46 protein-coding genes and 1 pseudogene are annotated in these 52,151 nt (G+C 46.5%); 18 read left to right on the plus strand and 29 right to left on the minus strand.

Features of this window, described 5'->3' with window-relative positions:
- Positions 1 to 216 (minus strand): ISAs1 family transposase (locus G493_RS0117900; RefSeq protein WP_028581516.1); only part of this gene is annotated, 216 nt, incomplete at its 3' end.
- Between the two features lie 204 nt (positions 217 to 420).
- Here G493_RS0117900 and G493_RS0117905 point away from each other — a divergent pair.
- Positions 421 to 717, plus strand: a complete 297-nt coding sequence (locus G493_RS0117905; protein ID WP_153306575.1) for a hypothetical protein — start codon at positions 421 to 423, stop codon at positions 715 to 717.
- A gap of 204 nt (positions 718 to 921) precedes the next feature.
- On the opposite strand, the gene G493_RS0117910 is transcribed toward G493_RS0117905, so the two are convergent.
- From G493_RS0117910 to G493_RS0117930, 5 genes are all read right to left on the minus strand, one after another.
- On the minus strand, positions 922 to 1,287 hold the full coding sequence (locus tag G493_RS0117910; protein WP_028581518.1) for a hypothetical protein: 366 nt from the start codon (positions 1,285 to 1,287) through the stop codon (positions 922 to 924).
- Between the two features lie 20 nt (positions 1,288 to 1,307).
- Complete coding sequence (gene panB / locus G493_RS0117915; protein WP_028581519.1) at positions 1,308 to 2,147, minus strand: 3-methyl-2-oxobutanoate hydroxymethyltransferase; 840 nt, start codon at positions 2,145 to 2,147, stop codon at positions 1,308 to 1,310.
- A 148-nt stretch (positions 2,148 to 2,295) separates the two neighbouring features.
- Positions 2,296 to 3,213: a ketopantoate reductase family protein gene (locus G493_RS0117920; RefSeq protein WP_028581520.1), complete on the minus strand. Its 918-nt coding sequence runs from the start codon at positions 3,211 to 3,213 to the stop codon at positions 2,296 to 2,298.
- 45 nt (positions 3,214 to 3,258) lie between these two features.
- Positions 3,259 to 6,426: a response regulator gene (locus tag G493_RS29925; protein WP_051309483.1), complete on the minus strand. Its 3,168-nt coding sequence runs from the start codon at positions 6,424 to 6,426 to the stop codon at positions 3,259 to 3,261.
- Positions 6,427 to 6,435: 9 nt separating this feature from the next.
- Complete coding sequence (locus G493_RS0117930) at positions 6,436 to 7,449, minus strand: glyceraldehyde 3-phosphate dehydrogenase NAD-binding domain-containing protein (RefSeq protein WP_028581521.1); 1,014 nt, start codon at positions 7,447 to 7,449, stop codon at positions 6,436 to 6,438.
- A gap of 300 nt (positions 7,450 to 7,749) precedes the next feature.
- Here G493_RS0117930 and G493_RS0117935 point away from each other — a divergent pair, with 300 nt between their 5' ends.
- The 6 genes from G493_RS0117935 (at position 7,750) to sbtM (ending at position 13,955) form a co-directional block, all read left to right on the plus strand.
- Complete coding sequence (locus tag G493_RS0117935) at positions 7,750 to 7,992, plus strand: hypothetical protein (RefSeq protein WP_028581522.1); 243 nt, start codon at positions 7,750 to 7,752, stop codon at positions 7,990 to 7,992.
- Between the two features lie 140 nt (positions 7,993 to 8,132).
- Positions 8,133 to 9,032 carry a TIGR01777 family oxidoreductase gene (locus tag G493_RS0117940; protein ID WP_028581523.1) on the plus strand — a complete coding sequence of 300 codons (900 nt, stop codon included), beginning with the start codon at positions 8,133 to 8,135 and terminating at the stop codon, positions 9,030 to 9,032.
- On the plus strand, positions 9,025 to 10,404 hold the full coding sequence (locus G493_RS0117945) for a TIGR01777 family oxidoreductase (protein WP_028581524.1): 1,380 nt from the start codon (positions 9,025 to 9,027) through the stop codon (positions 10,402 to 10,404). The genes G493_RS0117940 and G493_RS0117945 overlap by 8 nt, the downstream gene beginning before the upstream one ends.
- A 186-nt stretch (positions 10,405 to 10,590) precedes the next feature.
- A complete protein-coding gene (locus G493_RS29930) occupies positions 10,591 to 11,739 on the plus strand; it encodes a hypothetical protein (protein ID WP_035275054.1) in 1,149 nt (382 codons plus the stop codon).
- 237 nt (positions 11,740 to 11,976) lie between these two features.
- Positions 11,977 to 12,291, plus strand: a complete 315-nt coding sequence (gene sbtA, locus G493_RS34410) for an SbtA family thio(seleno)oxazole RiPP natural product precursor (RefSeq protein WP_153306581.1) — start codon at positions 11,977 to 11,979, stop codon at positions 12,289 to 12,291.
- A gap of 101 nt (positions 12,292 to 12,392) precedes the next feature.
- Entirely contained in the window at positions 12,393 to 13,955 is a 1,563-nt protein-coding gene (gene sbtM / locus G493_RS0117970; RefSeq protein ID WP_028581525.1) for a thio(seleno)oxazole modification radical SAM maturase SbtM, read from the plus strand.
- A gap of 7 nt (positions 13,956 to 13,962) precedes the next feature.
- Here the strand turns inward: sbtM and G493_RS0117975 are convergent, their stop codons facing one another.
- A complete protein-coding gene (locus G493_RS0117975; protein WP_028581526.1) occupies positions 13,963 to 15,012 on the minus strand; it encodes an acyltransferase family protein in 1,050 nt (349 codons plus the stop codon).
- Positions 15,013 to 15,380: 368 nt separating this feature from the next.
- Between G493_RS0117975 and G493_RS0117980 the strand changes: the two genes are divergently transcribed.
- On the plus strand, positions 15,381 to 15,938 hold the full coding sequence (locus G493_RS0117980) for a GNAT family N-acetyltransferase (protein WP_028581527.1): 558 nt from the start codon (positions 15,381 to 15,383) through the stop codon (positions 15,936 to 15,938).
- 4 nt (positions 15,939 to 15,942) lie between these two features.
- On the opposite strand, the gene G493_RS0117985 is transcribed toward G493_RS0117980, so the two are convergent.
- Positions 15,943 to 16,581: a DUF1287 domain-containing protein gene (locus tag G493_RS0117985; RefSeq protein ID WP_084813639.1), complete on the minus strand. Its 639-nt coding sequence runs from the start codon at positions 16,579 to 16,581 to the stop codon at positions 15,943 to 15,945.
- 341 nt (positions 16,582 to 16,922) lie between these two features.
- Between G493_RS0117985 and G493_RS0117990 the strand changes: the two genes are divergently transcribed.
- From G493_RS0117990 to G493_RS0118000, 3 genes are all read left to right on the plus strand, one after another.
- Entirely contained in the window at positions 16,923 to 18,233 is a 1,311-nt protein-coding gene (locus tag G493_RS0117990; RefSeq protein ID WP_028581529.1) for a hypothetical protein, read from the plus strand.
- Between the two features lie 321 nt (positions 18,234 to 18,554).
- Positions 18,555 to 19,436, plus strand: coding sequence for a DUF1186 domain-containing protein (locus tag G493_RS0117995; protein WP_028581530.1), 882 nt, complete (start codon positions 18,555 to 18,557; stop codon positions 19,434 to 19,436).
- Positions 19,437 to 19,449: 13 nt separating this feature from the next.
- The gene (locus G493_RS0118000; protein WP_028581531.1) at positions 19,450 to 19,884 is read left to right on the plus strand and encodes a hypothetical protein; all 435 of its coding nucleotides are present in this window, start codon (positions 19,450 to 19,452) and stop codon (positions 19,882 to 19,884) included.
- 501 nt (positions 19,885 to 20,385) lie between these two features.
- On the opposite strand, the gene G493_RS0118005 is transcribed toward G493_RS0118000, so the two are convergent.
- The 5 genes from G493_RS0118005 to G493_RS0118025 all read right to left on the minus strand — a co-directional run bounded on the left by G493_RS0118005 (position 20,386) and on the right by G493_RS0118025 (position 23,276).
- Positions 20,386 to 20,547 carry a hypothetical protein gene (locus G493_RS0118005; RefSeq protein ID WP_153306576.1) on the minus strand — a complete coding sequence of 54 codons (162 nt, stop codon included), beginning with the start codon at positions 20,545 to 20,547 and terminating at the stop codon, positions 20,386 to 20,388.
- A gap of 79 nt (positions 20,548 to 20,626) precedes the next feature.
- The gene (locus G493_RS0118010) at positions 20,627 to 20,992 is read right to left on the minus strand and encodes a hypothetical protein (RefSeq protein WP_232363791.1); all 366 of its coding nucleotides are present in this window, start codon (positions 20,990 to 20,992) and stop codon (positions 20,627 to 20,629) included.
- Positions 20,968 to 21,426 (minus strand): DNA-binding protein, encoded by a 459-nt coding sequence (locus G493_RS0118015; protein ID WP_028581534.1) that lies wholly within the window; start codon positions 21,424 to 21,426, stop codon positions 20,968 to 20,970. The genes G493_RS0118010 and G493_RS0118015 overlap by 25 nt, the downstream gene beginning before the upstream one ends.
- 181 nt (positions 21,427 to 21,607) lie before the next feature.
- Positions 21,608 to 22,690, minus strand: a complete 1,083-nt coding sequence (locus tag G493_RS0118020; protein WP_051309485.1) for an Lrp/AsnC ligand binding domain-containing protein — start codon at positions 22,688 to 22,690, stop codon at positions 21,608 to 21,610.
- Positions 22,683 to 23,276: a metallophosphoesterase family protein gene (locus G493_RS0118025; protein ID WP_028581536.1), complete on the minus strand. Its 594-nt coding sequence runs from the start codon at positions 23,274 to 23,276 to the stop codon at positions 22,683 to 22,685. Before G493_RS0118025 ends, G493_RS0118020 begins: the two co-directional genes overlap by 8 nt.
- Before the next feature lie 538 nt (positions 23,277 to 23,814).
- Here G493_RS0118025 and G493_RS0118030 point away from each other — a divergent pair.
- From G493_RS0118030 to G493_RS32455, 6 genes are all read left to right on the plus strand, one after another.
- Entirely contained in the window at positions 23,815 to 24,981 is a 1,167-nt protein-coding gene (locus tag G493_RS0118030; RefSeq protein ID WP_028581537.1) for an ABC transporter substrate-binding protein, read from the plus strand.
- Between the two features lie 281 nt (positions 24,982 to 25,262).
- Positions 25,263 to 26,177 (plus strand): branched-chain amino acid ABC transporter permease, encoded by a 915-nt coding sequence (locus G493_RS0118040; RefSeq protein WP_028581538.1) that lies wholly within the window; start codon positions 25,263 to 25,265, stop codon positions 26,175 to 26,177.
- Between the two features lie 15 nt (positions 26,178 to 26,192).
- Positions 26,193 to 27,257: a branched-chain amino acid ABC transporter permease gene (locus tag G493_RS0118045; protein ID WP_028581539.1), complete on the plus strand. Its 1,065-nt coding sequence runs from the start codon at positions 26,193 to 26,195 to the stop codon at positions 27,255 to 27,257.
- A gap of 2 nt (positions 27,258 to 27,259) precedes the next feature.
- Positions 27,260 to 28,054, plus strand: a complete 795-nt coding sequence (locus tag G493_RS0118050) for an ABC transporter ATP-binding protein (RefSeq protein ID WP_028581540.1) — start codon at positions 27,260 to 27,262, stop codon at positions 28,052 to 28,054.
- On the plus strand, positions 28,054 to 28,779 hold the full coding sequence (locus tag G493_RS0118055; protein ID WP_028581541.1) for an ABC transporter ATP-binding protein: 726 nt from the start codon (positions 28,054 to 28,056) through the stop codon (positions 28,777 to 28,779). Before G493_RS0118050 ends, G493_RS0118055 begins: the two co-directional genes overlap by 1 nt.
- A 218-nt stretch (positions 28,780 to 28,997) precedes the next feature.
- Entirely contained in the window at positions 28,998 to 30,515 is a 1,518-nt protein-coding gene (locus G493_RS32455; RefSeq protein ID WP_051309487.1) for an alkaline phosphatase PhoX, read from the plus strand.
- 246 nt (positions 30,516 to 30,761) lie between these two features.
- Here the strand turns inward: G493_RS32455 and G493_RS0118070 are convergent, their stop codons facing one another.
- From G493_RS0118070 to G493_RS32470, 15 genes are all read right to left on the minus strand, one after another.
- On the minus strand, positions 30,762 to 33,080 hold the full coding sequence (locus G493_RS0118070; RefSeq protein WP_028581542.1) for a tetratricopeptide repeat protein: 2,319 nt from the start codon (positions 33,078 to 33,080) through the stop codon (positions 30,762 to 30,764).
- A 252-nt stretch (positions 33,081 to 33,332) separates the two neighbouring features.
- The gene (locus G493_RS32460) at positions 33,333 to 34,064 is read right to left on the minus strand and encodes an energy transducer TonB (protein WP_028581543.1); all 732 of its coding nucleotides are present in this window, start codon (positions 34,062 to 34,064) and stop codon (positions 33,333 to 33,335) included.
- A gap of 1 nt (position 34,065) precedes the next feature.
- Positions 34,066 to 34,497 (minus strand): ExbD/TolR family protein, encoded by a 432-nt coding sequence (locus G493_RS0118080; protein ID WP_028581544.1) that lies wholly within the window; start codon positions 34,495 to 34,497, stop codon positions 34,066 to 34,068.
- On the minus strand, positions 34,494 to 35,111 hold the full coding sequence (locus G493_RS0118085) for a MotA/TolQ/ExbB proton channel family protein (RefSeq protein WP_028581545.1): 618 nt from the start codon (positions 35,109 to 35,111) through the stop codon (positions 34,494 to 34,496). Before G493_RS0118085 ends, G493_RS0118080 begins: the two co-directional genes overlap by 4 nt.
- A gap of 3 nt (positions 35,112 to 35,114) precedes the next feature.
- Positions 35,115 to 36,518, minus strand: a complete 1,404-nt coding sequence (locus tag G493_RS29945; RefSeq protein ID WP_051309489.1) for a DUF3450 family protein — start codon at positions 36,516 to 36,518, stop codon at positions 35,115 to 35,117.
- 16 nt (positions 36,519 to 36,534) lie between these two features.
- The gene (locus G493_RS0118095; protein WP_028581546.1) at positions 36,535 to 37,332 is read right to left on the minus strand and encodes a DUF3450 domain-containing protein; all 798 of its coding nucleotides are present in this window, start codon (positions 37,330 to 37,332) and stop codon (positions 36,535 to 36,537) included.
- Positions 37,329 to 37,526: a hypothetical protein gene (locus G493_RS33500; protein ID WP_153306577.1), complete on the minus strand. Its 198-nt coding sequence runs from the start codon at positions 37,524 to 37,526 to the stop codon at positions 37,329 to 37,331. The genes G493_RS0118095 and G493_RS33500 overlap by 4 nt, the downstream gene beginning before the upstream one ends.
- A gap of 523 nt (positions 37,527 to 38,049) precedes the next feature.
- Entirely contained in the window at positions 38,050 to 39,828 is a 1,779-nt protein-coding gene (locus G493_RS29950; RefSeq protein WP_035275055.1) for an ABC transporter ATP-binding protein, read from the minus strand.
- Positions 39,828 to 41,588, minus strand: coding sequence for an ABC transporter ATP-binding protein (locus G493_RS0118110; protein ID WP_035275056.1), 1,761 nt, complete (start codon positions 41,586 to 41,588; stop codon positions 39,828 to 39,830). Before G493_RS0118110 ends, G493_RS29950 begins: the two co-directional genes overlap by 1 nt.
- The gene (locus G493_RS29955; protein ID WP_161629852.1) at positions 41,588 to 42,916 is read right to left on the minus strand and encodes an MFS transporter; all 1,329 of its coding nucleotides are present in this window, start codon (positions 42,914 to 42,916) and stop codon (positions 41,588 to 41,590) included. Before G493_RS29955 ends, G493_RS0118110 begins: the two co-directional genes overlap by 1 nt.
- 260 nt (positions 42,917 to 43,176) lie before the next feature.
- Complete coding sequence (locus G493_RS29960) at positions 43,177 to 45,228, minus strand: TonB-dependent receptor (RefSeq protein WP_084813640.1); 2,052 nt, start codon at positions 45,226 to 45,228, stop codon at positions 43,177 to 43,179.
- A gap of 159 nt (positions 45,229 to 45,387) precedes the next feature.
- The gene (locus G493_RS0118125) at positions 45,388 to 45,636 is read right to left on the minus strand and encodes a hypothetical protein (RefSeq protein ID WP_153306578.1); all 249 of its coding nucleotides are present in this window, start codon (positions 45,634 to 45,636) and stop codon (positions 45,388 to 45,390) included.
- A 27-nt stretch (positions 45,637 to 45,663) separates the two neighbouring features.
- Positions 45,664 to 47,715: a TonB-dependent receptor gene (locus G493_RS29965; RefSeq protein ID WP_084813641.1), complete on the minus strand. Its 2,052-nt coding sequence runs from the start codon at positions 47,713 to 47,715 to the stop codon at positions 45,664 to 45,666.
- Between the two features lie 159 nt (positions 47,716 to 47,874).
- Positions 47,875 to 48,813: a helix-turn-helix transcriptional regulator gene (locus G493_RS32465; RefSeq protein ID WP_051309493.1), complete on the minus strand. Its 939-nt coding sequence runs from the start codon at positions 48,811 to 48,813 to the stop codon at positions 47,875 to 47,877.
- Positions 48,814 to 49,143: 330 nt separating this feature from the next.
- On the minus strand, positions 49,144 to 49,851 hold the full coding sequence (locus G493_RS32470) for a class I SAM-dependent methyltransferase (protein ID WP_028581549.1): 708 nt from the start codon (positions 49,849 to 49,851) through the stop codon (positions 49,144 to 49,146).
- Between the two features lie 1,026 nt (positions 49,852 to 50,877).
- Here G493_RS32470 and G493_RS0118150 point away from each other — a divergent pair.
- Positions 50,878 to 51,606: a hypothetical protein gene (locus G493_RS0118150; RefSeq protein ID WP_153306580.1), complete on the plus strand. Its 729-nt coding sequence runs from the start codon at positions 50,878 to 50,880 to the stop codon at positions 51,604 to 51,606.
- 272 nt (positions 51,607 to 51,878) lie between these two features.
- Here the strand turns inward: G493_RS0118150 and G493_RS0118155 are convergent.
- Positions 51,879 to 52,151, minus strand: a pseudogene (locus G493_RS0118155) (hypothetical protein); the annotation flags it as partial.

The raw sequence follows: 52,151 nt of genomic DNA on the forward strand, positions 1-52,151 counted from the left end.
TCCCGGAATGCCGTTTGGAAGCTCTAAGAAATTGGAAAACCATTCCTGTTTGGCTTTCCCGAAAATCTCAATTTGTTCCCAACCTGATGCCCCACCAATTACACCGCAAATAGCGATGATAACGATATCATTGAGTAGATGCCGAGTCTTACCTTCAACTCTTGGATCTTTCAAGTTTTCGAAATGTGTAGCAATGTCTGGATGTACTGTACTCATAACCCTTCTCTGTCTTGAGTTTTTTTTGAAGGGTGTGTATATAAACTATACGAACACAAGTGTATAACAATTTGATTTAATACGATTTATATTTAAGCGCAGCTTCCGGAATAAGGTCTTAAACACGCCTCACTGTGACATTTTCGTGCGCTTGCCCTGCCAGAAACATTTGGTTCAACTGCACATTCGGCGCTATACGGAGTTATGAGTTACATTATCTTCACCTTATTAAGCGCAATACTTTTATTTGTAACATCAAGAAGAAATAGTGAAGTAAGACCAAACCTGATGAGAAAAATCATTACTCTCTTAATTCTTCTCAATATGAATCACGTTACAGTAATATTGTCATTTATGCTTATTTACGCATACCCTGCCGCTACTACAACAACTTACCCATTTGAAGGAGCACTTGTTTTGCTTGCAAATAGTATTTGGGGTGGGGTATTGGCTGCAATGCATAGAGAAGTGGCTGTTCCTGAAAACAGTAAAAAGATGTAACTGGTGCCTAACCATACATGAAAATTTTCGTTCCGGGGCTAGGAGGCTGTCCAAGAATGTCATTTCCGCCCATATCTTCGTTAAACCTGAAAAAATATCCTCGGAATATCATATATATGCCGAGGATAAAATGTTGAAGATAACGCAAAAATCTGGCAGGTGAGCGACCAGAGGGAGACTCCGTGGAGTCTGTGATCAGTTACATCACTGTCGAGCCGTCAACGGATTACAATCCTTGATGGTCACTCTCCCCTGCAGGAGGTTACCTTTAGAGTATTCGCTGAAATAACAGGTGTTTGTTTTAGGGTCGTAATTTTCCACCCAAAGGTTGTCATCCTTCCAGGTTGCGGTAATATGTTGCTGCCCTTCAGGAACATGGATAGTCATTACTCCTCCATAACGCTTGACAAACACCTGCTGGAGACGAAAATAATACGTTCCCCAGCCGATAATAAAAACAATAATACCCAGAACAGCACCCACCTTCCAGTTATTCCCTTTAAATCCAAAACCGAATACCAGGGCACCGACAATAGTGACGACAGCTGCCCAGTAGATATATGTGACCATATACGTTCCTTAAAAGTTTCCTATTGCAGTTTCTTGAGCTTCTCCATCTCTTCTTCCCGCATGGTGAAGCTGTGCTCCACACCTGGGAAATCAGATGTTTCCACCTCTTTGATATATTGTCTAACAGCATCGACAATCTGACCACGAACCCGTGTATACTGCTTCACGAATTTGGGGGTAAACCCATCAAACAATCCAACCATGTCATGACTGACCAGTACCTGTCCGTCACAGTCTTTGCCTGCACCAATGCCAATGGTCGGTATCTGCACAGCCTCTGTTATCAAGGCAGCTATGGGCGCAGGTATGGCCTCCAGCACAATGGAAAAACATCCTGATTCTTCAAGAGCTACTGCATCATCCAGAAGCTTCTGTGCGGCCTCAGCACTTTTTCCCTGCACCTTGAAGCCCCCGAGGGAAGTGGCAGTCTGAGGCGTCAACCCTATATGTCCCTGCACGGGTATGCCGGCACGGACAATGGCCTGAACGGTTTCAGCCATATTCACACCACCTTCAAGTTTGACAGCATCCGCCTTTGCCTCTTTCAGAAATCGGGTAGCATTTTCGATGGCGACAGGAATGGAACTGTTGTAGGAACCAAAGGGCATATCGGCCACCACCAGGGCTCGTGACACTCCCCTGGACACTGCCCGGGTATGGTGGAGCATCTCTTCCATGGTCACACAAACCGTGCTTTCATGTCCCAGTACGACCATGGCAAGGGAATCTCCAACCAAGGCTATATCAATGCCAGCCTCATCAGCTATTCTGGCCCAGGGATAATCGTACGCTGTGAGTTCGGAAATTTTTTCTCCGTTGGCTTTTTTGGCAACAATATCAGGTATGGTTAATTTACGCATGGCTCCCCCTGGCCTGTAATGCTCATGACAATGTTTATTCTTTGTAGAATCAGCTGCAACGTGGCGCGACAGACACTACGTAATGTGAATCCCTTTGAGCAGCTGGCAGACTTCATAATTCTGCTGGCTGCAGAGAAACAAGACTTTTTCAAACTTGCTGTGAATAGGTCTCTTCCAATGCATGGATCAGTTGAACAATCATGGTATTGACTGGTGTGGGCACACCAACTTCAGCACCCTTCTTCACAATAGCACCATTGATTACATCAATTTCCGTAAGAGCACCACGTAAAATATCCTGTAACATACTGGAACGATTACGGGAAGTATTGTGGCAAACAGTTACCACCTGTTCAAGAGGATCTTGAAACGGAAGCTCCACACCTTGAGCCCGGGCAACAGAAACAGCTTCCCTCACCAGCTGCCTCATCAAATCCATTGAAGCGGCATGGTGTGGCAGGGCACCGTTTGGCACGCGCAGGAGTGCCGTCAATCCATTGATTCCAACATTGACAACAAGCTTACCCCAAATCAAACTATCGACATTATCATGGCGGGACGTTGCTATACCGGCACGGTTAAACATTCGGACAATCTTGTCAAGTCCGGCATGCTCACCTCCCATGTATGTGGGACCTTCACCGGCATGGCGAACCAGGCCGGGGGACAGCACGGTTGCAGCCTGTGACGTTACCCCCGCAATTACCCTTGATGCCCCGAGGGCAGCACAGAGAACGTCATAATTGCCCAAGCCGTTTTGCAGGGATAAGACATACCCATTGGGTTGAAGAAAATCAGAAGCCGCGCCAACGGCTATTTCAGTTGCGCGTGACTTGGTGCACATCAGTGCCAGATCAGCCCACTGCTCATAGCCCAGGGAAGAGGTGACCGCCGGGATTGAATATGTGACCTGTTCCCCACCCAGTTCAGCAATACGAATCCCGTGGCGGTTGATTATATCCACCACTGATTGATTGATATTATAGAGTACGACTTCGCAAACCCGGCACAGTCTAGCTGCAAGCAGACAGCCCATGGCACCTGTCCCTACGATAACAACGCGCACTTTATTCAGCCTCCTTTCATGCTGCCACGCATGGGATAGCCCTGACTATTCCTGATACAATCCCATCAAGGCTGCCTGAACACTTTCCCCGAACTTTGCAACAGAATATGGTTTTTTCAGATAAAGTAAAACCCCGGCCTGCAGTGCTTCCGCTATACGATCATCTTCAGAAAATCCGCTGGCAATGATAACTCGTTGATCAGGATACTTCAACCTGATAGCCTTGTGGGTTTCCAGTCCATCCATTCCCGGGTCCATGATCATATCGAGAATGACCAGGTCCACACGCTTACCCTCCAGATATTTGATAGCCTCTTCACCGCTGGTTGCTGTTGCCACCTCATATCCAAGCTGTGAAAGGATGCGTGAACCTATCTCCAATTGCTCTTCCATATCGTCAACAAGAAGCAGCCTTTCCCCATGTCCCATTAAGGTACTGAAATCTGCATCAGCTTTCTTCAACCCTTTCCCGTTGCGGAAAATTGGAAAATAGATGGTAAAGGTGGTTCCTTTGCCAACCGTGCTCTGACAATCAATATAGCCGTTATGGTCTCGCACGGCACCCCAGACAACAGCCATTCCCAGGCCTGTACCACTTCGCCCCCCCATCTTCTTGGTAGTGAAAAAGGGTTCAAACATCCGATCCATATCTTCTCGTTTTATACCCACGCCAGTATCTTTCACTGTCAGTGTGACGTACTCACCGGCCTTCACCTTTTCATACAACTCCAGGGGCGTATCCAGAAAACGGTTTTCTGTTATTATGGTCAGCGTCCCCCCATTGGGCATGGATTCGACAGCATTGACCACCAGGTTCATCACAGTTTTACTGATGTGAACCTCTGAACCCAGGGTTGGCATGGCATCTTCAGCCAACTGCAGATCAACCTGCAACCCTGTTTGCTCATAGTACATTTTGGAATATTCAGGACTTTCAAGGTACTGTAGAACCACCTCGTTCAAATCGACTTCATTGGCAACCCGAACACCTCGCCTAGCCATTGTGAGCAGATCCTGCACAATTGCCGCAGCCTTTTCTCCGGAACGTTTTATGGTGCGCAAAGGTTCATAACGGGGGTCGCTCTTTTCAAGCCCTAAAAGCAAAAGATCCGGATAGGTCATAATCCCTGAAAGAATGTTGTTGAGATCATGGGCCACCCCACCGGCTAACGTACCAATGGCTTCCATTTTTTCTGCCTGTCTCAGGCGATGTTCCAGCTGCAGCTTATCTTCTTCAACCTGTCTGCGTTCTTTCATTTCAGATTCCAGCTCGTTGGTTCGTTTGGCGACCATTTCCTCCAGGTTATCACGATGGGCAGCCAGTTCTTCCTCTGCTCTTTTGCGTACCTTTACTTCGGCAACAAGCTGTTTATTGGCCTCTTCAGTTGCATTTTTAGCCTGCTCCATGGCTGTCAGCGCTTTTTGAATGTCGTCGGCCATCTGGTTGAAATTTTCTGCCAGGTCTCCCATTTCATCGGAAGATTCTACGTCAAGACGATGCTGCATATCCCCTTGCTGAAAACGGTTCATACCGCGAATAATCTGGGTTATTCGCCTTGTCATGACCGAGGCCATCCAGATGGCAATAATGATGACCAGCACGGCCATTGCCAGGGTATATGCTGTCAAATCCCATGTGGTATTATGCAGGGTAGTTTTTAAAAAATTGAGATTTTCTTCATTCTGGGCAGTGAGATTTTCTACATAGGTCTGCTCCAGGTCAGCAATGCGCTCTGCGGTCACCATGGCAGACTTGTGAAATTCATCCACATTGGCGCCGATGGTCACAAAACCAAACCCCTGGGGTGAATGCCCATATCTTCCGGTATAATAAGGAATTGCCGCGGCTGTAGTCAGTTTCCACAGCCCACTCCAGAATATAAGAAAAGATCCTGAGCCGCCAAATTCTGTCAGGGTATTCCAGCCCTGGCACTGTGGCGCAAAATTGAGATAACGGCAATCCAGGCCGACAGTTCCCTGGAGTTGCTGTTGATACGATGGTTGTTTGGAAAGAGCCTGCTCCCGGAATGGCTCCAATTTCTGCAGGTACTGCTCAATGGGCTCACCGCTCTGCCGCCATTTTTCATAAACCCCTTCATCGAGCCAGGGCTCCACGACATTGCCTGTTTCGGGGTCATACCCAACAATAAAGTAGTCCCGGGCGTGGGAGATATTCCGACTTTTGTAATCCCATATAAACGCATAATTCCCACTGCCCCCATCCGATACCACGGTAAAACGTTCCGGAGTGGGCATAATATGATCTGTAAACTCCATAACATGGGTATGATCCAGGGCAAGGGTAACGTACCCTGCTACGGCTCCATCCTTGACCACAGGTTTAGCCCAACGTATTATCCCTTGAAAACGTTTCCCCACAGGGTTCTCTTTCCCTGCATAGGCGGAATTTTCCGGGTCAAATGTAACTCCTAGTTCAGCCGCCCGCTTCCTGCTGTATGTACCAATCATATGTGTTTTCTGGTATGCCCCGATAACCTCGGAAACATAGATCTGATCGGGCTCCAGTTTCTGTAAATCGGCAAAATATGTCTCCGCCTTACAGAAAGTGTTTTCTCTTTTTGAAACATCCAGCAATTCAGAAGGCACAAGGTCTGACGTGGTCACCTTGATCTGCTCCCGGCCACGGGTATCAAGAAAAGTCATCTCCAGATAGAGTGGCTTCTCTACAACAACACCCTCATTCCTTGGCGGTCTTGAATGAAATTCTTTTGCGTTGTCTGCGTTCTTGGACTGGACAATGGGGCCTTCAACAGTCAGGTCGTCAAGAACCCAACGCTCTCCCTCAACATCCATACGCATTTCATGGTGGTAGATAACCTTTTTATGCCTGGCATCCAGAAATTTTGCAAACATCTCCCTGGATGGTGGAAGCTGAGCAGCCAGATCGATATCCTGATCACGCTCATAAAGGAATTGGGCTACGGCTGAGGCCGTATCTGTTGTAAGCCGTTCTATCGCCTCCCGTGACTTTTGATCCAGTGCCCGAATTGAACTCTCGGTGGCAAGTTGCGTAACAGTTCCTGTCACCTTCTGGCTGGCTTGCGATGCCTCCTGAAAATGCGTCTTTACAACCTCAACAAGACTGGTAATTTCATCCCAGGAAAACCATGCCATGACCACCAAAGGCAATATTTTGATGACCACAAAAATGGAAATCAGTTTGTTACGTATGCCAAAGGTGTGTTTATTCATGTGTTCCTTTTAACGGCCCATCATGGCCATGGTAGTGTCAAGCATCCGGTTTGCGTACCCCCACTCATTATCAAACCATGCCATCACATTCACCAGACAGTCACCACTGACGCTGGTTTGAGAGCTGTCAACAATAGCCGACCGGGAATCATGGTTGAAATCACAGGAGACGAGAGGCAGATCTGTATAGCCGAGAATACCTTGCAATGGTCCCATGGCTGCCTCTTTGAACAAGCCATTGAGTTCCTTGGCATCAACCCTGGAGGCCACCTGGGCGGTCAACTGCATAAGGGAAACATTCATGGTCGGCACACGCAGGGAGATCGCCTGAAAACAACCGCGCAGTCCGGGAAAAATACGTTCGAGCCCCCTGGCCAGCCCTGTGTCAACAGGGATAATGGAATTTCCGGAACTCCTGTTTTTTCTCAGATCGGGGTTGTGATACGCATCAATAACCGGCTGATCATTCATCATGGAATGCGTGGTGGTTATGGTACCACATTCTATGGTACATGTGTTGTGCAGCAATTGAATGATGTGGGCAATACAGTTTGTGGTACACGAGGCATTGGATACGATGGTATGTTCCGGGCGCAGTTGGTGATGATTCAACCCATACACCACAGTGGCATCCACATCAGGCAATGCCGGGCAGGAAAAAAGAACCTTGCCGGCTCCGCTTTCCAGATGCTGCTCCGCCATGTCCCGTTCAACGTAGCTGCCGCTGCATTCCAACACCAGGTCTATGCCGATCTCATCCCAGGGCAGCAGGGCAATATCAGGTTCGCATAACATGCGAATGCAGTCTCCGTTGACAAGCAGATTTTTCCCATCACATCCAACATCACCACGAAACTGACCGTGAATCGAATCAAATTGCGTCAGGTGAGCAATGGAAGACAGATTAGCCAGCTCATTGATGGCAACAATCTCTATTTTTTCTCTTTTTCCGGTTTCATACAGTGCTCGTAAAATACATCGACCTATGCGGCCATAACCATTAATGGCAATACGTATACTCATGGGATACAAACAACCTCGCTATTCCTCTACGTCACAGAAACTGCTCATTTCTCTTCTCCTGCAACGATTTTCCCCTACACTTGTGCATTATATCGCAAAGTGCACAGATAATCAGCCACGGATGGTGACAAAATACAAAAAAATACCCAGTCAGATACCATAACGCCCCTGCAATAACAATGTTCATCCCAACCTATCTACAATTCCTTACTGTGCCTTGTACCTCCAAGCATATTGCACTACACTGTAATCATAAATAATTTCCCTCTCAACCAGTACACCCTGACAGAGGAATGCCCCATGAACATCTATCTCTGGCAACACAGCACCACATTTTCCAGTTGGTCCATGCTCGATGAACCACAAATACACGCCAGCCGTTATAATCGAGCAGAGGTTGCGGTCCTGGCAAATTCCAAAGAGGAAGCTCTCAACATCCTTGATGGCACCGGACAGTGGAACCGCGAAGAACTCGAACGAATTGAACCCGAAGTTATCACCCTGGAGTCCCCCCGTATTATCAGCTGCTGTGTTCAGCAGTAATATGCGTAGCGGTATATGCGCTGATGCATGCAATACCTCTTGAAATATCATGGTAAATTTCAAGAAACATATTACTTTAATTCACATACAGCAGTGTTCTGTCACGATCTCTCTCCACATACTCAACAGAGGAGGCGTATATGAAGATATTCATCACAGGAGGCACCGGTTTTGTCGGCTCTGCCATTACAACCTCTCTACTGGAACTGGGACATGACGTCACGGTGATCGGCAGCAGTTCCAGATGCCGCCTCCCTGCCCACAACCACCTGCAGTATATTTCAGCAAACACTACCCGACCCGGTCAGTGGCAAGAGCGGGTTGCCGACCACGAGGCCTTTATTAATCTTGCAGGGAGATCTGTTTTCAATCTATGGACCGAAAAGTACAAACAAACAATTTACGACAGCCGCATCCTGACGACAAGAAACCTGGTGGAGGCAATGCCATCGGGCAATACCATTCTACTCAGTGCTTCGGCTGCCGGTTACTACGGCCATGGCGGAGATAGTGAAAAACGTGAAACCGCCGAAAGCGGTGATGATTTTCTTGCCAGGGTGTGCGTTGACTGGGAACAGGAAGCCTACAAGGCCGAGGCAAAAGGCTCACGGGTGGCGACAACGCGCTTTGGCGTGGTGCTCGGCAGGAACGGAGGTGCGATCAGCACTATGAAGCTCCCCTTCAAGCTTGGCCTGGGTGGCCCCATAGGCTCGGGTAAACAATGGTTCCCCTGGGTGCATATTGAAGATGTGGTCAAGGCAGCCCAGCACATTCTGCTTGGTGACAGTATACATGGCCCATTCAACTTTACAGCCCCCAAAACCGTTCGCCAGAAAGAGTTTGCAAAAACGATGGCCGCGGTTCTCAACCGGCCTGCCCTGCTGCCCACGCCGGCCTTTGTCATGAAAACAGTTTTAGGAGAGTTTGGCAGGTCTCTCTTACAGGGACAAAAAACAGTTCCGGAAGCCTTGGAGACAAATGGTTTTATCTTTTCCTACCCGGAATTGAAGCCAGCTTTGCAAGAGATCCTCAATGACTGAAAACCATATCTTCACCTACAGCTCAGTTTTTCCATGCTCACCGGAAACGCTCTACACCTGGCACAGTCGTCAGGGAGCACTGGAGCGTCTTCTTCCTCCATGGGAAGACACTTCTGTACTTTCGCGCAAAGGCGGGATTGCACCTGGCGGTGAAGTATTGCTGAAAATGCATGCAGGCCCGTTTCCGTATACCTGGCATGCAAGGCACATAGAAGATCAACCGGGCATCATGTTCAGGGACATACAGCACAAAGGCCCTTTTTCCACCTGGATACATACCCATATATTTTCAGCAGAAGGAACCGACTGCCGCCTGGAAGATCAGATAGAGTTCGCCTTGCCCGGACACAGCATACTTCCAGCCTTTGCAAATACACTGGTCGATGCCAGGCTGGAACGTATTTTCACCTACCGCCATAACACCTTGCGGCAGGACATCCAACTGCATAACCAATACAGCCAAAAGCCGCTGCGTATTCTTATCACAGGCAGTAGCGGTATTCTGGGCAGTGCACTGAAACCTCTGCTGACAACAGGAGGCCATGAAGTGTGGTCACTGGTGCGAAAAAAACCGGCACCGGAGGCACTGGAAATATATTGGAATCCGGAAGAAAATGAAATTGACACGACATCCTTTCCTGAATTCGACGGAATTATCCACCTGGCCGGCGATAATATTGGAGAGGGACGCTGGACAGACAACAAAAAACAACGGGTTATTGACAGCCGGGTTCAGGGAACAGGGCTCATTGCCCGCACTGTGGCCAACATGTCTCCCAGACCGAAAGTTTTTCTCTCTGCATCGGCAGTCGGTTTTTACGGTAACTGTGAGGACTGCTGCATGCGCGAGGAAGATCAGTCAGGGCTTGATTTCATCTCTGATGTCTGTTCTCTTTGGGAACAGGCTGCCCGCCCCGCTGAAAAAGCTGGGATACGTACCGTATTCATGCGCATTGGCGTGGTGCTCAGCCCCAAAGGGGGAGCACTGCAACGACTGCTCAGCACGGCAAACATTGGTTTTGCCAAAAGTTTTGGCCGTGGAGAACAATACATCAGCTGGATATCCATTGACGATATGATCAGCGTGATTCTGCATGCGCTGAAAACGGAGAGTATGCATGGACCAGTCAACATCGCGGCACCGACACCGGTAACCAACAGAGAACTGATGCAAGCCCTGGCCCACGTTGTTAAACGTCCCCTGCTCCCCTCCATTCCAGCTGGATTTCTGGAAAAGATTTATGGCCAGATGGCCACAGAAGTACTCCTGTCCGGATGCAGGGTCTCCACGGATAAATTGCAGCAGTCAGGCTACCGATTTCGACACCCCGATCTGGTACAGGCTCTGCAGACCCTTTTAGGCAAACACTAAACTCAGGGCTGCGGAAAAAATACATTATCCAATCTTGTTTCTCTCTCAACTCATTCTCATGACGGTTTCAATGGATCAATACAGCCAGCATGGAACCACTGAAACAGTCATGAGAATGAGCCGATATCCTGCGCAATTTTTGGATAAGTATTATTTTCCACGCCCCTTACTTCCGGAGTTATTCACGTGAGTTGGAGATTTAAGGCCCTTTTACTGGTCATTATGACCATGGCTCTTACATTTGGCTTCATGCATCATCTGGTAGATCCAGAACAAATGAATTTTGAACGTCTGCATATCTTTCTTTTCAATCTGTGCAGCGGCGGTACCCTGCTGGTCTATTTCACAGAAGACGAACGTAAGCTCTCTTTACGGGGAAGGGTATTTCTGCTTCTGGCGCTCCTCTTCGCCCTGGCTGCCTTCTGCCACTGGTATGTTGCTGCCATGATTATCCCCCTGTGCCTGGCGGGTATTATCGAACGGGTCCGAATACAACACTTCGGGTACATATTTCCCAAAAGTCTTTTCAACAGCTCAGAACCCGTTGCCCGCAAATTTCACCAGGCTGCCCTGCTCTGCCTCAGTATAGGCCTGGCCATGTCCGCGCCTGTTATCCTGAACGCGGAATTCGGGCACTGGCTACAAATAGAAAAACTTAAACTGGACACATTTTTCCTGGGATTTTCCTTTCCCATCTCCCTGATCAGCATGTCTGTTATTTTCAACCTGATGAAAAAAAAGGTCAGTGAGCCAACCCAGATCATGAAAGAAGCGGCATTCTGGGTCATTAACCTGGGAGTGATCATCTTTTTTCTTTTCATTCTAGCTGAAGTTTTCATGCCGCAGGTCGTTATTGCCACCACATTGTTTTTAGCTGTCGCCTTTATCCTCTACCTCTATTGGCGTCATGGCATTCGCCTGCAACAAAAAACATTTCTCACCTCAGGCATCCTGTTCCTGCTTTTTACCTCTATAACAGGTATCCTCTACATCCTGCTCTCTTTCAGTCCCTACTACATACCTGAAATCAGCCATCCACTCCTGCGGTTGCATGCCTTTACAGCACTCTATGGATGGAACCTGAGCGGCCTGGCTGTCATAAGCAGGCATGGTGATTTTCCAATCCAGCTCCATTCCAAACAGGTCATCCTGCTGCACTGGGTAACGGTTCTGATACTCTGTCCCCTGGGATATTTTATCCCACTCTTTGCCATTGCTGCGGTGGCCTGCTATTGCCTGCTGCTATTCACTTTGCTTTTCAAGCATGGCATGGTTGATGAACGCCTTGTATCTGTGGAACATGAGACGCTCATCCCCACAAGCAGGATACCTTGAAAAAAACGTATGGCCCACCAGTACGCAGCACACCTGCTTGCGAATATTTCAGCCTCCATGTAACCAGTTACTAGCACATTCTCCTTCTGTATAAGGACTACAAAAAAACCAAAAAACGCGCATAAAGATGCTATTTCCTTGACACACGCCAACGTGATATATAAAAATTTTATATACCCAAGCAGTGTAATATAGGGCAAAGCTATACTGTACCCCCCAAATCCACAGGAGGACATGATGCGTAACAAGGAGCTGAAAAAATTTCTTGCAGGCCTGGGTGTGGCCGGACTTATCAGTGCTGGCGGCATAACCCTGCCAGGTGCGGCCCATTCTTCAGGTAGTGGCTGAGGAGGACATACCAGCACAGGTGGTGCTGAAAAGGCTGCAGAGGCTTCCGGCAGCAGTTGAGGCGGTCATAAAAGCAGCGTAGGTGACGCTGCAAAAGAACAGGCCCAAGAAGCGACAGAAGACGCCACACAAAAAATTGAGAATGAAGCAGGCGAACAGGTTGACGACGCTCCTCCTGAAAAAGCTGCTGGAAAAAGTGGCTGAAGCTGACAACTCATGTGCAGTTGGCACATTCTCCCGTGATATGAACGGTTGGTAACCATGGTGTTGCCGACCGTTTTTTCTCTTTTCAACTAACCGCTGCCATGCCCCATATAGCAGAAATCTATCCTGTCTGTTACAGGCTTCTGGGTAACACTATTCCACAGGGAAATACGAATGACCTTGCCCGATACCTCGCCAGGCATCCACACCTCTGTACAGCCCACCCTTACCTCCCGGACTTGGCTCAACTGGAGGCCGCCCTCCATGAAGCACGTCAGAAACAGCCTCGCCTCCCTGATTCCGTTACGGAACGTACAGTCAACCCATCAGTGGAGCTGTTGCCCCTTAACTGGCAATTTCTTCCAGACTGTCTCGGCAATCAGCAATGCAAGCCGGTTCCAGAAAAAGATCGGGTGCTCATCTGGTATCATCCTACAGAAAAAAAATGGATATGTCGCAGTGCAACCGGGCACGATCTGCTGGCCATGAAAATGGCCTGGGAACATCTGGACAGCAGAGAAGTTGCTGTAGAGTCGCAACTGACACTGGGAGCGGTAGACAACATACTCTTTGCAGCCCAGGCAAACGGTCTGCTTCTGGCCCCAGGCTCGCGGCTCACACGCCCAACCAGCTTTTCCCGAGAAAAATTTTCAGATAATCGCCTCTTTACAGCTCAAACCTTTACCCTGCAGTGGCACATCACCCAGATCTGTGACCTACACTGCCGCCATTGTTACGACAGAAGCGAACGGGTTCCCTTGTCCCTTGAGCAAGGTATCCATATTCTGGATGAATTATATGCATTCTGTAATGCGCACCATGTCTATGCCCAGGTCAGCTTTACAGGTGGTAATCCTTTCCTTTACCCGCATTTTGACATCCTGTATCAGGAGGCTGCAGACCGTGGATTCCTCACGGCTATTCTCGGCAATCCCGTTCCGCAAAACCGCCTTGAAAAAATCCTCGCCATACAGAAACCGGAATTTTTTCAGATTAGCCTTGAGGGACTGGAACCACATAACGACTATATCCGGGGACAGGGACATTTTCAGCGCTCTCTGCAATTTCTCGAATTACTGGCCGACCTGGACATCTTTTCCATGGTCATGCTTACCCTTACCCGCGCCAACCAGGGACAGGTTCTTGCCCTCGCACAGTTCCTGCAAGACAGAACGAATCTGTTTACCTTTAATCGGCTGGCACAGGTTGGAGAGGGAGCAGCTCTGGAATCTGTGCCCATCAGCACCTATGAAGCCTTTCTGCACAGCTATATTGAAGCGGCAGCAAAAAGCCCTCGCATACGACTCAAGGACAATTTATTCAACCTGGCATGCCCCCCTGTTAACCAGCCCATCACAGCCGGATGCGCAGGTCATGGATGTGGTGCAGCGTTTAATTTCCTCGCTCTTCTACCTGACGGCGAAATCCATGCCTGCAGAAAGCTGCCTTCAAAACTGGGCAACATATATGAAAGTTCGTTAAGCAGTATTTACCATTCACCGTTGGCAGAGCAATACCGAAATGGTCCTGCTGAATGCAGAGGCTGTACGCTGTATCCTATCTGCAGAGGATGCCTGGCAGTAGCCTACGGTTTTGACCTGGATATTTTCCAGCAGCGAGATCCCTACTGCTTCATCAATGAACGGAGAAACACTGTTGAATAACCACTTTTCACCAGCCTATGACATAGACGCTGCGCTTGCCCAGAACCTGTTTTATAATCCAGGCTATTCCCATGGTTACCGCAGTAACCATGATGACGGCCAAAGGCAACAGTACCCCTGCATGCAGACGGATATGGTACATACGCATCCAGGTGCCAAACAGGTGCAGCACAAAGGGGTGTAGAAAAAAAATGGCAAAGCTCATGCTGGCCACTTGATTCAAAATGCGGTTTGGAACCTGATCGAAACGTCGCAAAAACAGATAGCACCCCATTACCAGCGCCATTTTCTGACCAACCATAAAATCTATACCCTTCCATTGCAGGGGGAGCTTGTGATAGTTGCCAAACCGATGCTGTAACACAACCTCTAGCACAGCAAAGAGCACAGCAATACTGAAAAACAACCACTCTTTCCCAGATAGCCGACGCTGTATGGTGTCGGCATTTTGAGAACACAGTATCCCCATGAGATAGAAAGGTGAAAAATACAAAACAGACTGAAAATTAGACAAATTATATAACGGACGGTGCATGAACATAGCCACCATGGCTAACATCAACAGAATGCCCAACTGCCGGTTAACAGGCAGATGAACATATCGTATATGCAGGGGGGACAAGGCAAAGGTAAGCATTATAAAGGGGATGTACCAATAAGGATATGAAAGCGCACCATACCAATAATATTGCATAATGGGCCAGACATGCGCATGCCAGAGGTCAGTCTGTCCTGTGTATAACTGATCTTTGTACGGTGGATGTTGCAAGAAATAGACAGTATACAACAAGGCAATCATACTGAGGATACAGTACGGCAATAGCACAGCCAGGCTTTTTTTTCGCATAAAATCCCGATATTCAAAGCGGGAATAGAACACAAAGTGGAAAAAAAATCCGGAAATAAAAACAAACATTCCCGTGGCCCCTGTCAAGAGGGAAGCCAGAATCCGGTCTGGAACAGAATCTATTTTCCAACCAACAAGACCATAACAATGGCCGGCCACAATAAGAAGAATGGCGATGGCCCGAAAATGGCCAAACGAATGTAAATACATACTTTGATAACAGACAACTTGCTTCTTTATGGTTCATCTGAAAACAAAAAAGGAGCCAGACTTCACACATCAATATCAGTGAGCTGTCATACCTTTAAGACGAACACGTGTTCAAGAATACATGCATACAACAGACAAGACCTGCCAGCATATGCCATGCCCACAAAACGCCTCTCTACACTTGCAATCAATGCGCCAGCCATTAACCATAAAAAAACAGATCTACCTGTTTTTTTCGTTGCATCCGGTTGTAAAAAATCTTACTGATTCATTCATAAAAAGGCTATGCCGATTCCGGCGCAAATCAACAGCTTGTACAGGCAACGGATACTCCACCTCAGTTATCATTCCATATTACTAGTCACCCCATGTTACACCATCGAATTCGCAGGGCAGTTTCCGATGACCTGCTGTTTTTACTTGATCTTGAACAACAGTGCTTTCCCGAACATCGACGTAGCACCAGGCAAGGTTTAAAAACGAGCCTGAAAAGTCATGCCCAGGAAGTTTATATACTGGAGCAAATACACGGTTCACAGCCAAATCCCGTAGGAGCCGTCGTCCTGTTGAAATACAAACGGACCGTACGAATCTTTTCCCTGGCTTTATTCCCACAAGTACAAGGATTGGGACTGGGAAGCAAACTGATCCAATTTACCATGGACAGGGCTGCAGCAAAGGGATTTGAACGTGTATCACTGGAAGCAGACAGCGCCAATAGCAGGCTCATTCAGTGGTACCAACACGCCGGGTTTCATAGAATAGAGCACCTGCCTGATTATTATGCTCCAGGGGAAGATGCTTTCCGAATGGCAAAAAAAGTTCAGGCAGCGGAAGACATGGCATTACCTGATGACTTGTTGGTCCAGGAGCTTCCAAATGGGTGGACAGGCTCCATGGGAGGTACTGACAACATGCAGATATAATCAATCAGGAACCTGGAAGATACCTGTAATGCCCTGTAATGGGATAGATAAAAAGCATATCATCAAGCTTTGGCCCCATGCCGATATTATGGACTATCAAGGGATTTTTGGTGGCAGGATCGTACTGATCAGAAACAATGCCTATATGGGGTAAATTGCCGGGGAGATGCCAGGTCACAAGATCTCCTGGCTGGAAGTCTGACGGATTATCTGTAATTGTGAGTTGCTCACCATGACGGGAAAAGAAAACCTGCAGATTAGGAACTCTCCTGTGGTCAATATTAGAATCTGGCTTGTGCAATCCCCAGATCCGTTGAGAAGGGTACAGGGTAAAATGCTTTTGCATGTCTACATGGACCAACTTCTGTAAGTCTATCCCCATGGCTCGATAAGACCTGACAACCACATCTGTGCATACTCCTGTATGGCTGGGTACATCCCCTCCAGGGTATGAAATGGAGCGATAACTGCCATCATATGTTACCTGATGGCGAGTTCTCTCCAGAGCGGCTTGAACCAGTTCTTTGGCAGATAGAGCCCATCCTGTCCCTGGGTACGCGAGCAGACTCAATAGTATCAAGGGAAGTGGATTTACCAGACGAGTACGACTCAACCAGCCGCAATATTGAACAAAACAGTGCATATGATAGTCCAAGAGAAATCATTATTACGAACTCAAATCACTAGCTTCCATAGAAATAAAAAGAAACTCCATAATATGCAAACTATTTGGTAGCTGATCACAGATCCCCCACGAAGTTTCCCGCATAGATAGCCTACCGGAGTTTTCGCTTACCTGCGATAAACCGCGCTTGCCCAAACCTGAAGCACCTGCGACCAGTTACAATTCACAAATGAATGAAACCAAGGTGTTATATCTCCCGTGATCAGGTGTATTCTTCCCCCTATTAGGGCTCGCAAAAAGCGCTTGGGCATGTTACCTACACCTTCGTTGCATATAAAAAGGAATAAAAAGGAAATAACATGAGAAGCATAAAAATGATTATGCCGTTGTCAGTATTCTGCCTAACTTCTTTTGGATGCCTGACAGACTCTCAAGCATTTGAAAACGTCATGGAATCAAAGCCCTCAGTGGCAATTATCTCGGAAAACAACTCTTGCATGTTATCTGAAACAATCCATTTTGATCTAGGGCCTGAGGTAGCCATAAAACTACCTCCTGATACAGACATAAAAAGTATAAGGATACTTTCAGAAGGAAAAGAAATCAAAAACAAAGTCATCGAAAAAAAAACAAAACTCGAGGCTGTAGATGTTGAACAAAAAGTGAATGGCGAACTTGTTATAACAAAAAAAGAAAATGAAATAACAGAATGCTATTATTTGCGTGTCACTTCAAAACTTCCTGTTAAAAGTGGATTCACACTTGAATATATGGTGTCTGGCATCTCATGGCAACCAAGCCTTACTGCTACGATAGCAGACGATCAAGCCCTCCTTATTTTCAACGCTTTAGTGACAAACACTTCTTTAGACCTTAACAACACAGATATTCTTCTTGTCTCTTCACCTTACAAAAATATTTCTGAGACAGAGAAAAATCGTTCATTCCATTACGACAAACATAACATTGATCAGCGTCCTGATAAATACGCTCCTATTCCACCTGCACCTCTCTCAAAAAGAGACCAAGTCATTTACAAAGCAGGCCACCTCTCTATAGTAAACGATAAAAACTCAACGACTCTTGTCAATATCGACACGGCAAGCGCAACCACTTTAAGGCATATATATTTATGGCAAACTGATGATGAGTTTGTTCGCGATATACTCTTTGTGAAGAATCCGTTTCCCTTTACCATTTGCAATACGGTAAACACCATCATACACAATGGTTCAGTCATTGATATGTACCAAACAGACTGGACGGCCCCAGGTGGAGACATGGTTTTATACGAAGATACAGAAAAAAATATTCAATGCGAATCGTCTGTAGAAGTTGTAGAAGATCTGGAGAAAAAAAATCGATACCACAGTAGAAATGTGAGAGAGCCCGGTGATGAACTTTACTATAATCACTCCTACGAATTTTCATGTTTTACTGCTTCTGACAGCAAGAAGGATTTGCATGTTGTTTTCAAGAAAAAATATGGGCGATGGTCAAAATCAATATATCACTTTGAACAAGAGCCAAAAGAAAGCCCGAGCTGGTGGCATATATGGGAAACCGAGTTAACAAAGCGTCGACCATACATCCTGAAATTTAACATAGATTCCGATGTAGAAACTTTTCAGGAATATAAAAAATACAAAAGAGCGCTGGAAGGTTGCTAAAAAGCGTTCAATCGTAACTGATCACAGTGCAGTCAGTTTCTCTGCGATCAGTCTGGAATATGTGTTGACCCAATATGCCGCGTCAGCCTGTGTATTCACAGGGAGTTGTCACTTTAATCAATCTCCCCCATGAGTAGTCACTGAATAAGGTCGCGGATACTAATAAATATCCAAAAATTGCGTAGGGTATCGGTTTGGTAACGTCATAGCGTCAATGGTTCCATACTGGCCGTATTGAGGTAACTGATCACGGACTTCAGAATCAGTTACATTGAGTAACCAAACAATACATTTACTATTTTTAATCTTTAGAAGACGACAATGGAAATCCACGAATTAATACAATCACTTGAAATTTTCGACAAAAAATACAAACGCGAAGAAATCGATGAAGCATTGCGTAAACGTGATGAAATCACCCCTCACTTAATACATTTATTGGAGAATGTTCTTCAAAATTCGGAAAAATATGCGGCTCGTGATAGTAAATATTGGGGACATATATATGCGTTTATGCTGCTAGGGTATTTTGGTGAAACCAAAGCCCATGATGTTATAGTTAACCTGTTCAGCCTTCCAAACGAACAGCCAGAATACTTATTCGGAGATTCTGTCACAGAGGGTCTGCCTATTGTGCTTCTCAGAACATGTGGAGGGAATGTTGAAAAAATCAAGGAATTGATTTTAAATAAAGAAGCATATGACTATTGCAGAGGATCTGCACTCCGAGCTTTATCTTATGCACTCATCGAGGGCTACATAACCCGTGAGGAAATTCTTACATTCTACAGAGAATTATTTTCTGTAGAGCCAACATCGCCTGACTCGGCCTTTCATGATTTACTGGCTAGCTGCATCCATGACATTTTTCCTGAAGAATTAATGGACGTTATTGAAAACGCATACAATGAAGAACTGATTGACCCTTTCTTCATTTCTTATAAAGACTTCACAGACGTGCTAATGGTCGGCAAGGAAAAATGCCTGGATAATCTTAGGAGGAAGATAGAAAGGAGCCAAATATACAACATTCACGACAGTATGTCTACGTGGGCATGTTTTGACCAGCCAGAAAAGAAAATGTCAAAAAACACACCAACCGGCTTATTACAAAACAAAAAAAAGCCAAATCCAAAGATCAAGAAATCAAAGAGAAAACAGTCCAAAGCGTCGAAAAAAGCAAATCGGAAAAAAAAGAAATAGTCGAGTATATGAAATGGATGATTACGAAAAATACGAAAAAGATTGTAAAAAAATCAGGAAAGCTAATGAAAGATTACTCAGTGAATTTGAAGATTGGCTGAAGGCTTCTGAACTATCGGAAAAAACGATAGACAATCATTTTTTCAACATTGATTTCTATATCAACGAATACCTGCTTTACGAAGAAATAACTAAAGCACAAGATGGTATTGATGATGTTGATATGTTTTTCGGTTATTGGTTTATCAAAAAGGCTGGGTGGGCGAGCCAATCAAGCATTAAGAGCAATGCAGCTAGCCTGAAAAAATTCTACACGTTCATGCATCAAAAAGGTTTGATAGATGCAGACGATCTGAGTGAGTTAAAGAAAACAATACAAGAACAAATGCCGGAATGGTTAGCCACTCTTAAGCGTTATGATGATCCATACATTGAAGAAGTCTGGTAAGGGTAACTGATCACAGGTACCCCACGAAGTCTCCCGCTGGTCATTTATCTGTTTTCACGATCGCGGTTTCCCGCACAGATAGCCTACCGGAGTCTTCGCTTACCTGCGAGAAACCGCGCTTTTCCAAATCTGAAGCACCTGCTAACAATCCGGCGTATGCACCTATGAGGCATCTGTGATCAGTGACAAATACAGGGAAGTTGCTAGGCTTAGTCACTTACCCTATGAGTAGTGCAATGAGGGTCGCGGAAAAGAATAAATATCCAAAAATTGCGTAAGATATCGGTTTGGTAGTGCCTTCACGTCAATGGTTCTATACTGGCCGTATTGAGCCATTGATGCGACGACCTTACCGAGTTGAGAGATAAGCAAGGTTCGATAATTTATTTTTTCCGTGACCCTTAACCATTGGTGCAGGATAACGCGCTTTTATGGCCCTGTAATACCGTTTTCACAATTTATTGAAGCTGACGACGATGGGTTTCGGCCATTTCCAATCACTTATTCCAAAGCCTTTTCAATAGCCATCTTGAACCGTGTTGAGGAAAAAGGCCGGCAGCAGGCGGTGCAGGATTTGCCTGGTGTCTTAAAATAACTGAGTTTTTCAGTGATTTTGGAACCACATTTAGGGCAGGTAACGGTTATCGTCTTGTCTTCTTGCATAATGGATCCTCCATTGAAAAAAGAATTATAAACCTTCTCAAAACACACCAACTCTAACCCGGATTTCTCCATTCCCCTTTTATTCAATCAATGCTGAAATGCTCTGATACTCTCTCCTGATCTGCTGAATATGCTTATCATAACTTCGCATTTTCAATATGGACCTGCTGATAAGATAGCTACCAAGAATGACCAGGCAAAAATTCAGTATACTGAGCGGAATGATAAAGTGTAAAACATGTAAGACATCATAATATTTCGACGTGGCGATCAGCACGCTGACCACAGATAAAGGTAAAGCCAAAACTGCAATTCCAGTACGCAGCACTGCTAGGGAAGTCCGTTTTTCTGCCAAAAGGAGCTGGACTTCATTTATTGCAATTGCATCAATCTTCCCCGGAGTCTCCATATCATCACAGGCTAACGGCGACGCCAGCCACTCCAAACAGGAAACCCTCCTGCATCACGGAGCACCAGTACCTTGTCTCCTTTTTTCAACTCTGCAGCAATCAAAACAGGCTTCCCATCCAAGGTAACACGGGAACCTTTGATTTCTATTTTATCAGCAGCCGCTATTTGTACATCCTGGTTTTCCAGATACCAGGCTGGGCCGAGATGCACAGAGATTGTTTCTGTCTCTGTTTGCAGCGTGAGATGCATGCCATAATTCATGCCCTGCATGGGAATAATCTTTTCAATCGAGACGACCTCTCCATTGACCGTTTCAACGCTCTGCGGATTATACATACGAGCATACGGCGCTTGTGCGCCCCAGCCTCCGCTTCCCTTCCAATTCATTCCCTGTTGGGCTAATGCCGATGCGGTAAATGAAAAACAAAGCAAAGTCAGCACAGCAAATATCAGAATCTTTTGTTGCATCTTTCTGTCCTCCTTTCACTTTTTCAGGTAACTGGTTACAGAGCACCTGATCTTTCCGCATTCAGCCGGGCTTACGTATGACTCAATACTCAGCACACCCTCCTTGCGAAAACCTCAGGCACCCTGCAGCCAGTTATAAATAAGGGAGACTTTCAAGCGTATCCGCCTCCCCTGTGAGTAGTCACGTATTCTGTTTTATTTTTGAAACTCCGGGAATTAAGGTTTGGGTACTTCTTACCCCTTTAAGGGTACGCATGGCCCGTTGGGTGAACTCAGAGATCAACTCTGCATCCGAGGCAAGCAAATCCCGCTGCAAAGTCACTTTCACAACCATGTCAATGGAACCGTGCACAGAATGGATCTCATCCACTTCGGGCTGCGCATACAGTTTGTCCATAATCTGGTCTTCATAACGCCCCTCCACATTCATGAGCACGAAAAAGGTAATCTCACGCTTCATATCCGGATACTGTGCTTCTGTACGGTCAATCATGAGCTCCCGAAAAGCCTCCATATTTTGAGGAATAAGTCTATCAATTCCAATGCCATAATTTCGGGCTGCGCCTTTTTCCCACTGGTATGTGGAGATGTAGAGATAGAGATCATCAACGGTCCTGCCAGGAAATGAGTGGACAAGCCCACTCTTTTCTATCATGGCTTTCAAGGGGCGATAGATAGTTCTTGACCAGTCTGCTGCAGCCTGCTTAAAGGTGAAATCCTGGGCTTCATGATCCTTAAGAAATTGTTGATGATCCTGAATTTGTTTTTCCAGATGGACAAACTGACCGGGCTCCGTAAGCTCTAGAGTTTCAGTCTGTCCGGATTTATCTCTGAAAGAAATTTTTTCCAGATACAGCCGGTTCTCCAGACTGTCTGCACCAGGCAACAATTCCACAATACATGCTCGAATATGGGTGTGCCCTAACTCTCGGGCCGCTGCTACACGATGATGCCCATCAAGAATGAAATAATCCTCCTTGATCTGATACAGGGAAACGGGCGGCATGAGGCGACCTTTCACCATGGCTCGCCTGATACCATCCAATCGACTGTTTTCACCTTCCCGTTTGGGCCGGAACTGGTTATCGAAATCATGATATCGCCCAACGGTACCCACAATCTGCAGCAGGGGTATTTCACGTACACCACGGTGAATGGATTCATATGCCTGCTCGCTTTGCTGTACAGTATCAAAAAGCTGCAGATTATTCTCAGCTTTTTCCTTACGCAGACAGGTGATGAAACATTTTAAGGTATCAAACATGGAGAATATAGTACCCGAAGCAGTTCACTATCAAAGTATTTTTCAGCCAGCTTTTACGATCATCATCTTTACGGAATTCTTTGTGAATATGCCCATGCAAAAAATAGGCTGGCCGATATCGCTCTATGAGTCGCCGAAAACAGAGGAACCCTCTATGACAGGGATCTTCCGCGTCACCTACTCCCCTTGGAGGTGCATGGGTAACCACAATGTCAACCCCCTTGTGCAGGAGAAGTGAAAACCATATCCCCCGTAAAAAAAGACTCATCTGGGACTCCTTATACTGGTTGGGCCCTCCATTGTACCATTGCGACCCGCCCAGCCCTAAAAAGCTGACATTATTAAACGTCTGAATATGGCGATGAATATTCTGGCATCCGGGGATATTCAGGTTCGCATGACGAATGTCATGGTTTCCCAACACATAAAACACAGGTGCACCTGTTTTCCTAGACAGGAAAGAGAGAAACTCCGGAGGCAGGTCTCCACAGGAAAGAACCAGGTCAACGCCATTAACAATATCAGCCTGCAATCCCTTTTCTGTTAACTCAGGCGCTATAATGTCAGCAACGACAAGTATTTTCATAGATACATCATTATGGGTTAATATACATTTTTTTGCCGATATCCCGCCATCCACGATTGCATTTTATCATAAAACCATCTCTTTATCTTCATATCTCCTGTTCAGCAAAAAAATGATCCCAGCTGCTTAAAAAGGCTGGCAGGCACGATTGTCGCCACAGTTACATTGTTGCGACATCGGTAGGCTTGCATGCAAGAAACATAACATCTTGTCATAATTCCAATTTGTTGCCACCGTTGAACACCAATCAACTCCCCGAATCAACATATAATGATAAGGCTACATATAATAACAGACTCGATAATGCATGTACACGACTTGCCAAAAAGCACTTTCCATTTCACCACAACAATGTATAATCCACAGGGCCAAGCATACATTTTATTACTTTTTTGAAAGTTTTTTCTGTTTAGCGGAGTCATGTGAACATTTCCCTGAAAATCCTGTTTTGACTCTGTGTAAAAAATTGGTATGGTCTATTTTTTGAAAATGCAGCCCTACACGTTCACCACTCTCGACTCAAATAAAGGAGGAGTCCATGAAGAGAACATTGGCAACAGCTGTACTATCATGTTCTGCGCTGCTTTTGGCAGGCTCAGCCCTGGCAGCGGATACCATCAAGATTGGGTACAACATTCCGCTTACCGGGGATATCCCTAAAGTTGGCGAATCCTCAAAACTTTCTGCCGAAATGCTCAAAGAAGACATTAACGGTGCCGGCGGTCTTGAGGTAGGTGGCAAAAAGTACATGCTTGATTTTATCTATGAAGACAATGAATCCAAAGCTGAATCTGCGGTTACCACTGCGCTGAAACTCATTGAAAAAGATCAGGTTTTAGCCATGATCGGCCCCAACTCCAGCAAGCAGGCTGTTCCTGCTGGCCAGATTGCCGACGACAACCAGACAGTCATGGTCTCTCCATGGTCAACCAACCCTGATACCACCAAAGACAGACCATGGGTTTTCCGCGCTGCATTTCTTGACCCATTCCAGGGACCTGTTGCAGTAAATTTCTCAGCAAAAACCTTTAATGCCAAAACTGCAGCGGTTCTGTACGACCTGTCCAATGACTATTCCAAAGGGCTTGCAGAAATTTTTAAGGAAGAGTTTGAGAAAAAAATGGGCGCTGGCAGTGTCGTTGCCTTTGAAAGCCACGGCACCAAGGATCAGGATTTTTCAGCACAGCTGACCAAGATTACAAGTGCCAAGCCGGACTTCATCTTTGTACCAGATAACTACAACCAGGTAGCCCTTATCGTAAAACAAGCCCACCAGCTGGGTTACAAAGGTCCCTTCATGGGTTCAGATGCCTGGGGTTCTTCAGAACTGATGACCCTGTGTGGCGATGACTGTAAGGGTCTCTACTTCTCTACCCATTATGCAGCAGCCGGGGCCACAGGCGCAACCAAAGAATTTATTGATCGCTACACCAAAAAGTATGGTTATGTACCAGATGATGTTGCAGCATTGACCTGGGACGCAACCCGTATCGTTCTTCAGGCTATCCAGGATACCGAAGGCCTTAGCGGAAAAATACGTAAAGATCGCAAAGCTGTTCGTGACGCCATGTCTGAAATTCCATCTTTTGAAGGAATAACAGGTGCCATGAAGTTCGATGAGGAAGGTGATCCCCTCAAATGTGCGGTCGTGGTACGCATAAGTGACAGCGGTGAATTCGAATTCACAGAATCCGTTTGCCCCTGAACAACCTCCTGAAATAGATGAAAAATTCCAAGAGCAGGTCAGACCGGCAGTCTGGCCTGCTCTTTTCTACTTTGTGTCTACTTCAAGATGAAGCGTTTGTCCGAACATAAGGTATGAAATAGTATATGCCCCAGGCATCCACATCTTTTGAACATAATCAGTGATCACAAAAGCAAGATACCCAAGACCACTCGTTGAGATAGACACGGCCCAAGCGCCTCCTGTTGCAACGTAGCAATAATTCAACCTGCCCGAAAAGCAGGATAAAACTACTTGAGTCAATGAGCACAGCAAGTTTAATCCAAAACATAATCAACGCACTGCAATGGGGGAGCTTTTATGCACTCATTGCTCTGGGATACACCATGGTTTACGGTGTTCTGGTGCTGATCAACTTCGCCCATGGCGACATTTTCATGATAGGCGCATACGTCGCTTTTTTTGCTGCCACCTTTATTCTCTCCACGTTGGGACTGCCAGGATGGGCTGCACTGGCCCTGACCATTCCCATCACCATGATCGTGACCTCATTGGTTGGTGTCTCCATTGAACGTATAGCCTACAGGCCCCTCAGACGTAAAGGTGCCCACAGGCTTTATGTGGTTATCACCGCCCTCATGTGTGGCCTGATCCTTGAGAATGGTAACCTGGCTCTTCTTGGCGCAAGCCGTAAGGCTTTTCCCTCACTTATTTCCGAACATGTGTATACCATTGGTGGAGTCAGCTTTACCAACCTGAAAATAGCGGTTATTGTCACAGCCTTTATCTGTTTTTTCATTCTTCACTGGATTGTGACGAAAACCAAAGTAGGCATGGCCATGCGGGCTATTTCCTACGACAAATTTGCAGTTCCCCTCATGGGCATTCCCATTGACAACATTATTGTTGTAACGTTTGTCCTGGGTTCCTCCTTTGCAGCCCTTGCTGGACTTCTCTTTGCCATGAGTTATCCAATACTGGAACCTTATATGGGCGCTCTTATCGGTTGGAAAGCCTTTATCGCTGCAGTGGTCGGCGGCATAGGTGATATCCGGGGTGCGTTTATTGGTGGCTTTCTGCTTGGCGCAGTGGAAATCATGGTTGTGGCCTTCTTTCCCTCAACATACCGGGATCTGATAGCCTTTACCGTTCTGCTGGTTATCCTGTCGTTTAAGCCAACAGGTCTGTTCGGCATAGCCAAGACCACCAAGATTTAAGGGGAGAGTACGATCATGCAGAGATATTCCGTTCAACTCATCCTCATCGCTCTTGGCGGTCTTATTACCTATCTGGCCTACGAAGAAGCCATCGACCTCTACATTATTTCTGTACTCATGTTCATGGGTGTTAACATTATTATGTCCACCAGTCTTAACCTGGTAAATGGAAACATGGGTGAATTCTCCTGCGGCCATGCTGGCTTCATGTGCGTGGGAGCCTATGTTTCCTCTGTTCTTGGGGTACTGTTATTCAGTAAAAACAAGATACTGGCAGCCCCTCTGCTTAATCCGGAAATGGCAGTGTACTTTTTCCCTTTTATCATCATTGCAGGAGGGTTGGCAGCAGCCCTGACCGGCCTCTTGGTAGCTATTCCCTCATACAGAACCCGCGGAGACTATCTGGCCATCATCACCATAGCAGCCAACTACATTATCATTTCTGCCATTGAAAACATGAATATTATCGGTGGTTCACGGGGATTCATGGGTATGAAACGAGTTGTCAACTCCATGGAGGATGTTCTTTATCTTCCCTGGATGGTCATATGGGTTTTTGTGTTCACCATCGGTACAGTATGGCTCTTACGGCGTTATACTTCTTCCACTTTTGGCAAGGGAGTGAATGCCATCTGTCAGGACGAGGTGGCTGCTGAAATAATGAGTGTAAACACCAATAAGATGAAAACCATCACCTTCATGCTTTCCTCCGGCCTGGCCGGTGTTGCAGGTGGCCTGTTTGCATATATTATCGGTTATGTTAATCCTGGAAGTTTTAACATACTCAAATCCACAGAAGCAATGGTCATGGTCTATCTTGGTGGTATGGGCTCCCTCAGCGGGGCCGTAATAGCGGCTGTACTTTTCACCTTACTCACCGAAGGATTACGTTTCGCAGATGTATTACTGCACTATCTCTGGTTTGTTCCAGACAGCTGGCATTACAGCCAGGTTTGGAAATGGGTTATCATCCCGCTTATACTCATTATTCTCATGCAGTTCAGACCAGAAGGCATCATGGGCAACCGTGAACTGAGCGACCTCTTTCCAGGCCTTAAACGATTTTACAAGTTCAAATAACCATGCAGAACACACAAGCTCCATCATCAACGTCTGTTCTTGAAATCCGCAATATGACCCAGCGGTTCGGCGGTCTGGTTGCGGTCTCCGACTTCAGCATTAACCTGGGCAAGAATCAGCTCTATGGACTCATAGGTCCCAATGGCGCAGGCAAGACAACAGTCTTTAATCTGATCAGCGGCTTTTATCAGCCAAGTCAGGGACGGATATTTATCAACGGCAGGCCCACCGCCGGTCTCAAACCCCACAAGGTTACCGCCCTGGGCGTTGCCAGAACCTTTCAGAACATCCGGCTCTGGAACGACATGTCGGTTCTGGACAACATCCGGGTGGCCCAGCACGGTGCCCTGGATTACGGCTTCTTGCAAGCCGTATTACGAACCCGCTCATATAGAGATTGCGAGGCACGCATAGAAAAGGAAGCTAGGGAACTGCTCACCTTTTTTGAACTGGACCAATATGCCAATGAACTGCCCACCAACCTCCCCTACGGCCTGCAGCGAAAGCTGGAAATTGTTCGCGCTTTGTCTGAAAAGCCTAAGCTCCTGCTGCTGGATGAACCTGCTGCCGGGTTGAACTCAGTAGATGCCATCGAACTGATTCGCCTTGTTAAATGGATCCATGAAAATTTTGATATCTCCATCCTGTTGATCGAACACCACATGGATGTAGTCATGGAACTGTGCTCACAGATCAAGGTGATTGACTTCGGCCAAACCATAGCCGAAGGCGATCCGGAAGAAATCCGCAATAATCCTGCTGTAATTTCTGCCTACTTGGGAGATGATACAATCTGATGCTACTCTCAGTTGAAAATCTAGTTGTTAAATACGGGAATATTCAGGCCCTGCACGGTATCTCCTTCCAGGTGGCCAAGGGTGAAATCGTAACCCTGATCGGTGCAAACGGTGCAGGTAAAACAACCAGTCTCTATTCTATCACCCGCCTGCCTCCTCCTGAATCTCCCCGCGTTGTCGGCGGCGACATCCTCTATGAAGGAGAATCGATTCTGAAGACACCGCCTGACAAAGTCGTCAAAGATCTGAAGCTGGCTCTGGTACCTGAAGGTCGCCATATTTTTGGTAACCTGACTGTCATGGAGAACCTGATCCTGGGCACCTATAGCAGGGAGAAAGGGACCGACTTCAGTGAAGAATACCAAAGGATCTTTGATCTGTTCCCCCGCCTGGAGGAACGTAAACACCAGCGCAGCGAATCCCTTTCCGGGGGCGAACAGCAGATGCTCGCCGTTGGTCGTGCCCTGATGACCGGATGTAACTTTCTGTTGCTGGACGAGCCCTCCATGGGACTTGCACCTGTACTCAAATACGAGCTGTTCAGAACCCTGAAAAAGCTCAACGAAGAAGGCATGACAATCCTTCTCATCGAGCAGAATGCCAATCTTGCCCTACACCTTGCCCATCGAGGATATGTGCTGGATACGGGAGAAATCGTTGCTCAGGGAACCGCAGACGAACTCCTGGCTAATCCCGAACTTAAGAAGGCCTACCTGGGCGGATAAGTCACAGACACAAGTTTTTCCGGCTTTATATAGCTATCACCATTTCCTTTTCTGCCAGGCCCATCGTTTATATTGGCCATCTGGTTCATACAACAGATGGCCACCTCTCCTACCACTCTCCTGATCTGTTTTTAATACTATCATAATGATATACGGGTACTTTTGATGCCAGATATATCAAGATATACGTATTTCAATGATTCAAAAAGGAGTTGGAAATGCATAAAACTTTGTCTCGTCTGGCCATGGTTTCCATGCTTGGCGCCTCCACATTTGCTGCGGTGCAAACCCAGGCTGCAGAAGAAGAACGTCTGTTTTCCCTTAACGATCCCATGGCGGCCTTTCTGGAGACCCGTGCCTATGCAGAACGTATGGGAGCAACCGCTGAATTTCGTAAAATGGAAGGTGTGGCTCTGGATGAAAAAAACGGCAAAATCTACATTGCCATGAGCGCCATTGAAAAAACAATGAGCGATGACAAGGGTGACATCCAGCTGCCAAAAAACAAATGCGGTATCGTGTATGAGGGTAAGCTCGATTCCAACTATAACATCAGCGAGCTCAAACCTGCTGTGATTGGCGGGCCTTACAACAAAGAGGTTACCTCAGAATATGGGAGTGGTTTTGCTGACAAATGCGATCCCGACAACATTGCCAATCCTGACGGGTTATATGCTGACAAACATGGCAACCTGTGGATTTCAGAAGACACCAGCAGCCACGTAAACAATGCTATCTGGCGATGGGATGGCAAAGAGCTGAAACGCTTTGCAACCGTCCCCACAGGTGCGGAGATTACCGGCGTGCATGTTACTGCCAACGATGAACTCTTCTTTAACGTCCAGCATCCCTCTGCAATGAGCAAATTTCCCTACAACCGTGGTGTTGTGGGGACGGTAAATGGGTTTAAGAGTAACGACTCATTTACATCCGTGGATGTACCAAAGGGCGATGATGTATTTGATGTCAAGATTGCCAAAGGCGCATACCAGGTACTTGCCCGCGTGGGTGAGCCCATCCCCAACGACATCTATAATCAACGTTTTGGCCAGATCAATACGATGGCCGGCGATTTGAAAGAGATCTGCAATCACCCTGACGGCAATATGTTCCTGCCAATAGCTGAAGACGGTTCCTATGGTTACCTCTACACCAATTACGAATGCAGGCCGGGCACTGTCGGCAAAATCTACATTGAAAAAGACGGAGACAGCTGGAAAATTCTTGATGGCGAGAACGTCAGCTTTGCCGCAGTGGGTGGAACCTGGAACAACTGTAATGCCAGCGTAACCCCCTGGAACACCGGCCTGAGTAGTGAAGAATACGAACCAATGGCTTCCAAAACCGGATGGAAAAAAAATGTAGTGGATATGTCCATCTACCTGGGTGAGCAGGCTAATCCATACAACTATGGATATCTGGTTGAACTGTTGCCAGATACCAACGGTGATTTTGCAGGAACCCATGTGGTCAAACATTATGCCATGGGACGGCTCAGCTATGAGATGGGTCGAGTCATGCCTGACATGAAAACCGTGTACAGCGGAGACGACGGCACCGGGGTTATCCTGGCAAAATTCGTTGCCGACACACCTAAAGAACTGAGTGCTGGCACGATTTATGCTGCAAAAATCAAACAGAACAGTGACGAAAGCCTGGCCATCACCTGGATTGAACTTGGTCGCAGTACCGATGCTGACGTTTATGATGCCATTCAATCTGTCAGCATGAAATAATCCTACCCACGTGTCTGGCCTGAACAGCTCTGACACTTTTTCATAAATCCCGCCTCTCCTCTCCTCTTCCCGCCGCTGGAGCAAACACAGTCCTTGTGATTTCTCCAGCGGCTTCTTTTTCGGTGATTACCCTGCCGGCTCTCCGGAGTCCATTTGACGAAACTGATCACAGACACTGCACGGGATCTCCCGTTGGTTGCTTATCTCGTTGAACGATGCGATTGCACGCATAGATAGGCTTTGCGGTCAGTCGCAGCCATAGCAGGAATTACTGTCTTGTTGATGCTTTTTTTTAATGTATGCCAGGTTCTGCATGGCAGCCTGAATCTGGTTTTCTTCGCCAATGCCAGATGCAATTACGCTCTCAAAATTCCCTGCGGCACGGGCATACTGTTTTTCTTTCATCGCTGAATAGGCTGCTTTCATCAGAATACCCGTATTAACAGCATCACAGCTCTCTGCGGCCTGCTCATAGGCCAGGCAACTCGCTTCATATCGATGTAGAGCATAATAGATATCCCCCAGAACCTCCAAACTTTCAGCTGTTTTTGTCTGTTCGGCAACCTCACAGGCTATTTTCAAGGCATCTTCATACATACTGCCGCTTTGATAAATATCAACCAAATGATTCAATTGCTCAATGGTCGGTTTTTTACCAATGGTACGACGGTATACATGAGCCGATTGCTGAGGAACACCGGCAAGGAGATACAGTCTGCTGAGATCGTTCAGGTGTTTCTTTTCATCAAACTCAAAATGAAAAACAATTTCCTTGGCAGCCACGGCTGCAATATAGTCTCCCTTTTGCAGGGTAAACCATACCGCCAATTTCCACGACTTCACCTGGGATGGATACCTGCTAAGAATCTTATCCAAGACCTGCTCTGCCTCTTTCTCCTTGCCCAGTTCAACACAATTTTTTACCAGAGAACTCATCCATGAATATCTGGGCTCATCGGCACCCACCAGAATCTTTAATAATGGATAGGCACTTTTCGGTTCCTGCAGCTCCAGCCAGATCACCACCCCGCGATAGCGCAATTGGTTGGAAACTTTGTCGTCTGCAAGATTTGTTCGCTCCATGACTGATTTGACTTCGCTCTCCTGATTTGCAGCCAGTAGAACAGAAGCCAGATCAACCAGCCAGAGTTGCTCAACCTTCTTACCGACGACACTCTTTTTCAACAACTTAATGGATTTTTCCTGTTTGCCCTCAACCAGCCACAACATGCCGGCCTGATGATAGAGCTTCCCCTCACCTGAAATATTAGCCGCCCACTCAATATAGGTAGCTCCTTTGGCATAATTTTCCTTCAGGAGCCATGCATTTGCTAAAGCCACCAACCACTCTTTCCTGGGCTGTTTACGTTCTGCTAAAGGGCTCAGGAGATTAATAGCTCTGTCAACCTGTTTAAGCTGCAGCCTGAGCGTACCGGCCTGATACATATGCTGCGATTTCTTGCTGATGGACGCTGCCTCCTCCATGGCATCGGCTGCCTTTGCAATATTTTCCTTTATCAGCCACGCCTGTGCCATGGCAACCAGCCAGTCGGCTTTCAGTGGCTGGATATCTGCTAGACGAAGAAGATTCTGCAAGGCCTTGTCCGGCTGCTCAGCCTGCAGCCATAACACTCCGCAATTGTAGAGGTAATCCGGGGCAGGATCTATTTCGATGACTCGCTCAAAGGCCATTGCAGCATTAGCATGCTGATCAAGGGTGTTATAAACAGCGGCCATAAGCAAAAAACAATTTTTTCCAGGATCCTTTTGCTCTGCCAGGATTTTGAGCAGGGGCAAGGCCCTTTTGGGTTTATCCAGTTCATTCCACAAATAGGCTGCATGAAACAACAGTTCCGGGTTATTTCCCACCCTGGCAGCCTTTTCCATGGCTTCTGCTGTTTTCTCGGAGTTTTTCAAAGCTTTTAACGCCTCAGACAAGCCAACCAGCCACTCTTCCTTGGGAGCTTTTCTTTTGCTTAAATCCTCCAGAATGCTCAGGGCTGTCTTGGGCTTTTCTGCTTCCAGCCAAAGCATGGCACATTGATAGAGCAGATCATCATCTTTTGAAAACACATACGCTTTATCCATGGCCATGGCGCTGCTTTGCATGGCATAAATTCTTTTCGTTTTTTCCTGTTTGTCTTCCTTGGAATATGCACTGCCGCTTTCCTGCCAGGCAAGGGAAAGGAGCTGCCAGGCATCTTTAAACTCAGGAGCAATCTCCACGGTTTTTTTCAAATTGGAGATTGCTGCATTGATATTGCCAGCTTTATATGCAAAATACCCCAGTTCATAATAGAGAAGAGGATGGGTTTCAGCCGGATGAGCAGAGGCATAGGTTTCAAGTTTTGCCTGAGCCTTATGAAACTGCCCTTTATCAGAAAACGATTCAGCCTCACCCAACGCGGTGTGCAATAGCGGAGGCGGCTCTCTGAATTCCTTGATGCCGTTTTTCAAATCATGGGCATGGAGCAAAGAGGGTAGGACAAGAAAAAAAACTATAATTCCACCAAGCAGTCGAATGAACGAGCTTCTCTGTATGTACTGTTTCTCTGATTTGCGCATAAATGAGCCTCTTTCAGAACGCCCCGCATCTCTCTCATCTCGTGTTATTCTTTTTAGGGTCGCGGAAAATAATAACTATCCAAAAAATGCGTAGGATATCGGTTTGGTAACCTCGTAGCGTCAATGATCCCATAATGGCCGTATTGATCCATTGACGCTACGACATTACCGAGTTGAGAGACAAGCAAGATTGGATAATTTATTGTTTCCGTGCCCCCTTAATCGAAACAAAATGTTGATGAGAGGTGCGAGCTAATCCAGTTTAAATTCAATAACGGTTTCAACCCAGGCCTCCACCACACTGCCATTTTTGATTGCCGGCTTAAACTTCCAGCTCTTCACCGTCTTTTCCACTGCCTGCTCAAACTCTCCTGGAGGCTTTGCTGCAATGACTTTGAAGAGATCAGTTCTGCCGGATTTATTCACCAGAAATCGTATATGAACAGATCCTTCAAATCCCTGTCGTTTGGCTCTATAGGGATACATGGGCTGAGGGGTGGCCACAGCCTGAGGCATCTTATCCACCTCATCGGAATTGAATCTGGTACGAGGCGGCCCATGTTTGGGCAAAGCCGGCATTGACCCTTTCTTCAGGGTTTGGTTAAACTGTTGAGCAGAAATTTTTATTCCTTTAACTCCAAGATCGGTTAAGCTTGGTATCTGCACCATGCTGCCAAAGGCCGCTCCTGTCGATTCATACGAAGTCTGCGGAACTTCAATTTCCGGCATGTCTATTTCCGGCATCTCCATTTCAGGTGGTTCCGGTTTATCAGGCTCTGGCGGCGGCTCCGGCTCCTCTTCCATTTCATCGCTTTCCAGAAGTTCTTCTTCCTGCATGGCGATAAGCCGTATCTTGTCCAACTGGACATGTTCGCCATCAAAAGAGGCTTGCCGCAGCAGTGTGGGAGCAAGTGCCAAAATGAAGAGACCAGCAGCAAAGCCGGTCACAGACAAGAAAAAGTTTCTCAACAACAACCCGTTCATATCATCCCTTTGGCTTACTGGCTGAAACAGCAATATTTTCTGCACCTGCTAAACGACACTGATCCAGAACGGCAATCAATTTTGACGTAGGGCATTCACCATCGGCGTCAATGATTACACCTCCGTCACTGTTTTCAGTTAAGAATATTTCCACCAGCCCTCGAACCCGCCTGAGCTCCACCTGGTTTCGATCAATGAACACATAGCCTTCCGGGGTGATACCAATGATCATGCCTGTGGCCTCCTTCATTTCAGCAGAGGCTGCTTCAGGACGATTGACCTCAATTCCGGATTCCTTAACAAAACTCGCGGTCACCAAAAAGAAAATCAACAGAATAAAAATCATGTCGATCAGTGGCATCATGTCAATTTCAATATCGCTTCGATCGGAATCCAAACCATAAGATCCCCTTAAAGATCCAAGTCTGTTCATAGTTCACACTCCTTGTCCAGCCATTGGACAATACCCCGTTGAAAAACGAGAAGGTCTTGCTGGATATTGTTGGCCTTTTTTTTCAACACCTGACCGATAAAAATTCCAGGTATGGCAACCAGCAGCCCGGCCTGGGTGGTAATCATGGCCTCCTTAATGCCTGATGCCATAGCCTGGGCGTTTCCCATGCCGTACATGCCGATAACCTTGAAGGTCTCCACCATTCCGGACACCGTACCAAACAGACCTAAAAGCGGGGCAACGGCTGCCAGGATAATAATGGTTGGAATATATTTCTGGATAGCACCAGCCTGTTTCCTGATCGCAGCATCAAACAACAACTTGTCAGCATCCTTATTCTGGCAGCGAGTGCCATTGTCGGTGGTCATGAAATGATTTATGGCCAAGGCTCGAGGGCTGTTTGAGGGACTTACTTGCCCTGATTTCAGGCAAATCATGGCATCAGAAAGACTGATCTGATCCCGACCTGTTCGCCAGACCCAATCCGCTTTCAAGGCGATCAGGCCCCAGAGCCAGCCAGAAACGAGAAAAATGGGGATCATTACAGGCCCGCCAACCTCGATCAGCATCCAAAGATTTTCTAATATCTCCATGACTTATGCCTGCGCACCATTATGCTTTAAAATTGCACCCATCAGAGCGATACCTTTTTCCTCCATATCCCGGGCCAGATTCTTAACCCTGCCGCCAAGAAAAGAAGCCACCATCATAATGGGGATTGCCACGGCAAGACCAACCTGGGTTGTTACCATGGCTTCTGAGATACCACCTGCCATGAGCCGGGGATCACCGGTACCGTGGGTGGTGATGACCTGAAAAGTGTTAATCATGCCGGTAACGGTTCCGAGCAGCCCCAGCAGTGGGGCCACAGCTGCCAGTACTTTGAGAGCCCCTATAAAACGCTCAAGCCTGGGGATTTGCGTCAGAATCGCCTCGGAGATGACACTTTCAATCACCTCCTGCTTCTCGTTTTTATGCTCAAGTCCGGCCATGAGGACCTTACCGGTGGGCCTGCTCTTGTGCGGTTGCGTCGTTTCCAGGGCTGCATCAAAGTTCCCCTGGAAAACCAGTTTCGTTACTTTGGTCATCAGGGCATCGGTATTGGAACGAACCTTGGAGAGAAAAAAGACCCGCTCAAGAGCAATGATTATTGCTGCAAGCCCAACCAGAAGAATCGGGATGACCAATACCCCACCACTTCTCAGCCGCTCTTCCAGCGTTTCTTTCCTGGACAGTTTGCTGATGGCAACTCCACCGGAAATATCCAGGGGAGTAATGTCCTGCTTCCCGTCATAAAAAGCAGTGATGTTCCTTGAGAGAAAATACCCCGGATCACCACTCATAAGCAGACGATTGGAGCCAGGGCTGAAGGTAAGAAAACCATTGCTGTTACCGTCGCTAAACAATGCCCCCATATGACCAAGCCTGATGATATCGGCATTTCTATCCTCACCGCTTCGATCAAGTATTGAGCCCTGGTAGCGGACATTATGTTTTCCAACATCAATATCATCGAAATACATGGAGAACAGGCCTTTCATGTCATCAAGATCAGCGATCCGTTTCCCGGTCAGATAGTCATTCAAGCTCTCCATTCGCTGCGGCTGCTGGCTGGAATATGGAGATTTTTCAGAAATGGAAAGGAAGTTGCGGATATGATCAAGAAAGATATTATCCAGTTCTTCCTTGCTGGCCAGTCTGGTGGCAATCTCATGCTGGAGCTTATCCCGTTCATCGGCAAGGGATTTTACGACAGTTTTGTCTGTGGTCAGTTTTTCCTGTTCTGCTGTTACGGTGCCTTTGAGCTGAGCAATTTTCTGCAGTAAGTACTGACGTTTTTTTTCAATATCGGAACGTTGTTGCCGCTGCTCTGATACCGCCCGATCATGTCGTTTATGCACTTCCCTGGAAGCACTGTTGATATCCTGGGCCAGGACACTGGTCGTCCAGGACACGAGCAGGCAGAAAGCTGCAAAAAAGATGTTTCTTATAGTATTCATTGTGCAGCAATCCCCTCTACTTTTGTGTTTCAGGCCGGGTAACAGGCAATTTACTTAAACCCACCAGGCGAATGCCCTCTGCCATCTCAATGGCATCACGAATGGAGGAAGTATCATTCTCCATGATCTGCCATCCCGAACTGCTCCCTTGCCAATGGTAGGCCATTTCACTGTCAAGGGTCATGGCATAGAGACCCACACGTCCCACTTGAAGTATCTTGACCCTGCGGCCTTGCCCACCGATCTCAATCTCATTTTCAAATACCTGCACACGGTGACCAAGATCAACTTCCCTGGCCACTGCATCAAGTACTGCCCTGGCCTTATCAAGTAGGCCCATGTCATAGTCATTGAGCACCAGGCTGGCATGGTGAATGGATTTACGACGCTCTGTCATGTTACAGGGGAGATCAACATCAAGACTCTCCTGCAGTTTTGCCAGGTTTTTCTCCAGAATCGGCAGCAATTTCAAATTGACGGCTTCCATGGCCTTTGTCTTTTCCTTCAGTGCAATTATCTTGTGTTCCAGATCACCTTTATAGATTTCAAGTTTCTTTCGCTGCCACTGGATATGATCCAGCAGGTTCTCCAGATCCTCAATCTCTCCCAAAAGCCGATGCTCTTCCTCTATCCAGGATTCATGAATGTGCTGGGATGCAATCCCCACCTCAACCGCTTTTTCTGAAACCTTTTTCACCTCAGTCGCACTGGTTGCCCAAGATGCTTGCGCCACGACCAGAATTGCCATACACAGCACCAACGCCAGCCCCCACTGCACAACCTGGCCGGATTTAGCTGATTGATTACTTGTCACCCTTTCACCTCTTCTTTTTCAAAAACGACCTTGATAGTATAAGCCTTGGATATTTGAGATAAACTATACATCAACCGGCTAAGAACAAATTCCCGCGCAGCAACATCTCTAAACAGGTTAATTACAATCTCAACGTCTATAATCATGTGATTGCCCCCTGCCGCTGGGCAATCACCAAAGATGGTTGCTGTCAAGCCACTCCTCCCACATGCCCCCACCAGTCATCACACCGTCATTTCAATACAAGAGCCACGTAATACCATTAAAAGAATTTTCACTAACACCAGCGTCCATGACAATGACACTTAATTCTTAAAAATATTACAGGCAAATAGAACACGAAACGAATATATGCCACAGCTTAAAAAGTTTGACACCTCTAAAAACATACGCTCAAAGAAATTTCACCCGGCTTTATAAAACAAAACACATAAAGCAGAGACAAACAGATGAAAATATTCCATTCAACGCCCAGGCCAACGACAACCTAACTGATCACAGACACTTCATCTTTTACCGATCACGGATCACGATTTGCCGCATACTGGCCGTATTGAACCATTGACGCTACGACGTTACCGAGTTGAGAGACAAGCAAGATTGGATATTTTTTTCCGTAACTCTAAATCTGATGTTAATTGTCCCTGGTTGTTACAACGTCTAACACAATGGTGCTTCCTGAGCAGTTTGCGGCAAACAGCCGCCGGAGGTTCTCATTTAAGCCCCACCCAATACCTCCTCATCGTTTCCTGATCTCATCTGCCAACTGCGGGCAGTCATTCGTTTTGTCCATAATTGATGATAAATACCCTGTTGTTCAAGCAGGTCTTCATGTTTACCGGTTTCAACTATCCGTCCCTTGTCTATGACCAGAATCTGGTCCGCCCGCCGAATTGTGGACAGCCGATGGGCAATGACAATCAGTGTCTTGTTTTTAACCAGTTCTGAAATGGCCTCCTGGATATATTTTTCATTGTCAGGGTCAATGCTTGCCGTGGCTTCGTCCAAAAGGACAATGGGGGCGTCTTTGAGGATGGCTCGGGCAATGGAAATTCGTTGTTTTTCACCGCCGGAAAGAGAGCTTCCCGATTCAGTGACCATGGTATCATACCCATCTGGCAGCGCGCTGATAAACTCATGGCACCGGGCCTGACTAGCTGCGGCCATGATCTCCTCGTCTGTGGCATCTGGCTTTCCAAAGCGGATATTGTTTTTTATGGTGTCATTGAACAGATAAACCCTCTGGAACACCATGCTGATATTGCTGAGCAGGCAATCGCTGGTCATATCCATGATGTCTGTACCACCTAAAGTGATGCTTCCCCGCTTTGGATCCCAGAATCTGACAATGAGATTGGCAATGGTGGTTTTCCCGGAACCGGACTGGCCAGCAAGAGCTGTCATGGTGCCAGGTTTTGCTGTAAAGCTGACATCCTTGAGCACCATTGTATCCTCAGCGTTATCACCATAGGAAAAGCTGACATCATGAAATTGTATTTCATGGTTAGCGAGTTTTGTTTCCTGGCCGTTCACTCCCATCAAAGGGTGATTTTGCAATTCTTCGTAGCGGTTGAGCCCGGCCTTTCCCACTAAAAAGGTAACAATGGCTCCCCCCAGATTGATGGCCGGCAGAAACACATAAAGGGCAAAGATCACAAAAATCAGGGCAAACTCAATGCCGAGTTTTCCCTGTTTGTACAGGATCAGGCTTGTCCACACCATCAGTGCCGTTGCCGTACAAAAGGCGGCTTTGTAGACAAAGGCTGGCGGGATGAACCGTTTTTCAAAACGGATACTGCCCTCTTTTGTTTCCTGGATTTCATTTTTCAGGGTTGCCGCTTTATCACCGGCAAGATTAAAGGCCTTGATCACCGAAATGCCCATGGCGTATTCCAGTATGGCTTCTGTGAGTTTGCCCTGCTGCTCCTGCCTGAGAACAGCTTCCGTCCGGCAGGCACTCTCTATCCATTTGGAAAGAAAAATGGCTGACACCGACACCACAACGGCAATCAGACCAATGCGGATATCGGCAATACAGAGCATGGTGCAGCCGATGGTTGTCATGGCTACTGCATTGATCATGATATCCAGATCGCGTACGGATTTTTCCTCAACAAAGGTAAGATCAATGGAAATGATCGCAGCAACCCTGCCAAGGTTTCCCTTGGTAAAAAATCCCATGGGAAAATAACGAAACCGGTCACCAATGCTCAGCCGCTCTCTTTCACATGCATTGTAAATGGAAAGATACATGCAGTTGTCAATGACCCAGGCCAGTACCACTCTCACAAGAACCGCCACCAGCATCACGACAAAAACGGTAGTAATATCGCTTGGAATGAATGTTCCTCCCGCAAGCTTGGCAAAAGCATATAAAAGCATGGCCACCGGAATATTTGCGAAAATGCTTTCAAAAAAGGCCAGTACAATTCCCAGTTGAACCCGTTTTTTATCCTTGCCCAGAAAGGCCATGATGTGCTTGTAATAATCGATCATCAGATCTCTCCTCCAACGGCGATACTCCACCCGGCAATATTATTATGGGCATCCCACAGTTGTTGATAAATCGGGCTGGTTTCCACCAGTTCCCGGTGTGTTCCTGTTGTGTGCACTTTGCCTTTGTCCAGCACCACAATCTGATCTGCATGGACAATGGTGGATAAACGATGGGCAATAACAATAACGGTTTTCCCGCAGATTAATTCATTTAAGGCAGACTGGAGCTTGTCCTCATTTTCAGGATCGGTAAAGGAGGTCGCCTCGTCCAGGATAACAATGGGGGCATCTTTAATAATGGCCCGGGCAATGGTTATTCTTTGCCGTTCCCCGCCCGACAGCGTGGCACCGGAAGCGGTGACAACGGTATCATAGCCCTTGGGCGCCTCCATTATAAAATCATGGCAACACGCTGCTTTTGCCGCCTTGATGATCTCATCCCTGGTGGCGTTGGGCTTGCCCAGGCGGATGTTCTCTTCAATGGACATTTGAAACAAAAAGTTATCCTGGGACACATAGCTGATGCACTGCATCAAATGGTCAAAGGAAATATCTTTAAGGGCGATCCCGCCAATTTTTATTTCCCCGGCCTGATATTCCCAGAAGCGCATCACAAGCATGGCCAGGGTGCTTTTCCCGGCACCAGATTCCCCCACAAGTGCGGTTAGGCTGTTTTGGGAAAATGAGAGATTGATATCCTCCAGGACATTGTTGTCGATATAGGCAAAAGAGAGATTGGCAATATCAATATCATAGTGTTCCGGCAGTTCCGGGCTACTGCTCTGCTGCAGTTCCTCTTCCTTGAGAACTGCCGTGATGTGTGAAGATTTTTCAAGCAACATGGCGACAGACGGGGCAAAGGCCATTAACCTGAGAAGCGGGACGCCCATGCTCAAAGCCAGCATGACGCAAAGAACCAGCGCGCCGATGCTTAACTGGCCATTCATATAAAGGTTCAACCCTAAAGGCAGGGAAAATAATAGGGGAGAGGTCATGATAGCCTTGTAAACAGCCGTGTACTTCCACGATGATTTTGCCCAGTCCGCCGTATAGACTTTGAAATCAGTGACTGAATCGCCATATTTTTTGTAGGAGGAGGCGGTCTGGTTGAACACCTTGATCACCTCCATGCCGTTGATATAGTCAATAATGTTGTTGTTCATGTTTCTTGAAGAGGCATAGTAGGCTTTAAGCTTTTTAACCCCTTGCATAAACATGAGCATAAAGGCGGCCATGCCGATGATGACCACGCCAAGCACTGCCAAAGTCATTTTAAAACTGACTGCCAAAAGGACAGCAAAGGCCACTGCCAGCGATGCAAAGTTGCCAATGCCCTCGGGAATCATGTGGGCAAGAAGCATTTCCATTTCTTCCACATTATCCACAAAAATTTTCTTAATATCCCCATGTCCTCTTTTACGAACATTGCCCATGGGTATTTTTAAAAGCTTTTGGGCAAGGGCCTGTCTTAAATCAGCCAGGATGTTGAAGGCCACAATGTGAGAATGATTGAGCCCCATATATTCCAGCGCGTTTTTCAGCAGCAAAAAAGTCACAACAAGCAGCGCTGCAAAAGATATATACGCTGAGGTTAAAGAAGAGTGGGCAAATATTTTTGTAAAGATATCAGCCACGACAAGATAAACTGCAATATTTGCCGCGCCGCTTAAAAGAAGTTCAAAGACACAGAGAATGAATGTTCTCCGGTAAGGCCGGGCAAAGCGGAGTATCCCGGTTGGTTTCTGTAGTATTTTTTCCATCACATTCCTCTGGCTGTTTCCTGTAGTTTATCCTGCATAAAAACAGGGGTAACCGCCTTTTTGTTTCCCTCGGTCAGTGAGGGGTTAAAACAAAGTGAAAGTAAAAGTGCCAGACATGCAACAAGCCATGCCATAAGCACTACGGCAAGGTATCCGGCCAAACCGGCTAAAGCCACAGCACCCGATGCTGTTGCAATCCTTACAAGTGAGTAAACACTGAACTGGAGGGTAAAATCGGTGGCAGGACTGCTCTTTGCAGCACGATCCATCATCATTGTGCTCATCAAGGTTATGAAAGCTCCATGGACAATAAAAGGGGCCATCACCGCACAACACATGGTCCAAGCCCCTCGGGGGCCGACAAGGGGCAGTGCCAGCATTGGCAGAGCAATCACCTGGGCCGCAGCAACAGTGATCAGCACAGAGGAACGGCTCCGCCAGCGAAGCAGCCGGCTTGTACAAAGTGAAGACAGGGCAGCGACGGCAGACCCCAAAATGTTTAAAACCAGGCCAATGTGCTCCATGGACCAGCCAAGATCAAGCATCATGGGTGCTGATATGGCGTAGGCAATGCCGCATCCCGCAGGATAGACCAGTAATAACAACAGCCATTTTCCGTGTCCCGGAACTTTCCAGAAGGTTAAAAGTCTTTTCAGCGACAAGGAGGTGTTCAGTGTGTCGGTTTTACAGGTTGTTTCCCGGAAACAGAGCACCTGTACCCAGCAGACCAGGGTGCAGGATGCCATCACCAGCATACTACCTTTCCAACCGATATGGGGATATGCCATCAGGACGACACCCCCACCAAGTATATTGCCAACCATCCCGCCGGCAAATTGAATCCCACTGCCAAGTCCCCGTTCTTTTCTGGACAGCAGACGGCAGGCCAGCCCGTCTGCGGCAATGTCCTGGGTAGAGGAGAAAAAGGCCAGCACCATGCATCCAGCCAGGACCGTCCCAAACTGCGTTGCAATGTCCAGAAAGCTGATAACGACCAGACTCAGCACCATGCCGGTCTGGGTCAACAGCAGCCAGCCCCGGTAATGGCCCATCCGCTTTATGCCAAAGCGGTCCACCAGGGGAGCCCACAGAAACTTGACAACCCAGAACATTCCCAGAAGATATATCCCCCCCAATTGCTCAAGCGGCATTCCCTGCCGCCGCATGATCACCACCAGCGCGATCATGAAAAAACTGACCCCCATAAACTGGGTCATGTACAGGCTTGCCAGCAGCAGCCAGGTGCTCAGTGGTTTGCGTTGAGCGTGTTCTGCTACCGGTATCCCCGTATAAACATCATCAGTCGGATTATGTTTTACTCCCGACATCGCCTGTATTCCAGTTTGTATATTCTCACCAGGTGTCAAAGGGAACCCCATATAAGGGTCACGGAAAAAATGAATTATTCAATCTTGCTTGTCTCTCAATTCGGTAAAGTCGTCGCCTCAATGGCTCAATACGGCCAGTATGGAACCATTGAGACAACAACATTACCAAACCGATATCCTACGCAATTTTTGGATATTTATTCTTTTCCGCGACCCTAAAGTCAGACTTTTATATTTTTAAGGCAGCTCACACAAAACAACTAAAATCGGTAATTTAGCTGAAAACCAACCTCGCCGGGATTACTGTAAATGGTGTAAAAACCGCTGTAGTAGCCATAGGAATCGTATTCCTCGTCAAATATATTCTTGCCGTACAGATAAAGATCAAAATGTTCTGTCTCATATCCGATTTTGGCGTTAACAATCTGGTAGGGATCCCGTTTGTATTTGTTGGCCTTGTCAAAATACATTTCACCATAACCAATCAGATCAGCCCTGGCATAGAAACCGTTTTCCCAACGATACTGGCCACCAATATTAAAGGTATATTCAGGCGAATACGTCGTTTTATTTCCTGCATAATCCCCTGAGGCATCGTTAAAATCATCAAATTCAAAGTTGGTATAACCGAAACCGGCCGTCACGCTCAGGCCACGGGTTATCCTGCCCGTCAATTCCAACTCAACCCCTTTACCGGTTGCTTCGGCTGCGTTGGTTACATACGATGATGCCGATGAAATAGTTTCCGACACCTGCATGTCGGAAATATCCATCAGGTAAACACTGGCGTTCGCGATCAACCGGTTATCAAAAAAGGTGTTTTTCACCCCTATTTCATAGGACCAGAGTTCCTCTTCATCAAAGGTGTAATACGCTGAATCCGTGGCTTGAAAATTATATCCACCGGAACGATATCCTTTGGATACGCTCAGGTACGTCATAACTTCGGGCAACGGACGGTATTCCAGGGCAAGTTTGGGAGTTATGGCATCCCATGAATCATCGGACTGCCTTGCGTTGATATGATCTTCAAAGTCCTTTTGGGTTGTCTCGTAGCGCAACCCGCCGACAAGACTGAATTGTTGGGACAGGGGATAAGTAAGATTGGTAAAAACAGCATAGGTGTTTCCATCAATATCCCTGTCAGTAACACTGGGCGTGCTCCCGGAAACCGACTTAAAATCAAAATTTGCCTCATCCTTATCGCCATATATGCCTGCAATCCACCTGATGCCGTCATTTTCATAGCTCAAGCGCAGTTCCTGAGACAGTGTAGAGTATTGATTGTCTTTATACATATGAGACAAGGTTGCGCTGGTGAAATCAAAATCACTGATAGCCTCATCATCATAGACTCTTCTCGACGTAACAGATGTCAATACAAAGGCGTCGTTAATTTCATAATTGACTTTAAGGGCTTGCGTTTGATCTGAGCTTGTGTTTTCCCCCTCTAAATTGGAAGTTACCTTGCGATAATCGGGCAAAGGCACACCATATAAAAATGCTGCATATTCCCCCAGGTTTTCACGTGCCCCGTCATGGTCATTTTGGAGTTGTGTTGCAATAAGAGAGATGTCCAATTGATCTGTGGGGATCCAGCGCAGATGGGCCCTGCCAAACCAGTCTTCCCTGTCATCGGCAGCATCGTCGGTTACCGTATTTTTGACAATACCGTCTTGCTGAGTAAATTTTCCGGCAATTCCCAAAAAGAGTTTGTCTTTCTGAAGAGGACCACTGATCTTGACAGTATACGTTTGCGTCAAGCTGTCATCATTCTCTGAAGAGAGCCATGTACCGATATCGGCGGACACGCTGCCTCTAAAATCATTGTCCGGTTGGCGGGTAATAATGTTGATTACACCTGCTTCGGTGTTTTTCCCGTACAGGGTACCCTGCGGCCCCCTGAGTACCTCCACCCGTTCAATGTCAACAAATGTACTCTCAAACCCGGCCAATGACTGGAACGGAACACCGTCTATGAAAAGTCCCGTGGAAAGCGTGAGGGTTTCAAAGGGTGCATGAATTCCTCTTAAAGATGGGGTATTCATACCGGCAGAGCCGTGGCTAAACAGCATTAAACCAGGAGAATAATCCGCCAAATCAGACAAAGATTCAATTTTTGCGTCCTCAATCTCCTGTCCCGTGAATGCGATAACCGCCATGGATACATCCTGAATGCTTTCCTCCCGCTTCTGAGCAGTTACAACAATGGGTTCCAGGGTGGTTTCTGTAGTTTCTTCAGCCTGGATAAACTCCACCCCAAAAAAGCTCCCGGTGGCGACCAGGCAAACAAAAATTTCTCTCACTCTCATTTTATTACCCTTGTCTAAATAAATAGCACTAGCCTATCAGCAAAATTACCCCATTAAATACTAAAGAAAAAAATATGGCTAACACCAGCGTCCAGAATACAGGCACAACTGTCCAATTATTAGAGAGTACACTCCTGCATTCTATGAAAAGAAGGAGAATCAGATTACGTTGTGAGGAGGAATACAGAACTCGGCGAGAAACAATTTTGCAAAATAACCGAGATTATTATACCCAACCGTATAGGCAGCTCCGGTAACAGTATGTCTTTCCTGAGCAGTCACCATGCCGGTCTGGGTCAATAGCAGCCAGCCTCGATAATGCGCCACGCACTTAATGCCGAAGCGGCCCACCAACGGTGCCCACAGGGACTTGACAATCCAGACAATCCCAGCAGATCCCCCACTCATAAGATTCAGACAGTTCATGCAAAACATTTAAAATCGGTAAGTCAGCTGAACACCAACCTCGCCTGGATTACTATAAATGGTGTAAAAACCGCTGTAGTAGCCGTAGGAATCGTATTCCTCGTCAAGAATATTCTTGCCGTACAGATAAAGATCAAAATGTTCTGTCTCGTATCCGATTTTAGCGTTAACAATCTGGTAGGGATCCCGTTTGTATTTGTTGGCCTTGTCAAAATACATTTCACCATAACCAATCAGATCAGCCCTGGCATAGAAGCCGTTTTCCCAACGATACTGGCCACCAATATTAAAAGTATATTCAGGAGAATACGTAGTTGTATTTCCTTCGTAATCTCCTGAGACATCTTTGAAATCATCAAATTCAATGTCGGTATAACCAAGACCGGCCGTCACACTCAGGCCGCTGGTTAACTTGGCCATCAACTCCAACTCAACCCCTTTACCGGTTGCTTTGCCTGCGTTGGTTACATATGATGATATTGCTGAAATATTTTCCGATACCTGCATGTCGGAAATATCCATCAGGTAAACACTGGCGTTCGCGATCAGTCGGTTATTAAAAAAGGTATTTTTCACCCCCAGTTCATAGGACCAGAGTTGCTCTTCATCAAAGGTATAGTATGCTGAGTCCGTAGCTTGAAAATTGAATCCCCCTGAACGGTACCCTTTAGATACACTCAGATAAGTCATAGTTTCGGGCACCGGACGGTATTCAAGGGCAAGCTTGGGTGTTATGGCATCCCATGAATCATCGGCCTGCTTCGTGCTGACATGGTCTTGAAGCTCCTTTTCTGTCGACTCGTAGCGTAATCCACCCACAAGGCTGAACTGTTGTGATAATGGATAGGTAAGGTTGGTAAAAACAGCATAGGTATTCCCATCGATGTCCCTGTCAGTGACACTGGTCATGCTGCCATAATCCATGTTAATATTCCAATTTGCCTCATCTTTGTCACCATATATGCCTGTAAGCCATTTCACGCCGCCATTGTCATAGCTTAAACGCAGTTCCTGGGACAATGTGGTAAACTTGCTGTCTTTTTTTGTATGCATCAAGGTTGCACTGGTAAAATCAAAATCACTGACGGCCTCGTCATTATAGACTCTTCTCGACGTAACAGAGGTCAATGCAAAAGCATCGTTGATCTCATAATCGACTTTAAGGGATTGGGATTGATCTGAGCTGTTGTTCTCCCCCTGTAAATTGGAAGAGACTTTGCGATAGGCTGGGGCAGGCAGATTGTAATGCTGGGCACCATATTCTCCCATGTTCATAAACGCCGCGCCGTTATTATATTGAAGCTGTGTTGCAATAAAGGACACGTCCATTTGACCTGTGGGTGTCCAGCGAAGATGCGCTCTGCCGAACCATTTCTCCCTGTCATCGGCAGCCTCCCCGGTGAAGGTGTTTTCTATGATGCCATCATTTTGGCTGAATTTTCCGGCAATCCCGATAAATAGCTTATCTTTCAGAATAGGGCCGCTGAGCTTTACCGTATAAGCCTGGGTTAAACTATCATCGTTTTCACTGGATAGCCATGTACCGATATTGGCGGACAGGCTGCCTTGAAAATCATTGCCCGGTTGCCTGGTAATAATATTGATTACACCTGCCTCCGTGTTTTTTCCGTACAGTGTGCCCTGGGGGCCCCTGAGCACTTCTACCCGTTCAATATCAAGAAAGGTATTCTCAAATCCGAGAACCGACTGGACCGGAACACCGTCAATAAAAAGTCCTGTGGATAACGTCAGCGTGTCATAAGGCGCATGAAGCCCTCTCAGGGATGGTGTATTCATGCCGGGACCGCCTTCATTAAATACCATTAAGCCGGGGACAAGATCTGCCAGATCGCTTAGGGACTCAATTTGTGCGTCCTCAACTATCTGGCCTGTGAATGCGCTGATCCCCATTGATACCTCCTGAATGCTTTCCTCGCGCTTTTGGGCAGTTACAACAATGGGTTCCAGGGTGGTTTCCGTAGTTTCTTCTGCCTGGATAAACTCCGCCCCAAAAAAGCTCCCGGTGGCGACCAGACAAACAAAAATTCTCTTTACTCTCATTTTATTTCCCTTGTCTAAATAAGTAACACTAGCCTATCGGCCAAATTACCCCATTAAATACTAAAGAAAAAAATATGGCTAACACCAGCGTCCAGAATACAGGCACAACTGTCCAATTATCAGAGAGTGCAATTCTGTTTTCTATGAAAAGAAGAAGAATCAGATTACTTTGTGAGGAGGAATACCGAACTCGGCGAGAAACAATTTTGCAAAATAACCGAGATTATTATACCCAACGGTATAGGCAGCTTCGGTAACATTATGTCTTCCCTGCTGCAATAAATCCTTGGCTATTCGTAAACGATGACGTCGGAGATGATCCAAAGGGGAATGGCCATAAACAATTTTAAAGCATTGATAGAGTTTGCTTCTGCTCATGCCAACCTTGCTTGCGAGAGTGGAAATATCAGGAGGATCGGCAGGGGCGATGGCCAAAAGCTCCGCCGCATAATGTATCCGTTCAACATCTATTGTCTTGATTCGGGGCTGTGCGTTTCGCTTTGCTCCATCCCCCTTTAATTGCTCAAGCCTGTGGGCCAGTAGTTCCATGGCTTTGCCCTCCAAAAAGAGGGCACGGGTTTTCCCGGAGTACGGGCACGCAATAAGCTGATTTACGGCCTGAGACATCTGAGGCAGAATTTTCCCCTGACTAGACATAAAAACCTGCTCACGAAGCCCCTTCAGAAAGGGTAGAAAGGTTTCTTCGTCTTCATTGGCCATGTTCAGCAACGTTTTTGTGTCAAAGAGAACACAAACTTTCAATTTGTGCCGTGACAGAATATCCTCTTCTATCTCTTTAAAATCAGGAATAATAAAATGGCCGCTCATACCAGGATCAAGCGATACAGATGGTGCGAAATCCGAGGTACGGGACTGTGAGTGACCTATGATACTGAAACCTACACCAAAACTCCAACCATCTACTCTCCCGATGAGAGTGATTGGCTTATGAGGCTTCATATCCATATACAACAAACGCAATCCAGAAGAAAAATTATCAATCCGTATAATGCCACAACCAAGCCTTTGGGGGAGCTTATAGACAAGCTGTTCAGGGGTATCTTGAGATAGTGAATGTGCAGGATGAACAATTTCCATGGCGGTATGTTGTAATTGCAAATGTTGAAATTGCGCAGGTTGCGCCAAATCCTAGAAAAAGGAAAAACATCGAGTTGGCTAAGTCTAACCCAAAATAAGTTTTATGCAATTTATTTAGAACAAACTAACTACACAAATTACATCAAAGCTCGTCTGTTTTCAACGTATTTACCAAATAACACGTCGTATCTTTGAGAAATAACATATAAAAATCTGAAGTCGTGGAGTAAATTGCAAAGCTATTACAGTGCAAAAACACTGTGCTCTGCTGATCGCCCATCATCTGGGAACCATCCCTTCCCCCTCCTCCGCCAAACCGGCAAAAAAACCTTACTGACTTTTATCTGCCTGGAAATACACTATCCCGCCGTTGGTATCACACAGACGAAACCGAATTCCGGCCTGCTTACAAGCATTTTCAATGTCAGATACAGTAAGGGAATGGAGGGAATGTTTGGCTGCCATCTTTTTCCAGGTGGTATCAAATTCCGGATGGATTCCAACCGCAGGCGTACCGCACACAAAGGTACCTTCCTTCACTAGAACGCGCGATATTTCCATGATTGCCTCCTGATAGTTCGGAATCATGTGCATAGCGGTATCCATCAGCACACAATCAAAGGATTCGTCTTCAAAGAGCAATTTTTCGGCGTTTCCCTGGATAAGCCGAAAGGATTTAAATGATTTCTTATTTCCCTTTTTAGCTGCCTGCTTCAGCATACCATAGGCAATATCAAGCCCGGTATAGTCATTGCTTTCATGAAAATGGACAATGGCACATCCGGTACCGCAGGCAACATCAAGAACTGTGGCCTCTTGTACCGGTGCTATCAGGTTAGCCAGAATTTCCCGATGTCGTCTGGGGTCTGCTTTGTGCACACATGGTCGTGTAAAATGTTCATGGATGAAATCATAAAATAGCGCAAAAACATTGAACTTTTTGCTAAAAGGCGCATTCACATTACTTGTTTCGCCATTTTGAGACGGGACGATACCGTATTTATCAGGCAGGGCAGCCATTATTTCCTCCGGGTTCATGTTCATTTCCTCCGAAAAGGACAAAAAGCGATTCAACAGCACAGGCATGATACAATAATCAGCTATCAGTACCGCCAAAATACCAACCGAGACAAGACGTCCCTGGCTAACGATTTTGGACTGTGAGCCCAGACAGGCTGAAAAAGATACCTGATCAAGGGGCTAACAACACTGATATTTCAATTCGTGCGGTGCCGTAACTGGCCACAGGTGCTTCAGATTTGTGCAAACGCGGTTTTTCGTGGGTAAGCGAAGACTTCGGCAAGCTATCTATGCGGGAAACCGCGATCGTACAAAGAGGTAAGCGACCATTGGAAGACGCCGTAGAGTCCCTGTGACCAGTTACAAGGAACCAGCATGAAAGAGAGCAGCGTGGCAATGGTGGTCACGGCCCTGAACAGGAGTGGCCTGCCGGCAAATCACCTTGCATCATGTCTCAAGGTCAAGCCAATGACGAAACTCAGTACAGTAAAACAACAGAGCAATGAGATCAAAACCAAACGCCAAGACCACCTGTGCTCTGAGCTCCTGAACGCAATCCTTTTATGACTCTTTAGTGTATTTCCTGATAATGCAATATCCCTAACATGCCCGTTATAGATACCGATACGCCCTCGTTTATGAATTGCGGTAATTATATTAAAGGACATTAAATACAAAAACGCAGAATTCTGCTAACACCAGCGTCCAGAATATTGACACTGTTGTCCATAATTCTGCTAATCGTCCTTGCTTTCGACTAGTATTTATGTTCCTGTAATCAAGATAGTAAAGACTTTACATACAGGGGAGTTACAGTTGCCCATGCCAGGTGTAACATGCCGCTCTTCTTCATGATTCGGCGTACATATGATTTCATCTCGCAAACACTATGTGAAGAGGATCTCATTTATGAAATTCATATATCTACGAATGATCTTGCTATGCATCATCTTCATTTTGTCAGCGATATCTGCCTATTGCTTATCAACGTCTACAGTGGAAATCCCCATATCTTTTGACCGTGCAAACCTTCCCATAGTAGAAATGGAACTCGACAAACACCATGTACAATTCTATTTGGATACAGGCGCCAAAGGGCTACACTTGCCAAAACGAATTGCTGATACTATTCACGGAGTCAAATTGACAGGCCGCACAGTAAAAAGTGTCGACCTGGCTGGGAAAATCCGCGAAGATGCGGAGTTCATGATTCCTGAATTGCAGATGAATGATATGTTATTTAGCAATGTCACCGGGCAACATTTGTCTGACTGGGGATTGGGAAAATCCCAATTCCAATTGCCCGTCATTGGGTTTGATGTACTTCAACAAAAAGAACTCGTCATCGATTTTCCACGGAAGAGGATATTGTTGAGCGATGCCCCAATTGACGTCGACAAGCTCTACCACTCTGCACGGGATCTTCAATTCAAGCGTGCGGACGAAGGGCTCGTCATATCTGCTCATATTGGCAGGAACGAGTGGTCTTTTGTATTGGATTGTGCAGCCAGTATTTCGATCGTAAGGTCTTCCGCAAAGATTGATAAAAACTTAATTACTCCTTGCACGATTAATCTGCCAGGTGGACTTTGTGAAGCGGTGAGTGGTCATGTGCATTGTGGAGAAAAGAAAATTCCTCTGCAATTGATTCGAATGTCTTTACCAGAGCAGTTCAAACCAATGGGAGTGGTCGGGTATGATTTCTTCAGTCGATGTGCTCTTTATTTGAGCAAAGATTTCGATACGATGAAAATTGCCTGCACAGACGGGTAACAGTTAATGTAGAAAGGTCTTTTAGCTTTACACAGAAAATACGTTTTCTGATGCTTTAGAAACTGAGTGGGTGTGCTTTCAACGAAAGTATACATATGCCGAACAAGCCTTTTGCAGCGAACCGTAAAAAAGCAGCGGCCTCTGAAAAGTACGTTGGATTTAAACAATGAAGATAATAACGAAATATTTCATTTTATGCTGTTTATTTGTAGCTTTTAATGCAAATACTGCGCAGGCTGGGGGTGCAGCCGATCTCCCATAAAGCATAAAATTCACGCAGCCTTTGGTAGTTCCAACGGTTTACTTGATCTCACCTGGATGTTTCTTTCTTCGCTTTGCATTCGCTTGACCCATTGGCCATATGCCCAGTCATAAAAATGATCCCAATCGCCGTTGAGTTCGATACACCTCAGGTGAAGCAACGCTTCAGCTCGTTCAGGTTTCCAACGCATCCCAGAACAATCCAGCCGTTCGCCGATTACATTACGAACGGCTCCCTCAACCATCCCGCTTCCAATCGGCAAATCCTCCTCGATATATTTTTG

Source organism: Desulfogranum japonicum DSM 18378 (assembly GCF_000429945.1).
In the GTDB taxonomy this organism is placed as follows: Bacteria; Desulfobacterota; Desulfobulbia; order Desulfobulbales; family Desulfobulbaceae; genus Desulfogranum; species Desulfogranum japonicum.

What these genes read in the sequence shown, in the direction of transcription:
- G493_RS29960 (WP_084813640.1), bottom strand. Translation starts at nt 45,228, where the DNA reads ATGAGAGTGAGAGAAATTTTTGTTTGCCTGGTCGCCACCGGGAGCTTT.
- G493_RS29965 (WP_084813641.1), bottom strand. Translation starts at nt 47,715, where the DNA reads ATGAGAGTAAAGAGAATTTTTGTTTGTCTGGTCGCCACCGGGAGCTTT.
- G493_RS0118110 (WP_035275056.1), bottom strand. Translation starts at nt 41,588, where the DNA reads ATGGAAAAAATACTACAGAAACCAACCGGGATACTCCGCTTTGCCCGG.
- G493_RS0118045 (WP_028581539.1), top strand. Translation starts at nt 26,193, where the DNA reads ATGCAGAGATATTCCGTTCAACTCATCCTCATCGCTCTTGGCGGTCTT.
- G493_RS32465 (WP_051309493.1), bottom strand. Translation starts at nt 48,813, where the DNA reads ATGGAAATTGTTCATCCTGCACATTCACTATCTCAAGATACCCCTGAA.
- G493_RS0117910 (WP_028581518.1), bottom strand. Translation starts at nt 1,287, where the DNA reads ATGGTCACATATATCTACTGGGCAGCTGTCGTCACTATTGTCGGTGCC.
- G493_RS0117940 (WP_028581523.1), top strand. Translation starts at nt 8,133, where the DNA reads ATGAAGATATTCATCACAGGAGGCACCGGTTTTGTCGGCTCTGCCATT.
- G493_RS0117975 (WP_028581526.1), bottom strand. Translation starts at nt 15,012, where the DNA reads ATGTATTTACATTCGTTTGGCCATTTTCGGGCCATCGCCATTCTTCTT.
- G493_RS0118085 (WP_028581545.1), bottom strand. Translation starts at nt 35,111, where the DNA reads ATGGAGATATTAGAAAATCTTTGGATGCTGATCGAGGTTGGCGGGCCT.
- G493_RS29955 (WP_161629852.1), bottom strand. Translation starts at nt 42,916, where the DNA reads ATGTCGGGAGTAAAACATAATCCGACTGATGATGTTTATACGGGGATA.
- G493_RS0117995 (WP_028581530.1), top strand. Translation starts at nt 18,555, where the DNA reads ATGGAAATCCACGAATTAATACAATCACTTGAAATTTTCGACAAAAAA.
- G493_RS32460 (WP_028581543.1), bottom strand. Translation starts at nt 34,064, where the DNA reads ATGAACGGGTTGTTGTTGAGAAACTTTTTCTTGTCTGTGACCGGCTTT.
- G493_RS0118000 (WP_028581531.1), top strand. Translation starts at nt 19,450, where the DNA reads ATGGATGATTACGAAAAATACGAAAAAGATTGTAAAAAAATCAGGAAA.
- G493_RS0117945 (WP_028581524.1), top strand. Translation starts at nt 9,025, where the DNA reads ATGACTGAAAACCATATCTTCACCTACAGCTCAGTTTTTCCATGCTCA.
- G493_RS29925 (WP_051309483.1), bottom strand. Translation starts at nt 6,426, where the DNA reads ATGAATAAACACACCTTTGGCATACGTAACAAACTGATTTCCATTTTT.
- G493_RS0118025 (WP_028581536.1), bottom strand. Translation starts at nt 23,276, where the DNA reads ATGAAAATACTTGTCGTTGCTGACATTATAGCGCCTGAGTTAACAGAA.
- G493_RS0117905 (WP_153306575.1), top strand. Translation starts at nt 421, where the DNA reads ATGAGTTACATTATCTTCACCTTATTAAGCGCAATACTTTTATTTGTA.
- G493_RS0118050 (WP_028581540.1), top strand. Translation starts at nt 27,260, where the DNA reads ATGCAGAACACACAAGCTCCATCATCAACGTCTGTTCTTGAAATCCGC.
- G493_RS0118030 (WP_028581537.1), top strand. Translation starts at nt 23,815, where the DNA reads ATGAAGAGAACATTGGCAACAGCTGTACTATCATGTTCTGCGCTGCTT.
- G493_RS0118005 (WP_153306576.1), bottom strand. Translation starts at nt 20,547, where the DNA reads ATGCAAGAAGACAAGACGATAACCGTTACCTGCCCTAAATGTGGTTCC.
- G493_RS29945 (WP_051309489.1), bottom strand. Translation starts at nt 36,518, where the DNA reads ATGAATACTATAAGAAACATCTTTTTTGCAGCTTTCTGCCTGCTCGTG.
- G493_RS32455 (WP_051309487.1), top strand. Translation starts at nt 28,998, where the DNA reads ATGCATAAAACTTTGTCTCGTCTGGCCATGGTTTCCATGCTTGGCGCC.
- G493_RS0117930 (WP_028581521.1), bottom strand. Translation starts at nt 7,449, where the DNA reads ATGAGTATACGTATTGCCATTAATGGTTATGGCCGCATAGGTCGATGT.
- G493_RS0117990 (WP_028581529.1), top strand. Translation starts at nt 16,923, where the DNA reads ATGAGAAGCATAAAAATGATTATGCCGTTGTCAGTATTCTGCCTAACT.
- G493_RS0117985 (WP_084813639.1), bottom strand. Translation starts at nt 16,581, where the DNA reads ATGCACTGTTTTGTTCAATATTGCGGCTGGTTGAGTCGTACTCGTCTG.
- G493_RS0117980 (WP_028581527.1), top strand. Translation starts at nt 15,381, where the DNA reads ATGTTACACCATCGAATTCGCAGGGCAGTTTCCGATGACCTGCTGTTT.
- G493_RS0118020 (WP_051309485.1), bottom strand. Translation starts at nt 22,690, where the DNA reads ATGTTTGATACCTTAAAATGTTTCATCACCTGTCTGCGTAAGGAAAAA.
- G493_RS0118055 (WP_028581541.1), top strand. Translation starts at nt 28,054, where the DNA reads ATGCTACTCTCAGTTGAAAATCTAGTTGTTAAATACGGGAATATTCAG.
- G493_RS0118125 (WP_153306578.1), bottom strand. Translation starts at nt 45,636, where the DNA reads ATGAGTGGGGGATCTGCTGGGATTGTCTGGATTGTCAAGTCCCTGTGG.
- G493_RS0117935 (WP_028581522.1), top strand. Translation starts at nt 7,750, where the DNA reads ATGAACATCTATCTCTGGCAACACAGCACCACATTTTCCAGTTGGTCC.
- G493_RS0118070 (WP_028581542.1), bottom strand. Translation starts at nt 33,080, where the DNA reads ATGCGCAAATCAGAGAAACAGTACATACAGAGAAGCTCGTTCATTCGA.
- sbtM (WP_028581525.1), top strand. Translation starts at nt 12,393, where the DNA reads ATGCCCCATATAGCAGAAATCTATCCTGTCTGTTACAGGCTTCTGGGT.
- G493_RS0118040 (WP_028581538.1), top strand. Translation starts at nt 25,263, where the DNA reads ATGAGCACAGCAAGTTTAATCCAAAACATAATCAACGCACTGCAATGG.
- G493_RS32470 (WP_028581549.1), bottom strand. Translation starts at nt 49,851, where the DNA reads ATGAACCCGGAGGAAATAATGGCTGCCCTGCCTGATAAATACGGTATC.
- G493_RS29950 (WP_035275055.1), bottom strand. Translation starts at nt 39,828, where the DNA reads ATGATCGATTATTACAAGCACATCATGGCCTTTCTGGGCAAGGATAAA.
- G493_RS0118015 (WP_028581534.1), bottom strand. Translation starts at nt 21,426, where the DNA reads ATGCAACAAAAGATTCTGATATTTGCTGTGCTGACTTTGCTTTGTTTT.
- panB (WP_028581519.1), bottom strand. Translation starts at nt 2,147, where the DNA reads ATGCGTAAATTAACCATACCTGATATTGTTGCCAAAAAAGCCAACGGA.
- G493_RS0118080 (WP_028581544.1), bottom strand. Translation starts at nt 34,497, where the DNA reads ATGAACAGACTTGGATCTTTAAGGGGATCTTATGGTTTGGATTCCGAT.
- G493_RS0118150 (WP_153306580.1), top strand. Translation starts at nt 50,878, where the DNA reads ATGGAACTCGACAAACACCATGTACAATTCTATTTGGATACAGGCGCC.